The organism is Gluconobacter sp. Dm-62 (genome assembly GCF_018256155.1).
GTDB lineage: Bacteria > Pseudomonadota > Alphaproteobacteria > Acetobacterales > Acetobacteraceae > Gluconobacter.
The window spans coordinates 1-55223 of sequence record NZ_JAERLY010000017.1; the positions used below are offsets into that span (position 1 = coordinate 1).

At 59.7% G+C, this 55223-nt stretch carries 63 protein-coding genes and 3 pseudogenes (1 of these 66 running past the window's edge); 15 read left to right on the forward strand and 51 right to left on the reverse strand.

The window, feature by feature from the left end; all coding sequences use genetic code 11:
* Positions 1-398: 398 nt before the first annotated feature.
* Positions 399-1360: pseudogene (locus JK202_RS13210) on the forward strand (IS481 family transposase).
* A gap of 283 nt (positions 1361-1643) precedes the next feature.
* On the opposite strand, the gene JK202_RS13215 reads toward JK202_RS13210, so the two are convergent.
* Positions 1644-4709: a TonB-dependent siderophore receptor gene (locus tag JK202_RS13215; protein ID WP_249200083.1), complete on the reverse strand. Its 3066-nt coding sequence runs from the start codon at positions 4707-4709 to the stop codon at positions 1644-1646.
* Positions 4710-4953: 244 nt separating this feature from the next.
* Between JK202_RS13215 and JK202_RS13220 the strand changes: the two are divergent.
* Positions 4954-5094 (forward strand): annotated as a pseudogene (locus JK202_RS13220) (IS5/IS1182 family transposase); the annotation flags it as partial.
* 1625 nt (positions 5095-6719) lie between these two features.
* On the opposite strand, the gene mobF reads toward JK202_RS13220, so the two are convergent.
* From mobF to JK202_RS13245, 4 genes are all read right to left on the reverse strand, one after another.
* Positions 6720-9923, reverse strand: a complete 3204-nt coding sequence (gene mobF / locus JK202_RS13230) for a MobF family relaxase (RefSeq protein WP_211561804.1) — start codon at positions 9921-9923, stop codon at positions 6720-6722.
* Positions 9920-10198: a hypothetical protein gene (locus JK202_RS13235; protein ID WP_211561806.1), complete on the reverse strand. Its 279-nt coding sequence runs from the start codon at positions 10196-10198 to the stop codon at positions 9920-9922. The genes mobF and JK202_RS13235 overlap by 4 nt, the downstream gene beginning before the upstream one ends.
* A 104-nt stretch (positions 10199-10302) precedes the next feature.
* The gene (locus JK202_RS13240) at positions 10303-10686 is read right to left on the reverse strand and encodes a type II toxin-antitoxin system PemK/MazF family toxin (protein WP_061928995.1); all 384 of its coding nucleotides are present in this window, start codon (positions 10684-10686) and stop codon (positions 10303-10305) included.
* Positions 10676-10912 (reverse strand): BrnA antitoxin family protein, encoded by a 237-nt coding sequence (locus tag JK202_RS13245; RefSeq protein WP_228123965.1) that lies wholly within the window; start codon positions 10910-10912, stop codon positions 10676-10678. The genes JK202_RS13240 and JK202_RS13245 overlap by 11 nt, the downstream gene beginning before the upstream one ends.
* Positions 10913-11214: 302 nt before the next feature.
* On the opposite strand from JK202_RS13245, the gene JK202_RS13250 reads away from it, so the two are divergent.
* From JK202_RS13250 to JK202_RS13265, 4 genes are all read left to right on the forward strand, one after another.
* Positions 11215-12096: a hypothetical protein gene (locus JK202_RS13250; protein ID WP_211561808.1), complete on the forward strand. Its 882-nt coding sequence runs from the start codon at positions 11215-11217 to the stop codon at positions 12094-12096.
* 92 nt (positions 12097-12188) lie between these two features.
* Positions 12189-12998 (forward strand): hypothetical protein, encoded by an 810-nt coding sequence (locus JK202_RS13255; RefSeq protein WP_346004246.1) that lies wholly within the window; start codon positions 12189-12191, stop codon positions 12996-12998.
* A complete protein-coding gene (locus JK202_RS13260; protein ID WP_211561810.1) occupies positions 12995-13816 on the forward strand; it encodes a hypothetical protein in 822 nt (273 codons plus the stop codon). The genes JK202_RS13255 and JK202_RS13260 overlap by 4 nt, the downstream gene beginning before the upstream one ends.
* Positions 13813-14457, forward strand: coding sequence for a hypothetical protein (locus tag JK202_RS13265; RefSeq protein ID WP_249198892.1), 645 nt, complete (start codon positions 13813-13815; stop codon positions 14455-14457). Before JK202_RS13260 ends, JK202_RS13265 begins: the two co-directional genes overlap by 4 nt.
* 161 nt (positions 14458-14618) lie before the next feature.
* Here JK202_RS13265 and JK202_RS13270 read toward each other — a convergent pair whose 3' ends face one another.
* The 25 genes and pseudogenes from JK202_RS13270 to JK202_RS13390 form a co-directional block, all read right to left on the reverse strand.
* Positions 14619-14840 carry a hypothetical protein gene (locus JK202_RS13270; RefSeq protein WP_211561812.1) on the reverse strand — a complete coding sequence of 74 codons (222 nt, stop codon included), beginning with the start codon at positions 14838-14840 and terminating at the stop codon, positions 14619-14621.
* Positions 14841-14932: 92 nt separating this feature from the next.
* The gene (locus JK202_RS13275) at positions 14933-15601 is read right to left on the reverse strand and encodes a hypothetical protein (protein WP_211561814.1); all 669 of its coding nucleotides are present in this window, start codon (positions 15599-15601) and stop codon (positions 14933-14935) included.
* 771 nt (positions 15602-16372) lie between these two features.
* A complete protein-coding gene (locus JK202_RS13280; RefSeq protein WP_156315493.1) occupies positions 16373-16546 on the reverse strand; it encodes a hypothetical protein in 174 nt (57 codons plus the stop codon).
* 279 nt (positions 16547-16825) lie between these two features.
* Positions 16826-17098 (reverse strand): hypothetical protein, encoded by a 273-nt coding sequence (locus JK202_RS13285; protein WP_211561816.1) that lies wholly within the window; start codon positions 17096-17098, stop codon positions 16826-16828.
* Positions 17099-17230: 132 nt separating this feature from the next.
* Positions 17231-17608, reverse strand: a pseudogene (gene ssb / locus JK202_RS13290) (single-stranded DNA-binding protein); the annotation flags it as partial.
* 741 nt (positions 17609-18349) lie between these two features.
* Positions 18350-19174: a hypothetical protein gene (locus tag JK202_RS13295; protein ID WP_211561820.1), complete on the reverse strand. Its 825-nt coding sequence runs from the start codon at positions 19172-19174 to the stop codon at positions 18350-18352.
* Positions 19175-19308: 134 nt separating this feature from the next.
* Positions 19309-19533 (reverse strand): DNA-binding transcriptional regulator, encoded by a 225-nt coding sequence (locus JK202_RS13300; protein WP_211561822.1) that lies wholly within the window; start codon positions 19531-19533, stop codon positions 19309-19311.
* Positions 19523-20188 carry a hypothetical protein gene (locus JK202_RS13305; protein WP_211561824.1) on the reverse strand — a complete coding sequence of 222 codons (666 nt, stop codon included), beginning with the start codon at positions 20186-20188 and terminating at the stop codon, positions 19523-19525. The genes JK202_RS13300 and JK202_RS13305 overlap by 11 nt, the downstream gene beginning before the upstream one ends.
* A gap of 247 nt (positions 20189-20435) precedes the next feature.
* Positions 20436-20636, reverse strand: a complete 201-nt coding sequence (locus tag JK202_RS13310; protein WP_211561826.1) for a hypothetical protein — start codon at positions 20634-20636, stop codon at positions 20436-20438.
* A complete protein-coding gene (locus JK202_RS13315; RefSeq protein ID WP_211561828.1) occupies positions 20633-21343 on the reverse strand; it encodes an HD-GYP domain-containing protein in 711 nt (236 codons plus the stop codon). Before JK202_RS13315 ends, JK202_RS13310 begins: the two co-directional genes overlap by 4 nt.
* A gap of 54 nt (positions 21344-21397) precedes the next feature.
* Positions 21398-21820, reverse strand: coding sequence for a hypothetical protein (locus JK202_RS13320; RefSeq protein WP_211561830.1), 423 nt, complete (start codon positions 21818-21820; stop codon positions 21398-21400).
* Between the two features lie 2 nt (positions 21821-21822).
* Positions 21823-22119: a hypothetical protein gene (locus JK202_RS13325; protein WP_023945875.1), complete on the reverse strand. Its 297-nt coding sequence runs from the start codon at positions 22117-22119 to the stop codon at positions 21823-21825.
* Between the two features lie 4 nt (positions 22120-22123).
* Positions 22124-22411, reverse strand: a complete 288-nt coding sequence (locus JK202_RS13330; protein ID WP_061928960.1) for a DUF2312 domain-containing protein — start codon at positions 22409-22411, stop codon at positions 22124-22126.
* 11 nt (positions 22412-22422) lie between these two features.
* Positions 22423-22899 (reverse strand): hypothetical protein, encoded by a 477-nt coding sequence (locus JK202_RS13335; RefSeq protein ID WP_011251393.1) that lies wholly within the window; start codon positions 22897-22899, stop codon positions 22423-22425.
* Positions 22900-22966: 67 nt separating this feature from the next.
* Positions 22967-23497 (reverse strand): helix-turn-helix domain-containing protein, encoded by a 531-nt coding sequence (locus tag JK202_RS13340; RefSeq protein WP_211561832.1) that lies wholly within the window; start codon positions 23495-23497, stop codon positions 22967-22969.
* A 70-nt stretch (positions 23498-23567) separates the two neighbouring features.
* Positions 23568-23921 (reverse strand): hypothetical protein, encoded by a 354-nt coding sequence (locus JK202_RS13345; RefSeq protein ID WP_211561834.1) that lies wholly within the window; start codon positions 23919-23921, stop codon positions 23568-23570.
* Positions 23922-24007: 86 nt separating this feature from the next.
* Positions 24008-24376 carry a hypothetical protein gene (locus JK202_RS13350; RefSeq protein ID WP_211561835.1) on the reverse strand — a complete coding sequence of 123 codons (369 nt, stop codon included), beginning with the start codon at positions 24374-24376 and terminating at the stop codon, positions 24008-24010.
* A 15-nt stretch (positions 24377-24391) separates the two neighbouring features.
* Complete coding sequence (locus tag JK202_RS13355; RefSeq protein WP_211561837.1) at positions 24392-24757, reverse strand: hypothetical protein; 366 nt, start codon at positions 24755-24757, stop codon at positions 24392-24394.
* 70 nt (positions 24758-24827) lie between these two features.
* Entirely contained in the window at positions 24828-26909 is a 2082-nt protein-coding gene (locus JK202_RS13360) for an ATP-dependent helicase (protein ID WP_249200082.1), read from the reverse strand.
* A complete protein-coding gene (locus tag JK202_RS13365) occupies positions 26842-27525 on the reverse strand; it encodes a hypothetical protein (RefSeq protein ID WP_211561839.1) in 684 nt (227 codons plus the stop codon). The genes JK202_RS13360 and JK202_RS13365 overlap by 68 nt, the downstream gene beginning before the upstream one ends.
* A 10-nt stretch (positions 27526-27535) precedes the next feature.
* Positions 27536-28507 carry a DUF3991 and toprim domain-containing protein gene (locus JK202_RS13370; RefSeq protein WP_211514223.1) on the reverse strand — a complete coding sequence of 324 codons (972 nt, stop codon included), beginning with the start codon at positions 28505-28507 and terminating at the stop codon, positions 27536-27538.
* Between the two features lie 435 nt (positions 28508-28942).
* Positions 28943-29209, reverse strand: a complete 267-nt coding sequence (locus tag JK202_RS13375) for a hypothetical protein (protein WP_211506444.1) — start codon at positions 29207-29209, stop codon at positions 28943-28945.
* Positions 29206-30033, reverse strand: a complete 828-nt coding sequence (locus JK202_RS13380) for a DNA/RNA non-specific endonuclease (protein ID WP_211561841.1) — start codon at positions 30031-30033, stop codon at positions 29206-29208. Before JK202_RS13380 ends, JK202_RS13375 begins: the two co-directional genes overlap by 4 nt.
* A gap of 80 nt (positions 30034-30113) precedes the next feature.
* Positions 30114-30359, reverse strand: a complete 246-nt coding sequence (locus JK202_RS13385) for a hypothetical protein (protein ID WP_062493445.1) — start codon at positions 30357-30359, stop codon at positions 30114-30116.
* Between the two features lie 92 nt (positions 30360-30451).
* Positions 30452-30691: a hypothetical protein gene (locus tag JK202_RS13390; protein WP_062106941.1), complete on the reverse strand. Its 240-nt coding sequence runs from the start codon at positions 30689-30691 to the stop codon at positions 30452-30454.
* 282 nt (positions 30692-30973) lie between these two features.
* Here JK202_RS13390 and JK202_RS13395 point away from each other — a divergent pair, with 282 nt between their 5' ends.
* Complete coding sequence (locus JK202_RS13395; protein WP_211561843.1) at positions 30974-31492, forward strand: hypothetical protein; 519 nt, start codon at positions 30974-30976, stop codon at positions 31490-31492.
* Here the strand turns inward: JK202_RS13395 and JK202_RS13400 are convergent.
* The 15 genes from JK202_RS13400 to JK202_RS13470 all read right to left on the reverse strand — a co-directional run bounded on the left by JK202_RS13400 (position 31474) and on the right by JK202_RS13470 (position 45220).
* A complete protein-coding gene (locus tag JK202_RS13400) occupies positions 31474-32007 on the reverse strand; it encodes a hypothetical protein (RefSeq protein WP_211561845.1) in 534 nt (177 codons plus the stop codon). The genes JK202_RS13395 and JK202_RS13400 overlap by 19 nt on opposite strands.
* Positions 32004-32231 carry a hypothetical protein gene (locus tag JK202_RS13405; RefSeq protein ID WP_011251416.1) on the reverse strand — a complete coding sequence of 76 codons (228 nt, stop codon included), beginning with the start codon at positions 32229-32231 and terminating at the stop codon, positions 32004-32006. Before JK202_RS13405 ends, JK202_RS13400 begins: the two co-directional genes overlap by 4 nt.
* Before the next feature lie 34 nt (positions 32232-32265).
* Positions 32266-32721, reverse strand: coding sequence for a DUF3085 domain-containing protein (locus tag JK202_RS13410; RefSeq protein WP_211506439.1), 456 nt, complete (start codon positions 32719-32721; stop codon positions 32266-32268).
* A gap of 78 nt (positions 32722-32799) precedes the next feature.
* Entirely contained in the window at positions 32800-32976 is a 177-nt protein-coding gene (locus JK202_RS13415) for a hypothetical protein (protein ID WP_155721125.1), read from the reverse strand.
* Between the two features lie 256 nt (positions 32977-33232).
* Positions 33233-33607 carry a hypothetical protein gene (locus JK202_RS13420; RefSeq protein WP_062446986.1) on the reverse strand — a complete coding sequence of 125 codons (375 nt, stop codon included), beginning with the start codon at positions 33605-33607 and terminating at the stop codon, positions 33233-33235.
* Between the two features lie 69 nt (positions 33608-33676).
* Entirely contained in the window at positions 33677-34291 is a 615-nt protein-coding gene (locus JK202_RS13425) for a hypothetical protein (protein WP_211561846.1), read from the reverse strand.
* A gap of 69 nt (positions 34292-34360) precedes the next feature.
* Entirely contained in the window at positions 34361-35029 is a 669-nt protein-coding gene (locus JK202_RS13430; RefSeq protein ID WP_211561848.1) for an LPD29 domain-containing protein, read from the reverse strand.
* Positions 35030-35395: 366 nt separating this feature from the next.
* On the reverse strand, positions 35396-35626 hold the full coding sequence (locus tag JK202_RS13435) for a hypothetical protein (RefSeq protein WP_010505037.1): 231 nt from the start codon (positions 35624-35626) through the stop codon (positions 35396-35398).
* Positions 35627-35706: 80 nt separating this feature from the next.
* Entirely contained in the window at positions 35707-37569 is a 1863-nt protein-coding gene (locus tag JK202_RS13440; RefSeq protein ID WP_211561851.1) for a ParB/RepB/Spo0J family partition protein, read from the reverse strand.
* Between the two features lie 53 nt (positions 37570-37622).
* A complete protein-coding gene (locus tag JK202_RS13445) occupies positions 37623-38048 on the reverse strand; it encodes a hypothetical protein (RefSeq protein ID WP_211561853.1) in 426 nt (141 codons plus the stop codon).
* Positions 38049-38237: 189 nt separating this feature from the next.
* Positions 38238-38546 carry a hypothetical protein gene (locus JK202_RS13450; RefSeq protein WP_141353766.1) on the reverse strand — a complete coding sequence of 103 codons (309 nt, stop codon included), beginning with the start codon at positions 38544-38546 and terminating at the stop codon, positions 38238-38240.
* A complete protein-coding gene (locus JK202_RS13455) occupies positions 38543-38884 on the reverse strand; it encodes a hypothetical protein (protein ID WP_211561855.1) in 342 nt (113 codons plus the stop codon). The genes JK202_RS13450 and JK202_RS13455 overlap by 4 nt, the downstream gene beginning before the upstream one ends.
* Positions 38881-39423: a hypothetical protein gene (locus tag JK202_RS13460; RefSeq protein ID WP_211561857.1), complete on the reverse strand. Its 543-nt coding sequence runs from the start codon at positions 39421-39423 to the stop codon at positions 38881-38883. Before JK202_RS13460 ends, JK202_RS13455 begins: the two co-directional genes overlap by 4 nt.
* A gap of 134 nt (positions 39424-39557) precedes the next feature.
* Positions 39558-44699, reverse strand: coding sequence for a DEAD/DEAH box helicase family protein (locus JK202_RS13465; protein WP_211561858.1), 5142 nt, complete (start codon positions 44697-44699; stop codon positions 39558-39560).
* Positions 44700-44821: 122 nt separating this feature from the next.
* Positions 44822-45220: a hypothetical protein gene (locus tag JK202_RS13470; protein ID WP_249198893.1), complete on the reverse strand. Its 399-nt coding sequence runs from the start codon at positions 45218-45220 to the stop codon at positions 44822-44824.
* A gap of 208 nt (positions 45221-45428) precedes the next feature.
* On the opposite strand from JK202_RS13470, the gene JK202_RS13475 reads away from it, so the two are divergent.
* A complete protein-coding gene (locus tag JK202_RS13475) occupies positions 45429-45926 on the forward strand; it encodes a MucR family transcriptional regulator (protein WP_062106910.1) in 498 nt (165 codons plus the stop codon).
* Between the two features lie 2 nt (positions 45927-45928).
* Here the strand turns inward: JK202_RS13475 and JK202_RS13480 are convergent, their stop codons facing one another.
* Complete coding sequence (locus JK202_RS13480) at positions 45929-46900, reverse strand: phosphoadenosine phosphosulfate reductase family protein (protein ID WP_194263243.1); 972 nt, start codon at positions 46898-46900, stop codon at positions 45929-45931.
* Positions 46897-47274, reverse strand: a complete 378-nt coding sequence (locus tag JK202_RS13485; RefSeq protein WP_211561868.1) for a hypothetical protein — start codon at positions 47272-47274, stop codon at positions 46897-46899. Before JK202_RS13485 ends, JK202_RS13480 begins: the two co-directional genes overlap by 4 nt.
* Before the next feature lie 705 nt (positions 47275-47979).
* On the opposite strand from JK202_RS13485, the gene JK202_RS13490 reads away from it, so the two are divergent.
* Complete coding sequence (locus JK202_RS13490; protein WP_062499712.1) at positions 47980-48657, forward strand: ParA family protein; 678 nt, start codon at positions 47980-47982, stop codon at positions 48655-48657.
* A gap of 553 nt (positions 48658-49210) precedes the next feature.
* Here the strand turns inward: JK202_RS13490 and JK202_RS13495 are convergent.
* Positions 49211-50140, reverse strand: coding sequence for a replication protein RepA (locus JK202_RS13495; RefSeq protein ID WP_099282478.1), 930 nt, complete (start codon positions 50138-50140; stop codon positions 49211-49213).
* A 227-nt stretch (positions 50141-50367) separates the two neighbouring features.
* Entirely contained in the window at positions 50368-51816 is a 1449-nt protein-coding gene (locus JK202_RS13500; protein ID WP_211561859.1) for a site-specific integrase, read from the reverse strand.
* Between the two features lie 112 nt (positions 51817-51928).
* Between JK202_RS13500 and JK202_RS13505 the strand changes: the two genes are divergently transcribed.
* Positions 51929-52375: a hypothetical protein gene (locus JK202_RS13505; RefSeq protein WP_062499862.1), complete on the forward strand. Its 447-nt coding sequence runs from the start codon at positions 51929-51931 to the stop codon at positions 52373-52375.
* Between the two features lie 74 nt (positions 52376-52449).
* Here JK202_RS13505 and JK202_RS13510 read toward each other — a convergent pair whose 3' ends face one another.
* Together JK202_RS13510 and JK202_RS13515 are read right to left on the reverse strand one after the other, a co-directional pair.
* Positions 52450-53190: a hypothetical protein gene (locus tag JK202_RS13510; protein ID WP_232309400.1), complete on the reverse strand. Its 741-nt coding sequence runs from the start codon at positions 53188-53190 to the stop codon at positions 52450-52452.
* Between the two features lie 69 nt (positions 53191-53259).
* Positions 53260-53448: a hypothetical protein gene (locus tag JK202_RS13515; protein WP_064275565.1), complete on the reverse strand. Its 189-nt coding sequence runs from the start codon at positions 53446-53448 to the stop codon at positions 53260-53262.
* Between the two features lie 161 nt (positions 53449-53609).
* On the opposite strand from JK202_RS13515, the gene JK202_RS13520 reads away from it, so the two are divergent.
* From JK202_RS13520 to arsC, 5 genes are all read left to right on the forward strand, one after another.
* On the forward strand, positions 53610-53864 hold the full coding sequence (locus tag JK202_RS13520; protein WP_064275564.1) for a type II toxin-antitoxin system Phd/YefM family antitoxin: 255 nt from the start codon (positions 53610-53612) through the stop codon (positions 53862-53864).
* A complete protein-coding gene (locus JK202_RS13525; protein ID WP_194265691.1) occupies positions 53864-54292 on the forward strand; it encodes a type II toxin-antitoxin system VapC family toxin in 429 nt (142 codons plus the stop codon). The genes JK202_RS13520 and JK202_RS13525 overlap by 1 nt, the downstream gene beginning before the upstream one ends.
* A complete protein-coding gene (locus JK202_RS13530) occupies positions 54285-54530 on the forward strand; it encodes a hypothetical protein (RefSeq protein WP_062106882.1) in 246 nt (81 codons plus the stop codon). The genes JK202_RS13525 and JK202_RS13530 overlap by 8 nt, the downstream gene beginning before the upstream one ends.
* A 118-nt stretch (positions 54531-54648) precedes the next feature.
* Positions 54649-55002 (forward strand): helix-turn-helix transcriptional regulator, encoded by a 354-nt coding sequence (locus JK202_RS13535; RefSeq protein WP_194255977.1) that lies wholly within the window; start codon positions 54649-54651, stop codon positions 55000-55002.
* A protein-coding gene (gene arsC / locus JK202_RS13540) for an arsenate reductase (glutaredoxin) (protein ID WP_062499621.1) crosses the window boundary here: on the forward strand, positions 54999-55223 show its 5' portion. Its footprint extends 198 nt past the window's final position; 225 of the gene's 423 nt are visible here — the first part of the coding sequence; its start codon is at positions 54999-55001; its stop codon lies off the right edge, out of view. The genes JK202_RS13535 and arsC overlap by 4 nt, the downstream gene beginning before the upstream one ends.

Sequence of the window (55223 nt, forward strand, 5' to 3'; positions counted from 1 at the left end):
GAGGCAAGAAAGCTGCACTTATGCCGAAGTGGTTTGGCAACACTTTCACTCTTCACCATGAGTTTTTCAACACTATCGGGGGAGAGCGGAATGTCGGCAATCGGGAAGCGATAGCCGAAAGTAGTCGTTCGCAGCACTCAGGTTCATGACGCCTACCGACCCAGAGCCGGTCGTTCAGATCAGCCACCGCGAACGCCTGCTCCTGACGGGAAGTTGCCCATGGGACGCCCCGACCCGAACGGCTGTTACTTGGGGCCGCCGGCCTTCGTTGGTCTCGAGACCAACGCGTCGAAGAGTGTCGGTCGCGAATCGATGAGGGACAGGACTTCCATCAGCGCTAGGTGTTTAGTCCCGTTGTTTGATGGGGTATTATTTTCACGCGAGTGGAAGGAAGCCTTATGGGACAGATACGTCATGGCAGCGCCACGACCACGCACGCCGTGCGAGCAGCAATACAGCGATCGCAGGCTTCGCTCGCGACGCTGAGCAAGGAGTTCGGGGTTAACCCGAAAACAGTTGCAAAGTGGCGGAAGCGTCAAACGGTTGAGGATCAGAAGACAGGTCCCAAAGAGCCGCGATCCACGGTTCTGTCCGAGACGGACGAAGCAATGATCGTGGCGTTTCGCCGGCATACGTTGCTGCCGCTGGATGACTGCCTTTATGCCCTGCAGGCCAGCATTCCCCATCTGACACGCTCGGCCCTGCATCGCTGCCTGCAGCGCCACGGGATGTCCCGGCTTCCGGATATCGAGGGAGACCAGCCCAGACGACAGCGTTTCAAACGCTATCCCATCGGCTTTTTTTCATATCGATATTGCCGAGGTCCAGACTGCTGAAGGCAAGCTGTATCTCTTCGTCGCCATCGATCGGACCAGCAAATTCGCTGTCACACAACTGGTTGAGAAAGCCGATCGGAAGACCGCCTGGGAATTCCTCGAATATCTCCTGAGCATCATTCCTTACCGGATCCATACCATTCTGACCGATAACGGCATCCAGTTCGCTGATCAGCCCCGCAATCGCAATACGGCGTGGTCGCGTCCAATGCGCTTCGACATGATCTGCGAAGCCCACGGGATCGAACACCGTCTGACAAAACCCACCCCCCCCCTGGACGAACGGTCAGGTTGAACGGATGAACCGGACAATCAAGGAAGCAACTGTCAAACGCTTCCATTACGACAGCCACGAGCAGTTGAGGACACACCTCAGCGATTTCATGGCAGCCTATAACTTCGGGCGAAGGCTCAAGACCCTCAGTGTCCTCACCCCTTACGAATACGTCTGCAAAATCTGGACTTCAGAGCCAGAAAGATTCATCATCAATCCAATCCATCAAACCCCGGGACTAAACAACTAGGCTCAGGACCCATTGATTTGATTGTGGAAATCTGATTCAGACTCTGCGAGGAGACTGGCAATGAGCGACCTGGAGAGTTCGAAAAACCCGTTTTAAGCTCTTTTGGTACATAACAATATCAATGGCTTATGATTCTTGTTCGGTTGAAAAAGGAGGGTTTTTCGAACCCTCCAGCTGCTCAAGACGCAGATCAAAAACGGCCCAAAGAACCATTAATCAAATCGCCGAAAGCCAGAAATTACGGGCCAAGCGTATCAATCAAGGGTTCTTCGAGAACTCCACCTTAAAGAGAAACGTTCACGCCAAACTGAAAGGAACGCATAATAACACCCTTCTGAGACCATGACGAGTTATACAAATAACCACCGTAAGTCGCATAATCCAAAGGAGCGCGAAAGCCAAGTAGATTATAAACGTTCGCATAAATAGACCAACGTTTATTCATCTGATAATTAACAGTCAGATCAACATCCCAGAATCCCTTAACCCGGCACTGTGTGGGATAATTAGGTCCATTAGCCTGGTTCATGCCCAAGGAGTAGGCGCAACTATGACTATACAGTCCATTACTTCCTGCAGATGCAATACCACTATCATCTGCGACCGTTTTATAACCGCTCGTATAATAAACAGTTGGGGTAACTGCTAAACCTTTATACGAAAAAGTGTTGGCCCAGTTCGCTCTCCAACGTGGCGTACCAGAAGAAGAAACGCTTTGATAGGGACCAAGCGTCCCAGCATAGCGATACGTAGTACCGTCAGGATTAACCTGATTAAAGCGTCTAACAAACGTTGCTTGCCCTTTACTATACCACATAATGTTGTGCAGAAAGCCGGGAAGACGTGCGTGCGCATCAATGGACATATCAAAGCCATCAGTCATCATACTTTTGGCATTAATATATTCGCCCTCAACATAACCCGGCGCGGCTAATGCGTTGGGATAGTTAGAGTCTTTTGGCCCTGGAACAACTGTAATTCCAGAAGGCTCCCCGGAATTTGATCCTCCATTCTCAATCCAGGAATTGAAATACTGATTAGGGTTAAGAATTCCTGTCGTAATATAGTGGTTCTTCTTAATGTAATAGTATTCAAAAGACAGTGTCATCCAATTCGTAGGCTTTATGACGGGACCGACGGTGTAGCTTGTCGATATCTCGGGTCGAAGATGCGGATTTCCTACACTCATTAGCCCAAGATAATTACCTGATTGAACATAAGCACTATTTCCATGAGACGCCATCCATGCTTGCACAGCAGGATTGGACGTGTCGTAGGTCACCGGAGTAAAACCTTCCGTCTGGCCGCCCGTCTCCGCAAAACTAGGCACACGAAAGCCACGATTAAATGTGCCACGTAACGTGAACTGTTTGACTGGTTTGAACTGGAAGCCAACTTTCGGAGAGAAATGGCTGAAGCCTTCTGAATAGTGATCGTAACGACCTGACGTATCAACAACGAACTGTTTTACAACAGGCAAATTTGCCTCGTAGAAACCAGATTCAACCCAACGATGACCGATCTGCGAGACCGGATTGTAACTCGCCCACTGATTCGCGTAGTTGCTTGTGTCAATTGGATTGGCGTTTGGGTCGTTCACGGATTCATAACGCCAGTTTGCTCCAATCGCGAGCTTAGCCATACCGCCCGGAAGCTTGAAAAGCCCTTTACTGAGACCAACCTGCCCTGAATATTCCTGTGAACGGGCGTTAATAGTGTTCGCAGGCAAAACATAATTCATTTCAGAACGCGAGTTTTTTGACGGGTCAACAAAATTATACGACCCATCCGCAATCGCTGCTGTTAAATGACTGATGTATGGCTGTCCTGTTTGCACCTGATTAAGAAGCGTATTCATGCCGACAAAATCAGCATTATAATTCCAGTCGGAACCCCAATTCGAATGAGACCAACCAGTATAACGAACTGATCCCCTGAAATTATTAGAGGTGTCGGTAGTTACTGGAGTTTGATTGAACAAGCCAACCACTTGCGCATCTTGATGTTGTGCGGCGTATGGATCGTTCGGGTTCAATTGTCCATTCGAAAGCTCCCACGGCAGAATGGTGGGAGAATTACCAGCCAACTCATCCTGTGTATACGAACCATAGGATGCTGGCGTCCCGGTCGTAATTGTACGCGCCTGAGACCAGTTAAACATCGCGATCAACTGCGACTGATCTGTGACATTCGCCGTCAAATGTGCTGTAGCGCTAATACGACGCAAATCAGGGGCGACTTGCTTGTAACGCATTGCGTTCTGTGAGCATGCATTTGTAAAAGAATTGGGATAATTTGTGGAAAAGCCGTAACCTGAGACGCCTGTCTGATTACTACCGCATCCAGCAGAAGAATTCAGAAGATTATATCCACCAACACCACTTCCATTGACAGCAGGGCGAACAAGAGCTGTAGTTGTTGCACCAGTAAAGTTTGTATTAAACTGATTTGTCCCCGGAAGAAGAGTATTTGTGTTTCCGTTGGAACCGCCCAACGATGTCAGATCCCCACTATTATATGGCGATTGAAGTTGGCGATAATATAAAGAATCATCCTGTTGGTATTCGGAATTGATGTAAAAATTGTAACCGTCGTTAGCAAGATCACCATGCCCGAATGTAGCATATAAGCGCTGATGACCTTGGTCTCCACGCTGGGTCAGACCACCCTCGGCATTGCCTTCAAAACCCTTAATCTCGTTTCGGGTTCTGAAGTTAATTACGCCTGCAACTGCATCTGCACCGTATGTTGCAGAACCTCCGTCTTGCAGGACATCCATACCTTCAAGGATAGACATTGGGATCCAGGTCGTGTCGACAAAATCACGTTCGCCATCGTCCGCAAGCGGATAATAAGAACCTCTCTGTCCGTCGATGAGCACAAGAGTAGAGTCAGTACTGAGCCCACGCAACGACGGAGCTGATCCGCCTGGAGCAAACCCTCCTCCAGAAGCCCACTGGCTCGTTAAATTTCCTGCCCCGTTTGAGGAAAGTTGTTGAACGAGATCATTCACCGTTTTGAGACCACGCTGCTGCATGTCTTTGCGTGTGATATGAGTAATTTCGGATGAGCTTGTCGTATTGGGGTCGCGAAACAATGTACCCGTTACGACAACATTTTCACTACGAGATTTTGGAGCTTCGACGCTCTGCTTTAAAGCATTTCGCTTTGCAGAAGATATTGGTTCTGGATTATGATTTTTTATTGCTGCGCTTGACGTTTCAGTCTTTTTTAATTTGGACGTTGCCGTATCACTAGGAGAGGCAGCATGCGCGCTTTGTGGCAATTGAAGCACAGTCGCAAGTGCAGTTGCCCCCATGAGCGATGTCGTCCATCGAGCCTTTTTCATAGCCACAGGTTACTCCGTCAAAACTAGGGGCGCGGATCATGTATGATCCCACAACATTTCGTATCAGAAACATCCTGTCACATGACGACTGGGCCTAAAATTAAAAAAGTCACATTTTGACCCTGTTTGACCAGTTAGTTGTTTTTTCGCAACACAAATCAAGCTGGAGGGTTCGAAAAACCCCCTGGTTTTGAGGTCTGCTCTGTGATTCCGTTCGTCCGATTCTGACTGAGGGAATGGCGTTATGAAGCAGGCTGCTTTCTTTGATGTTGAAGAGCGACTTGCCCGGTTGAGCGGGCTTGGCGATCAGCTCGAAGCGTTTTTCCGGACTGTGGATTTTGAAGTGTTCCGTCCTGATCTGGAGAAGGCTCTGGCCTATGCAGACATGACCGAGCTTCTGCTCACGCTCTTTCTGCCTGAAGACAAGAAAGGCGGAGGGGGTAACTCCGCGCATTTCCGCGACAGGGCCGAAGCGCTTATTCGCGGCATGTCCTATGTCTTCGTCTGGGTCCGGGACAACCTTGGCATTCCGATCATGTCCGAGACCATCCGCACGATGTTCTCTGACATCGTGAAACTGCGCGATCTCTACCAGGATCAGATCTTCACCTACTATGATGCGGATGCAGCTGAGACGCGAAAAGTCGAACTGCCGCCCGAGTTTGACCGGACCCTGCTGAACCCGGTCCGCGACTACGTGACAGAGACGGGTGGCTTTTCGAACACCAAAAGCGTGGGAGACCAGGACAAGGTTCGCGAGCAGCATTCCTATGTGGTGGGTGGCTTCGGCAAAACCTTTACCCAGATGAGTTCCACGCTGGGGCATATCTTCCGGTGCAATATCGGTGATGTGGACTTCCGGGACGTCATCTTCAATCGGCGCATCCTGGTCGTTCTTCTCCCCTCGCTCGAAAACCACCCGGACACGAACGCCGCCCTGGGCAAGGCCGTCATCACGGCGCTGCGTTACGCGCTTGCGGCGGCACTCGGCACCTCGATTGAGGGCGACTATGAGGACCGCGTCGTAAATCGCGCGTCGTCCTCGACGGTGCCCTATCCTCTGGTTCTGGACGAAGTCGGTCAGTTCGCGACACGCGGGATTGACGCCATGATGGCGTTGGGTCGCGAGCTGAACATTTCCCTGCTGATCTCGTTTCAGGAAGTGGGCACTCTCTACGCCACGCTCGGTAAGGATTTGACCGTTCCGCTTCTCGGCAATCCCAAGCTAAAGATCTTTGAAAATATCGAAGATTCTGGTCCAACCCGGGAGTGGATCGAACAGTCAGGTGGAACGATGCCTGTCAGCGTCCTCCCCGGTTTCGACAGTTCCAACCCTCTGGGCGTCTATGCGGACCAGCAGCGCGCAGACATCCGGGACGTCAAGCGGATCTCCTGGAGCGATGTGCAGAACCTCCGACAGGGGCAGGCGATCATTCTCTTCCGAGGAAAGCGCATCTACACGCGACTGTTCTATGCCGGCATCAAGCCAGAGGGCGTGAACAGGGTGTTCCCCACAGTTTCGGCGGCTCCCGCTCTTGAAGCCCCTGTATCGAAGGAACCGGCTACAGAAGCAGATGACGTGGCTCGGCGTCTTCAGGAAGGGCGCGATCGGATCGAAAAGGGTGATCTCCGGCCGTTAACCGGAGTCTTGGGAGAGCTATATCAGCGGCTCGGCGTCGTTCTCAATACGGAAGGCACGCCCCTACAGGACGCCCAGGAACTCCTGAACCTGCTCTTCCCCAATGAGACATCGGCAGAAGAAAAGCCGTTCGCAAAGCTATTTGAGACCCTCGTTCCTCCGTCCGCTCAGTTGCCCCGTACAACGGAACCGCTTCATGCGGATCTGGACAAAGCACTCCTGACCGAGCTGGTGGCCTTTGAGTCGGCCCTTGGACTGGATGAGCGTGCGGCCGTCGAGGCAGTCACGCACGCCCTGAATCTCTATGCGCGCGGCAAAGAACTCGCATAGCACCTGAGGCGGCATGTCCCATGCCGCCTCCGTCTTCGAACCTACATCCCGCGTCCTGTGCCACGAACCCGCGTGCGATCGCGCTCCCGCTCTTCTGCCTGTGCAGCCGCGCAAGCTTGCTGCAGCCGGTCTTCGGCCTGCTGCGCCCGCCGCCGTTCCTGCAGGTCCTCAACCCTCCGCGCTGCATTCAGGGCATCCTGCGCGGCATAGCCGGCCTTGCGCAGTTTGCGACTGACATCATCCCACTGCGCACGCGGGACATCCCGGATCGGGGCTTCCTCAATATGTCGCCGCACCTGACCACCCGGTGACTGCCCCTTCTGCCGGGTGCGCTCATTGACGTGGTTCTGCCGGATCCAGCGCGTATTGGCTTCTTCGTGCGCCAGGCGGGCTTTTGCCAGATCGACGGCCAGCGACTTGTAGGGATGTCGCCCCATGTCAGATGCCAGACGGTCATACAGATCGTTGACCGTCACCGGCCGGATATCACCCAAAGCCCGCGAAAACGTCTCGGCTTCCCGGAGAGATCCTTCGGACACGGCCGTCCAGCAGCGATGAACATGCCGGCTTTCAGCGACATAGGACGTAAAGCCGGTCATGGCCGAAGATCCACGCGGCATGGCGTTGATATGCTCATCGGACGTCACACCCTGCGCCGCATCGACCGTCATGGCATGACCAAAGCCCAGTCGAACGCGTCCGGTCTTCGGGTCGGCCAGCCGGGTCCAGGGTACGAGCCCTTCCCGTCCCTTCGCATTCTGTAACACCAGCCCCTCATCGGACCAGCCTTTGACGGTCGTGAAGTCGCCATTCGAACCAAGATCACGCCAGCGACGCCCATGCGCGGTCTCCACCCGGACGCTGGTTTTCGAAAACAACCGAACCCGGTCGCCAACAGCGAGAGGCAGCTCATAGGTGACGCCACGCTGATCGATGGCCGCCTTGACGATCTCCGCCTGCCCGATCTCGCCACGCTTGCGCAACCGGTCGCGAACGGCACGGCTGAGATCCATGACGTCTTCGTTTGTCGGCGCGGACATGGTGATACCCCGCTCCGATCCGGCCTGGGTCAGCATGTCGCGACGTCGAAGATACAGGTCAGCGATCTGCTCAACGACCTGGTCATGGTCGCCCCCCACAAGTCGGATCGTGCCGTCCTTGCGCTTCATGTCGATGGCTTCACGCGCCCGGGCGATATCGGCTTTCTTCTGTTCGTCCTCGGTCTGGCTCAGGTCGCGGCCGGGACTGCGGAACATGCTGGCGATCTGCCGACCACGCGCGGACTTCTGGCGGATCGTGCTCAACAGCTCCGGACGCGCCTCTTTGGGCATAACCCGCAAAAGCAGTTCGACAGCGTCGCCGGCCTCGATCGCCTGGGCCTGTTCCCGGTCGCCCACCACCCGAAGGGCAAAACCTTTTTCCTGCTGAAGCTGGAGGATCTCAAGCAGCTGACGCGGGGAGACCTGACTGACTTCATCAAGGACAAGAACAGACTGGCGATCGAGGTCGATCTTTCCCTGCGCCAGGCCGTCCAAAAGCGGTGTCATCGCGTAGGTTTGGGAAATGCCCGCATCCTTCAGCGCATCGGCCTGACGCCAGGCAATGGCCGCGCCAATGACGGTACGACCATCCTCCTGCCAGGCGTCGACCAGAGGCTTCAGAAGTGTCGTTTTGCCGGAGCCGGCGACACCGATAAGAAAGCCCAGACCGCCCGCCTGACCAAGCGCATTGATGGCCGCAAGCTGCGCAGCGCCGTGTGCTGGCTCACGCGTGAAGTCGAGACCCGACCGGGCGACGGCTGCGGCGATCTGCTCGTCACTGAGCGCGCCGTCCCGCGTGCGCGCCGACAGACCGGCAAGACGGGCCATATCCTTTTCGAGCGCGATCTGGGCACTTGTCGCGACCCGGAGGCGGCCGTCCTGCTCGCGCTCCAGAAAACGGACCTGTTTGCCATCGATCTCGATGCCGCGCTCCTGGATCAGATCGGCGATCCGCTCGACGTCCTGCGTGCCTTCAATGCCAGCCGCAATGAGACCCCGTGCGGCATGGGTCCGGAACGTGTCCCGGTCGAGAACAGCAGCTGTCCGAAACTCCTCAGCCAATTTCTTCGCCGCAATCGCATAAGCCAGTTCGTAGCGCTCAGCGCGCCCTAATGGCTGGACCTTCTCATTGGTCAGGACAGTATCGTGATACCACCCGATGTCGTGAGCCTGCTCAAGCCAGAACTCCCTGTCGTTGCTGCCATTGTACTTCTTTGAGCGGTAAGCGAGATTTGCGTTGTGAAGGATTGAAAACTTCCGCTCGGCCGACAAATCGTTCCAGTCCAGGCCCTGCCGTTTGGCATAGGCTTTTCCCATTTTCTCCGCCTGGGAATGCCGCTTTGAAAAAAGCTCACAGGCTTCTCGCGGCACACCATCAATCGCGATTGCCCGGCCGCTCTCGTCGACATGCACCGCGATACCGAGCTTGCGAAGTTCGCCTGCAAGTTCCGCCTGGAAATACGCCCCGAACATGAAAGACGTCGCACTGGTAATGCGAGCACTGTCCAGCGAACCCAAATGGCCGCTTTCGGTCGCTATGGCATTCAAAAGCAGATTGTGAATATGCGCCTGTGGATCCCCCAGCACCGGAACTTCCACCGCCGCCGTGGGGCCTTTTGCGCCATCCTGAATCTTCATGACCGGTCGTGCCGTGTAGTGCCGGAACGATACCCACGCGACTTCCCCCCGTTCCAGCGTGGCGGTCTTTCCTGACCCTCTGCGCGCCACGCCAACCTCTTTGGCAATAAAAGCCATAGCCTTGTCGTTGGCCTTGTGAATTGCGCTCCAGATGAGCGCCCGCTCGGCATCCGTCGACGCAAATTCAGCGGCAAGCGTCACTGATTTATCGGGTGACGCTGTGAAGTCGATGGCCGAGTGCTCACGCTTCCGGCCTGTGTTGGCCCATTTCTCACCTGTGTCAGCGCGCTTCGCTTCGAACAGATTGGCCAGCGCCTGGTCTGTCGGCACCTTCATGACGTCAATGCCTAGCGCATCAGCGATCCGGGGGCCCATATCTGGCGACCACATTCCCCGCCCATCACGTCCGGTATAGTAGGTTGTCAGCCTGTCACCTGTATCACGGGTCGGATCACTCCGTTCCCGTTCAAAGCGGGCATCCTTCTCCGGCTCGGACTGATTCTCTCTCAGATAAGCGACGATCAGCTTGCCGGCACCTGCCGCAGAAATCTTCCGGTAAGTGATCATCTTCCAGCCGACGCAGAGAAGGTGGAAGCTTCAAGCCGGCCAAGCTGCGCCGAGATGGTCTCAAGGGCGGCACCCTGCTGCTCCATGGCCTGGGCCATGCGTGCGACGACTTCGACCAGGCCCTCGCCTTCTTCTGCTTTCTCTGGAGGGCTGACCATCTGGTGGATTTGGGCGAGCGTCTCCCCGATCTGATCCAGCCGTTGCAAAACAAGGAGCTGAAACGGCGCTTCGCGATCTACCGGTTGCGGGAGGTCAAATACGTTTTCGTCTGGCATGCATCGTCTCCGTGGGCAAAGGAGACATTTTGCTCGAGGTGGTTGTGAGTGCTCGCCGACAAAAAATGTCGCTCCGAGCCCACATCGTCTCGGAGACTATCTGCCTAGCCGTCGCATCCCACCAGAAGCGCAATCTGACGTCTGATGGCAGCAAGCTGATCGGATCTCACCTTGCTGCCTGTCACGGTGACACGTTGCTTGGATGTGGTGGTAAGCAGAGCACTGACTGCCCAACAGGGTTTGGTGCAGCCGTTATCAGCCGTTGGGTCGATCCGTACTGCCAGATCCGGAATGACGAGGTTCTCATCGTCGGTCAGCGGCACAAGCATCACGTTCGGCCACTCAGGCGGAAAGAGATCGTCTTCGACAACAACAGCCGGCCGACGCTTGTTGGGCTCCTTCGGCAGGGCATCTCCGCGCCAGTCCGCCAGCACAATTTCTCCAGGCGAGAAAATCGCTGCCATAGCGACCGGCCGATCAGGCGCCATGGGTTCCGCCAGCCTCTTCAAAAAGTGCTTGGGCGGAAGGCGTTGCAGCGACGTAGCGGGCAACACGCGCACTGTCCCTGCGGATACGGTCTCGGCGCGCACTCTTTGCCCCTGTCTCCAGAAGATCACGAATGAGCTGGCTCAGAGGGATACCGCGCGCCGTTGCTTCCTGCTCCAGGTCAGTGCGCAGCCGCTCGTCCAGACGGATCGAAAGGGGGGATGCCATGACACACTCCATACATTCAGAACGTCGTTAACGTAGCGCAATTCCGTAGTGCAAAACAACATATTTGGCAGGGCAGAATGCGCCGAGATGTTTTCGGCCTCGGCCCGCCCCGGCCCCGCCGGATGCAACACCCGCAGGGTGGCGCGAAGCGCAAACTGAAAGTTTGCATTTGTGTATGGAAAAAGAAAAAACCTGCAACGATCTTGCCTCGATCTTAGAACGACAGCGCAGCGATAACGGCACGATCTTTGACACGATGCGAGGGTAATGCTAGGCGTAGCCCAACGAGGAAGGACGCAGACATGAGTGCAGCGATGGCAGTGGGGGGAACCGACGGCGCAATGTTCACCGCATTGCTGGGCTGTCAGCGCGGAACATGGGCGCACTCTCCGCTTTTCCAGTGGATGACCAATAACTATGAGGCGATGTCGCAGGCCATCACGGGCAAAAAGGTCCGCTGGCAAAAGATGAGCGAGGCTGCGGAATCCGCTGGTCTAACGAATGTGAATGGAGAGCCGCCAAAGCCTGCGACTGTCCGCAGTACGTGGTACCGTGTCCGCAAGGCTGTCGGTGCGATGCAAAGGCAAAAAGAAGAAGCCCGCAACACAGCTTTGGCCTCTCGTGCCGCAGCCCGGGCAGCCTCTCAGGCACAAAAGCAGGATGACGCTGAAGGACAGGACACACTGAACCGTCGCATGGCGGAGGCAGATGCGGACCTGCGCGAAAAGCAGTTACAGGACGCCCGCGATCGCAGCCGGTCAGTCCTGTATCCTGAAACGGTCCCGCAGGTACGGAGTGAAGCCGCCCCGTCAGAAGAACGTGAGGCCGCTCCTGCCGTGAAAATCGGGCAGGTGGCCGAGTTTGTTGTCATGAGAAAGCAGGCTCCACGCTATGGCAGGGACCGGGACATTCCTCTGCCACCGCCCTATGTTGGTCCACGTCCCGCAGGAATGCCGAAGGATCTGCCACTTGAAGCCCTCATGCCACTTGAGGCTTCTGGGCGAACTCCCGAGGGCAAACTCGACTTCGAACAAATGCCGGGTCTGCCGCGCCGTTCCTTCTTTGACAGAGACCGGGAATGGGCACTTGCCTGCCTACCCATGATTGAGGTCATCCCCCCGCGCGAACGGAGTAAACCTCTCAAAGCGATGTTCTGTCTTTTGAAAATGAAGATCGGACGCTAATCCGCGCCCACCTGAGCTGTCTGCACTCACAACGGGATCTGGGAAAATGATCGAGCCGTCTTTGGCGGATCATTCAATGTCAGGAATCCAATGTGACCGAAAAACCAAAACGCCTTTCAACGCCTGAGCTGCATGAAGCGATTATAAAGTCTCTCGAACTACGCTCCCTGATCAAGGCCGGACGTGGAAATCTTGGTGGAACGACTTGCCTCGCTCCGCTTGCGGAGCGAGCCATTTTTCAGGGGCGGCCTCTTCTTCTGGGGGACGGAGATGTTCGTAACCCCGGCATTTCCCTGTTCAAAGAGATTTATAAAACTCACGGGCTTCCTTGCCCGTCAAACGAGGAAGCCGGCCACCTGAAAGAATGGTTTGCCAACAGCTTCAACGAAGCGGCCATGCGCAAGTCGTCCCTGATGATCGACATCGGGGGGGGCGACAGAACCTTGGAGGAATGGGCCGCCGAAGATGACATCATCGGTGCGGCGGATGCCGTCGGTGTTCCGGTCACAGGCCTGTTCATGTGTGGCTCCCAGCCCGGTGACATCGCCTACCTTGAAAAGCTGTGGGCCAGCGGCCAGTTCCGGCCCCGCCGTGGCATCATCGTCCTCAACGAATGGACCGTTCCGGCCGGGCATAAGCCGGACACTGTTTTCAACCCGATCATGAATGATGAGCGCCTTATGAACGTGGCGGGGATGGAAACTGAATTTCTGCGGATTCCAAAGCTATCCTGCATGAAAGAAGTACTGGCGAGTGGCCTGACTTTCCATGACGCCGCCGCGGGTAAGCCGGGACAGGACGGAACGCCCCTCGGTCCGATGCGTCAGTGGCTTGTCAAAAACTGGCTGGAGAAAATCGAGGAAAACATCTCGGATGCGGGTATCGAAGACTGGCTGCCATGAGAAGGAGCCGCAAATCCGAGCCGGATCTGCTCGACCGGCTGAAAACAGGTGCTAATCCCTTTGGAGGGATTGGCAACCGGAGATTTCTCGACCTCCTTGCAGACGGAGAGCAACACTTCGTCTGTTACAATGCAGTGGGGGAAGCTGAGCATCTTGATGTGACCGATCTCGGCGTCACCATCCGCTCCCTCTCCACCATCCGGTTTCCGGTGGGGGTATCGTTCTGGGAGTGGGAGCCCAATGGAACGGAGCGGCTTCCGCCGCTTCGAAAAAACAGCGTGCCGACCCGTTGTGGATTTCTGGTGATCGCGGATCAGTCAGGGCAGCGCGGGATGTTGCATTATGCAGACTACCGTCCGCGCATGAAACTACACGGCAGGCCCATGGCAACAGTCTATCCGGTTTCTTTGACGTTCGATCTCCGGGATGACTGCGCTCCACCGGACACGCCACTCTTTTTTGGCGATGAAGGCCATTACACCCACCAGCCTGATCTTCCTCCCGAGGCTCTGACGGCGTTTGACGTCGAGGCGAGCCCGAAGGATGCGGCGGCGCTGATGAGCCATTTTGGAGCGATGCCCTCCCCGCTCTACAAGAACAATCCTGAACTCGCCTTCCCTCAGGATGTGTCTTTGTTCTCGTCGAAAGACTGGGAGCTTTTCCAGTCCTTGGCCGATGACCTGATTCATGAGGCCACACCGTTTATGTGCATGCAGTTGGTCATTCGGGCATCGCATGTCCGCAGTTGGGCCATCGAACAAGGCACCGGGGCGGGGCTTCGGAAGGTTACCCTGTACGATACCGAGGTCCTGACATGAGTGAACTCACAGACAACGGGACGCTTGACGGACTGGCCGAGGCGGGTCGGCTGATGGAGGAAGCCGCCCGGCTTGATGGCATTGATGAGCATTCTCCTCTTGGGCGATGGATCAGAGCCCAACGCAAGGGAATGGACGCCTTTGCGCGGGTTGTTCTGTCGTGTGCCTCAGAAATGCAGAATTTTAGAGGGGAAGCCCGCGACATCATCGAGATGGCCAAGCAGGAACAGACCACCCTGCGGGACCAGTTCATCGAAAGCCGTCAGCAGGTCGAAAAGCTGGGGGAAGTCGCGGCGCGGAATGTCGAGAAACAGGAACTGTTTCGAGACCGCGAATTGCAGGCTACCCTCGGGCGGATCGTCTCTGGCGTGACCTCGGAGCTGCGCAAGGAAGTTTTCGACCAGTTGCGGACGGAAATTCCGACGCATGAGCGCCAGTTCTACAAGGAAGCCCGGTGGCGCGCCTATGTGCGGATGACGCTGGCCGGTGCGGTCCTTATCGGACTCGGCTTTGCGTCTGGCTACACGTATGACGGCTATGCGGCGAGTGTTGGCCGTTATTGCGCAGAGCATCAGGCGTTCGACACGAAGGGCGCGTCATGGTGCCAGATCGTCCCGCCGCCGATCCTGCCGAAGTCCTGAGCGGACTCTTGCACACCCGCACCAGGGCGAAGCCCTGACGCAGCATACGTCACAGCCGCGCTTGCGCGGTTGTGTCCATTTTGGCGCGGTCTGACCGGACAACAAAAAAGGCGGCTCCCAGGGGAACCGCCTTTTGCGTGTGTGGACCTGGCCGAGGCCGATCAGGCGAGGCCGTTCGAGGCGGCCCGGATCTCGGCAGGGGTGGCACCAGCGGCGCGCGCGTCTTCTGCGGCCTTCTCAATGCTGGAATCGAAGCGGGTATTTTCCAGAAAGGTCATGAGGGCGTCCGCGATGGCAAAGCCACGCGCAAGGTGCTCCAGTCTCCTCAGGGGGAGGCTCTTGGCGCTGGCGTCGGGGACATAGTGGGCGAGTGCGTGAGACATGGGACAGGCTCCACGACCGGGCGGGGCCGGTCGCTCTTCGATGTGCAGAGGGACAGGAAGAGGCCGCGCCCTGTGGGCGCGGCGCGTGCGGCCTAGAGCACGGCCCCCCATTGTGCAGCGCGGACGTTTTCGGTGAGGCTGCGGCCCGTGTCCTTCACATAAGGCTTCCAGTCTTCCCCGAACAGTTCGCGGTAGGCGTCACATGCACCCTTGGCCATAACAGCGAGCGCGTAAGCCTTGGGGGCCTGCTGTGCAGCGAAACGGACGGCCCGATCTACACGGTTTTCCCCGCCGTCGATGCCCTGCCGGTCCTCGTCGCGGCTTTCGTTGCTGAAAGAGTTCTGCTCGTCGCGGGCAATCTGGCGCTTGTTCTCATAGAAGTTGGCGGCACCATAGGCAGAGCGGATCAGGCCGTCCACGATGCGGCCAAGGTGCATTTCCATGGCCTTGAAATTGCGCTCACCCCGGAAATCGGTGACGACAAGCACGTCCTCAAGAAGCGTGTACTGTTCGCGGATCATGCTGACACCGGCCCCCGTCAGTTCGTCATAGTCGCCAGCCTCGAAACCGAAATGCTGAACAATGGCGGCAATCTTGTCGTCATTGGGGGCGAGACGGAGAACATCGGCAAGGGTTGGGGAGGCAATAGCCTTGGTGCGCTCGCGGGCTTCGTTGAAACGGCGGACGGCGGCGGGGCTGGCCTTGTTTGCAGCCTTGCGGTTCTGGGCCTTCGGTGCGATTGTGGTTGCTGCGTCGGACATGAAACTAAGCCTTTCTCGTCTAGCGAAGTCCCGGCTTGGTGTTCCAGCACTAACCGGGGCGCTTTGTCTTGAGGGCCAATCCCTCTCGACAAGTAAAAGATAGCCTTTTTGGCTTTTTCCTACAAGAGAAAAAACGCAGAAAACCGCCATAAAACGCGCTTTATTTTTGCGTGACAAGTAAAAAGATTTCTTGATTACTTCATGAATACCTGTCGTTTTCCTAGACCCATCCTGCCCGTGCGGCGAGCACACTGACGGCGACGAGAGTGGAAGGGAGGTGGCGTTTTCCTGAGCCCATCCTGCCACCGGCCAAGACGGTCGACGGGACAGGCCGTCAAGCCCGGAGCGTCCTGAGCAAGGGGGGCAGGTTTGCGGCTGATGCGGGGTCGCGTGCGGCCCTGCAGCAGACGCGGGCCTGACACCTGCCGCCGAGGGTCGCGCAGTGGCTTTACGGACTGGCACGGCGACTGTCAGACTGAACGCTGGATGCGAGGCCGCCTCCCTGTAACGTGCCTCCCCGGACGGTCCGCAGGACTGGCCGGGGAGGTTGAGGAGCCGTCTCACGAACAGATCACCCAGACCAGGACCGTCCGTCATCGGAAAAGAACGCGGGCAAGCCGTTACCCGGAAGGGCCGAGACCCGAGGGCCAGACGCCCGGTTGAGGGCGGCTGGACGTCGGGTCTCGGTGGAGCTTGGCGACGCAGGAGCCTAGCGGAATAGAGCGCGCGAACCCTTCAGGGCCGCCCCCAATCCTCTTTTGCTTTCTTTGCTCACTGCCCTGATTTTTTCCCGGAAGAGTCCCGGGTGAGAAAGAGCACCACAAAACCCACGGCAAGGACCAGCAGACCTCCCCGGGTTGGATGTAGAAATCCCTGCCAGATCAGGAGAAGAACGGCCACCTGAATGACCAGAGCGCCGATGCGGATTGCGTTGTTTCGTGACATTGGCTCAGTCTAGTCTTTTTCTCTGTCCTGGCGCAGCCCCCCTGTGGGGGGCGAGCACTGGGGGCATCAAAGCTCGCGCCGGCGAGGCGCGTCCGCCTGATTGAACTAAACGAGCGGACAAAAAAAGCGGCCCGGAGGCCGCCTGTGTCGTTTTGTCAGGAAGGACTATGCCGCTTCTGTCGTGGTCTGGCGGTCGGGAGTAACCGGCTAGCAATCCAGCCGAAAAGAGCGCAGCCACCTGCAAACGCGGCGAGCATCATCAGCAGGTTTGGGAAAAACTCATTCATCATGTTCGGTCTCCGTTGGCGTGACCTCAGTGTTCGGAATATAGCCCAGAAGCGTCCACGCGGCAATTTCAAAAGCGGCGGCGGCGAGCGCGGCTGCCAGACGCTGCCACATTGGAACGGCCGCTCCCGTGAAGAGCGGAGCCACAATCCCCGCCCCGAGGATTGCCAGCGCAAGGCTCTGGCAGCCGCTCGCGAAAAACTTCACGCGCTCGGTTGTGTGCTGCGTGGACGTGGGAGGTCTGGGAGGCAGTGTCGGCAGCATCATGGAAAAGTCTTTTCGGTGGTCATAGCGCCGGTTCCTGTGAGGAGAGTGAACGGGGACGGTCCTTTGGCAGGACCGTGCAGTGAACTGCGTATCTTAGAATGGCGCCTGATCGTCCCGTTCCTCATCCGACTGGCCCCAGCCGCCTCCTTCGCTTCCGCGGTTGCTGTCAATCAGCACCAGTTCACCCTTGAACCGGTCAACGACAACTTCTGTCGTGTAATGCTCCTGACCGCCCTGATCGGTCCATTTGCGGGTGCGCAGTTCGCCTTCGAGATAGACCTTGCGGCCTTTGCGGAGGAAGCGTTCTGCGACGTCCCCCAGACGCTCATTGAAAATGACGACACGGTGCCATTCGGTGCGCTCACGGCGTTCGCCGCTCTGGCGGTCATTCCAAGTCTCAGACGTGGCGAGTGTAAAGCTCACGACCTTGGACCCGGACTGCATATTGCGGACTTCCGGGTCTTTACCAAGGTTGCCAACGAGAATGACTTTGTTAACGGAACCAGCCATGAGAGCCTCCAAGAATTAGGGAACGTATCGATTGGACTTGTTCGGCGCTATTGCCTCTGTCCATGAATAGATATTAGGTTTTTACTTGGTCTCAGTCAACGATAAACGGCAGAAACCGCCATTTCCGAGGAAATAAAGCCCAAGAAAAAGCGGATTTACTTGTTGATTACTCAATGAGTATTTGATGTTTTGCTAGACCCATCCTGCCTGTGCGGCGAGCACACTGACGGCGACGAGAGTGGAAGGGAGGTGGCGTTTTCCTGAGCCCATCCTGCCACCGGCCAAGACGGGCGACGGGACAGGCCGTCAGGCCCGGAGCGTCCTGAGCAAGGGGGCAGGTTTGCGGCTGATGCGGGGTCGCGTGCGGCCCTGCAGCAGACGCGGGCCTGACACCTGCCGCCGAGGGTCGCGCAGTGGCTTTACGGACTGGCACGGCGACTGTCAGACTGAACGCTGGATGCGAGGCCGCCGTCGTGGAACGTGCCTCCCCGGACGGTCCGCAGGACTGGCCGGGGAGGTTGAGGAGCCGTCTCACGAACAGATCCCCCAGACCAGGACCGTCCGACGTTGGAAAAAGACGCGGGCAAGCCGTTACCCGGAAGGGCCGAGACCCGAGGGCCAGACGCCCGGTTGAGGGCGGCTGGACGTCGGGGCTCGGTGGAGCTTGGCGACGCAGGAGCCTAGCGGAATAGAGCGCGCGAACCCTTCAGGGCCGCCCCGATCCTTCTTTTCTTCTGCCCTTCACATCACCCACGAGTCAGTATCGAAGAAAGAAAACACATTATCCCCTCTCTCCTGCTCTGCCTTCTTCAATCTCCTCCTCAGCACCTTCTGCTCCTGACGGGCCTTGCGCCTTTTCTTCTCGTCAGCCTTCCAGCGCTCTCGCAGGACAGCACGCAGTTCGGGACACTGTGCGCTTATCTGTCCATAAGCTTGACGCCTAAACAGGGCCACGCCGCCGAAGCGGTCGATACCTGTCAGCAGGGTGCTTTTGCCGATCCCCGGATAGAAGATCACGCCGAGACCATCCTGCGCATCGGGTGTTGAGGGCAGCCGGAGGAGAAGAGTGGCAAAGCCATCCGAGGTCTGAACCCATCCGGGCGCTGGCCCTGCCAGTTGCCGCAGCGGCATCAGGTCAAAGTCCGGACAGTTCTCGGCGATAGCTGCCGTGAGAGGCGGAGACCTGTGCCAGAAGCTGGCGCTACAGCCCGGCCAGTCTTTTGAGGCGTCGGTCGGAAACAGGATTCCGAAGACGGTGATGAGATCAGCCTCATAGACAAGCTGACCGCCCTGCCATTTGGCAAAGCCCGGATCATCGAAGCAGTCGAAATACTCCATGCCCCGGATACTGACGTCGGGATAGTCGTCAGAAAGCCCGTCTCCGTGACGGAGGAAAGAAGTGCCGATGCCGTTTTCGAGGGTCATCACCAGTGTGGTGTCGCTTTCCCACGCCATCTGGTCCGGTGCGCAGGTCCGGTAGGCGCGCTCTTCGGCGATCTGGCGCAGACGATCCTGCGGGCCGATGAGTGTGAAGACTGTTGTGACGGCAGTAGCCACGGAAAACATCCTTTTCTTTTTTCAGATGCTTTCCCGCAGGCGCAGACGGCTGGACGGGACAATGGCGCGCCCTCCAGGGCGCGGGCCGCGTGCGGCCGGACCATTGTGGCGGCCGGACGGCCTGTGGCTGTTTCTTTTCGTTTTTACTTCGGGACGTCTCTGTCCTTCTGCCACGACGTGTCAGTCTCGACTTTAATGACAAACAATTCCCAGAAAGCCGGGTGCATCGTGCGATCACCACTTTCCCATCGCTTCCACGTCAAAGGCGTGACGTGAACGAGAGAAGCCGCGCTCACCTGCGTCAGACCGGCATCAAGGCGGGCCTGCCTGATCGTCTGAGGGGCAATACCCTCGACGTCAGACCTCATCAGGAATCAGCCAAGCCCGCTTGAAGTGACCTGCCTGTTCCAGTCCGGCTTTTGTCCGGTTGAGGCTCGCGAGCAACGTGGCGTCAGCCCGTCCCTGTGGCGAGAGATCGTAGTCTTCGGGAAACTCACCGGTTTTATCGAAGCTGGCTGCGTCTAGTTCACATCGACCGTCGGGAAAGATCCAGACACCCGACAAGATACGATCCCCATTTCTGTGCTGTAGCTCAATGCGATAGGAAAAATGAGGGATGTCATCCCGCATCGCGACCTCCCCCGTTGCTTCATGACGCAGCGAATGTTCGGTTGCGAGTTCGAACCCATCGTCCAGCTTGACACTGCCGACGTTGCGCGTCTCACCTGTTGAGAAATGCCACCCTGACAGAGCAAGTTTATCCACTTCGGTCTTGCCGACCGCACGAATCACCTTCGCAATATCGTCGCTCGTTGGCGCGACCCCAAGGATCGCTGCAACCTCTTTCGTGACCAGCTTGTCTTCAAGCGAGAGATAGCCTCGGGATGGCGCTGCGAGAAGAAGAACCCTGCCTTCCTCGTCCCGCTGAACGCCCTCTGTCACGCGTTTGATCGCCTCGACGGTCGCGCGACGCTGCACCTCTGCTTCGAGCTGACGCATCCGGTAGGTGTCGAATTTAGGCATCGCATTGTCCTCGTTCGTGATGCCACTATCTTAGTATCCATTGGATACTCAGTTCAATCGAAATAAAGCTGTATTTCTTTTTTTATTTACTCGGCCAGCCGGTGACTGTCCCCTTATGCTCAGAGCACTCTTAATGACTTAACGGTCACGTCCTGATGGTACTCTGCGGTATTACGTCTGCATAAACTCAGCAGGGATTCTTCATTGCTTCAGGGAGGAGAACAACGACACCTGCGAAGGGGACACCTCAACCGTCCTGTTGACCACACGGCGCCTGACGACCACCCAGTGCAGCATCTGCCTGAAGATAAAGGGCCTCAACCACACACAGCCCCTCTTCTCTCCGGTTTTCTGCAAAAAGCCTGTCTGCGACGTCGGCGAGAAGCTTCAGGGAGGAGGTTCCAGACGGGGCGACGTGAACTGCGGGCGGGAGCGGGAGAGGCATCATGGCATATCGTTCCGAAAGCTAAGGGTACGGGATGTAAGGGGGGACCGGCCGGGCACGGGCTGGTACCCTTGAACAGGCTGCGCAACGGTACGACGAATGGCGAGCAGATCATCAAAAGAGGTGATCGCGTGCCGCACCAGGGCAGGATCAAACGCGCCACCCGCCTGCTCCTGAAGAAAGGCTTTCACCTGACGGGGCGGCCATCCTGTTTTATAGGCCCGGGCGGAGAGCAGGGCGTCGATCACATCGGCCAGGCCGATGATGCGGGCGGCCAGGGGAATGGCTTGACCCTTCAACCCGAAGGGATAACCATCACCGTCATAGCGTTCGTGATGCAGAAGCACGGCCTCATGAACGAGGGTCGGAATATCGGCTGACAGTTGAAACAGTGCTCCGAGGCCGAGCGACGGATGCTGTCGCATCACCAGCATCTGCCGGTCGTTAAACATGCCCGGATGATTCAGGAGGCTGTCTGGCAGGAGCAGTTTGCCCGCATCGTGCAGGCGGCCTGCCAGTTCCAGGGCGCTGGACGAAAGGCCACTCCCCGTCAGATGGCCGAGCAGGCCAGCGAGGCGCCCGACCCTCTGGCCATGTCCGTCATCCCCTTTGGCAACCTGTGCCAGAAGAGAAGCCAGAGGCGCCCCCTGCCGCCGATAGGACGCAGGCAGTTTCACCACTTCTTTCAGGAGTGTCTGCAGTTCAGGCATCTTTCCTCTACCGGTTGTGTAAGGTCACTCTAAGCGCGGCTAATGTGAGTCCGGTCATCCCGGATGGATCAGGCCGCGGGCGAGGCCGCCAAGGGCCAGAGCCACGCAGGTGACGAGGAGTTTGATTCCGGCCGCGCGGCACGGCCCACGTCCGGACAGGATCCCGGCCGTCCTTTCGGCGAGTTTCACAAGACCAAGGGTGACGCAGGCCAGAAGCGTCCATTGCCAGAGCGACAGCGTGACGACCGGATGGCCCAGTCCGGATAGATGCCAGCCCCCCTGCCCTGCAAACTGGTCCAGCCCGAGAAATCCATCCGCCGCGTTCGTCAGAAGAAACAGACTGACCCCAGCCAGACATCTGGCGCCACAGACCCGACGCTGTACCGTCCCGACAGCGCGAGGCGGTCCCAGAGTGGAGATGTAACGGACACTGGTGACGCACGTTGGGGTCCAGTCCGTGAACAACGGTGCGGGCACGATCAGACCCTATCCGGCAAAAGTCTGGAGAGAGAAAGCAGGCAGAGCACCAGACCGAGGCTGGCAAAGACCACTCCCCGCCTCCGCTCAAGCCCGTAGTCGCGTCCATCCTCACCGATCTCGGGAACACCCGGTCCCATCATGGTTGCAACGCAGCCACCGAACATAAAAACGGGTCCCATGACAGCGCCAAGCCTGGGAACCACAAAGGCAAACAGAAGCAGGCCCACACTTGGCCAACAGACCAGAATCTCTCCAGCGGCTTCGGCGATGCGGCGGCGCGGTGGGGCATCCTGCATCAGGTCACATTCCCAGGGCACGGCGGTAGATCTGCAAAAGGGTTTCCTGAGCCTCGACCTCTGCGGGCTCCTGCTTGCGCAGCCGGATAATCGTGCGGATGACCTTGACGTCGAACCCGGCCGACCTGGCTTCGGCAAAGATGTCCTTGATGTCACCACTCAGCGCCTTGCGCTCTTCTTCCAGGCGCTCGACCCGCTCGATGATGGACCGCAGCCGGTCGGCGGCGATGCCGCCAGCGATGACACCCTGATCGTCCTGAGCGTCGTCAGGAAAAGAAACGCGTTGCAACATGGGTCAACCTTTCAGGGATCGGGGGAGAGGCAGATGGGTGAGAGGGGGCGGGGCAGATCGCGATGCCCGTCTGCCAGGGCTTCAAGCCAACGGGACTCTCTCACTGGAAGATGCCCGTGACTTGAAATCAGACGGCGAAGGGCTGTGCGATGCTCCCCCAGACGCTCGGCCAGCACGCGCTCGGACCAGCCGATCGTGATCAGGGCACTGGTCATCGCATAACCATTCAGCGGGGGTCGGTTGCCCACGGGAGGCACAGCCCGGGCCAGAGGGTGGCTCAGTCGACGATGCAACATCCCAAGGGCCGCAAGCCACCTGAGGAAGTCCGGATCAGGAATACTATGCCCCGATTGCCAGCGCAGGATCCGGTCCTTTGAAAAGCCGGATCGGCGGGACGCCTGACGCACGCCCCAACCAATAACGGAGAGCTCGCCTGCGATGGACAGCGCCGCGCGCCTGTGCCCTGGACGAACGGACCGTGAATCCACATGTCCTGCCCTCGGTTGCCCACAGTGCTGTCCACTGGTTTGGGGGATAACCCGCAAACGCAACGCCTCAGCCATGCCGGGCGATATCAGTAAAGGTCCGGTCCTGTGCACCCTGGCGAATGTGTTTGGCCATATGCGGCGAGACAATCCGGTAACGGTTGGGTCGGCGCGGATCCAGTCGCTCCTCGATCAGCCCCGCCCGCTCCAGGGCCGAAAGGGAGTCCCGCACCTCACCGACGGAGAGGCCGAGCCATGTCGCGATTTCGCTGGCGGTTTCATGTTCGGTCAGGGACGCAAAGACCAGATCCTCGATCGGCGAGGTCTTCACGGTTCGTGTGGCCGGCATCCAGGGCACCCGGGCATAAACACTGTGACCCAGGGCGGCGATTTCGCCAGCCTGTGCCAGCGTCGTCAAAGCCATGGGCAGGGCCCCGGCCTGCTCGGGCGTCAGGTACGCGCGGAGTTCAAGGACATTATACGGCCCCCGGTTGAGGCAGGTCCGGACATGCTGAAGGACGGACTGATAGACCTCACGCTGTGTCTCGGCCTTGAGCTTGCGGAAGATCCGCGCCTTGGGTTGATGACCGCCAAATTTCACTGTGATGCCCCGCCGTCTGTGACCGTCAGGACATTCTGCCGGAGACTGTTGTGAGTGCAGTCACGCGACGTCACCATTGGCCTGCCGCCTTCATGCAGTCATAGGCGTTCCGGAGATTGAACAGACCGACAGCCACCCAGACCGGAACGAAAACGAGGACATGCCAACGCGGCATGAAGGCTCTCGTCTTCCACAGGCGCATGACGTCCACCACAAGAACGGAGGTGGCCAGGGAGAAAAGGATCGCCTGCGCAAGCATGGTCCAGACCATCTGGGTATCGAACGGAAAGACCATCCAGCCAAACCCGAGGAGCATGGTCGCCGAGAGAACCATGCTGCCAAGCATCCAGGGGGAAGACAGTGGGAGAGAAAGGGTCGGTTTGGGCAGATCTGGCTGCCCTAGAGAAAGAGAGTGCTCGGTCATACCGGGCAGTATGACGACAGCGTTTGTGAGTGCAGTTCAGGGGATCGACCGGGAGGGGTTGAAGCGACAGACCCGACTGGAGGTCCTCAGACCGTCAGCCCGAGATCTGACGCCTTGTAACGCGGCGTCGGACGAAGCCGCACCACAGCATTTCCCTCAACATTCGAAAGATATAGCAGCCCCTCTGACGGACAGCCCAGGGGACGACCATCCGCATCCAGCACAAGGTGGAGGCTCTCGATCGGGCTCACCGCGTAGGCACAATCCTCTTCCAGGAGAACGAAAGCGTAGTCTCTCCCCTGATCGGTCAGCGTTTTTAGCGTGCCTGGAACGACACCGGCAGATCCGGTCATCAGACGCTCCCCCATGAACCGCGCGACTGCCTGGAGTTGCTCCTGGCTCAAGTCTTCATATGAAATAAACTCGGTGCTCAAACTGGTCAGCTCAGCAGCCATGAAGATGTCCTCAAACTAAAAGACTAATCGGGGCATTTCAGGGCATACCGTGGCAGAGACGCTGCCAACCCCGTTCAAAGCAGTGTACTGCGCTGAGTCAAAGATTTTTTGTCTCACTGCACGATCGTTAGGGTCCAGCCTCCGTTCTTCTGCGACACGGCTAACGATATCTCCTGCAATCGCAAATTCTACTTCATTCCTCGTAATTCTATTTCCTGGATTTTCTTTATTCCACGTCGCAATACGGTTTTTAACGTCAGCCAATATTATGGATGTTCGATTTTGACCTTGCAACGAACCATCTGTGAGGTCCGTGACGGAGCCGATGCGTGCGCCAACATAAGCCAAGACATCATTTTTGTTATTAAAATCTACCGACATCGCTCTCTTCCTTCCCTGATACGATGAAGGCCTATCCGGCCCATGGGAGAGCCGGAAGTCAATACCAGGGTCAGAACCCCATCGCCTCTCTCTGAGCCTGCCGATTGAAAGCCGTTCCCCGTTGGAGCGCGGGACGGCGCCTGAGATTGCGCCCCCAGCCGTCCCGCCGCGCCTGGAGCGGGATCTCGTCGATGAAGCAGCTCGGATTGGCCTGCTCGCCCCGACGAAACTCGCACCAGGACACACTGACGCGCTGGCGGCCGCGGGTGAGTGCGACATAAGCCAGTCGGCGTTCTTCAGCCGGATCAATGTTCGTTCGCGACGGGAACAGCGTATCTTCCCAACCGATCAGAAAGACATGCCCGAACTCCAGGCCCTTTGAGCCATGAATGGTCATCAGCTTGACCCGGCCGACACTCTCATCGCCGCTGCTTTCCGAGCCAAGGGCAGCGTGGTCGAACAGCTCTTCCACCGAGCTGAACTCGTTGGCGAGCGATAGAAGCTCGTGCAGGTTTTCCAGCGCCGTGCGGCCATCGTCCCCGGCTGCCTGGTGCATCGCGAGATACCCGCTCTCTTCTACAAGAACCCTCAGACGCTCTCCCAAACTGGGCTCGCCACTGCGGGCGCCTTTCAGGATCACGTCCAGAAAGCAGCGCAGCTTGTCAGCAGCCTTTCCGGTCCGTCCCTGCACCGTGCGCTCCGCTGCCTCGTACAGCGAGATCGCCTCCTCATCCGCGACCTGTTCGAATGTCGCCATGGCCTTGGCCCCGATCCCCCGGGCGGGCTGATTGACGATCCGACGGAAGGCCTCGTCAGACTGCCGCTCATACGGAAAACATGTCAGACGCAGGAAGGCCAGCGCGTCCTTGACCACGCCGCGCTGCCAGAAGGCGGTGTCATTGACCAGCTCGTAAGGGATCTTTGCGCGCAACAGAGACTCTTCCAGCAGCCGGGAGAGATGGTTGAAGCGATAGAGCACCGCCATGTCCTCGTAAGGCACGCCTTCAAGGGCGCGACGTCCGATCTCGGCGGCGATCCCGGAGGCCTCGTCCTGGCTGCCGGTGTGCCGCAGAATATCCACTGGCTCCCCATCTCCGGACGCGGTATACAGTGTTTTCTCCAGCCGGTTGGTGTCGTGAGAAATCACTGCGTTGGCCGCTGACAGGATGTGACCGGTCGAACGGAAGTTCTGCTCCAGAGCAATCATGCGTCCGGTTGGAAACTCCTTGAGAAAACTTCGGATAATCCTGACATTGGCCCCACGCCAGCCGTAAATCGACTGCGCATCGTCGCCCACAACGAAGAGCTCGTTGTGGTCTTTGGACAGGCATTTCAGCCAGAGAAACTGGAGCCGGTTGACGTCCTGGAACTCATCGGCGAGCACGCAGTCAAACCGGCCTGACCTGTCCTGTCTGTAGCGTTCGTCGCGGAGCATGGTCACGGTGGGCCATAGCAGCAGGTCTGCAAAATCCGCGCGATTGCTTTCGCGCAACATCGCCTGATAGGCTGGATAGAGCGCGGCCGCATCTCGCCAGACCATGATGTCATCGCCTTCGGTGATGCCATCCGTCGCAATCCGTCCCTCTACCCAGGTCACGGCATCCGGGGGAAGCACCATGTTTTCCTTGAGCATGGCGATGCGCGAGCTGACGGACTTCACACGCTTGCGAAACGTCTCTCCGTCATCGGCATTCATGACGCCCGCTTCAATCGCCTTTTCCAGAAGCCTGCGCACGATCTTCGTGCTGTCTTCGCTGTCACAGACGTCGAAGCCCGGACGCAGCCCGGCAATGTCAGGATCGGTCCGCAGCTGACGGCGTCCGTGTGCATGGAAGGTGCCCACCCAGTACGGGGCCTGCGCGATATTCAGGGCCGCTGCGATCCGCGTCTTCATCTCCCCGGCCGCCTTGTTGGTAAAGGTCACGGTCAGAATGCGATCGGGCAACATCCGGCGCTTGACGACACGGTCGACAATACCGGCCACAAGCGTCTTGGTCTTTCCGGTCCCGGCACCCGCCAGAACAACAACCGGTCCTGTCTGACGCGCGGCGTCTGCCTGGAAGGGGGTCAATCCTGAGAGATGATTATCCACGACCACGTCCCTGCTCCCGGGTGCCATGAAGAACATCGCACCGCGTCGCACGGCGGCCATCAAGGCTGAGGATCATGTCCGGCTCGACCATCAGGTCGAACTCCTGCCCGAAGTCCCATGTCCCGTCCGCCAGGACCGTGCCTCCGACCACGAGACCGCGCAGCACATCATCGCCGAACGCAATCTCGGCGTAGGTCTGCGGGAAGGGCGGCTGATTGTGCAGCAGAGCCCAGGTATGCCAGGCGCGGGTTGTCTCTACATCGGCATGCCAGGCGGCGGTCAGTTCTGCGACATGTCCCAGAAGTGTGACGGCTTCCGGGCGGTCAGGATGACGCGTGCTTCCGGGAACGGTGCCAATCTGGACAAGCTGCTGCTCCCCCGCCTGACAGGTCAGGAACCCATTGTCTCCGGTCGGGGACTGAACAAACAGGACGATGCGCCCGGAGAGATCCCAGCCTGCCGCGCTCCAGCGCCCCCCAACCACAAGAGCCTGACCCCGCCCCGTCTCAGGACCGTATTCTACCAGCGCCCAGGGAATACGACATCCGAGGTCTGGCATCCGGCGCAGATAATGGTCCGCATCCGGGTGCGCCAGAAAGGCCGTTCTCAGAGCGTCATTCTTTTCATGCCCGGGAAACAGCGCCTCCATTTCCCGTCGTGCCTTGTCATTCGTCATCAGTCTCTCCTCAGGCGGCGCGGGCGGCGGCCACAACAGTCTTCAGGGCGTCGTTGAAATCTTTGCAGCCACCGTGGGGAATACGGCGGATCACGCGGACACCGGCTTCGCGGCCCAGCTCTGCAAGGCGCGCGGCATAGCGGTTGCCGGCGTCGTCATTATCGGTTGCGGCTACCAGAACGGCAGCCGGATCATTTGCCATTTCAGCCAGCTCGGCCGTCAGGGCTTCGACCGTCTCCGGCCCCATGCCACCTGCGGTCGAACAGTACAGGGTTTCGCGCGTACGCTCGCTGTCGAGGGCGGCGTAGGACAGGGCATCAATGGCGGATTCACTCACCACCAGGCGACGAACCGTGCGAGCCAGACCGGGCTGGAAGCGGAACAGCGTTTTAACCGTACCCGACAGACAGATACCCTTGGTGTCCGGACCACGCAGTTCCGCGCCACAGATGGTTCCCACGGCATCCCGGTGGCAGAACCAGGCGGCGTGATAACCGTCCCGGATGCAGCCGGTCATAATGGCCCGACGCAGAACCCATTCCGGAAGGCAGCGCTCCTCGGTGAGATACGCCCAGACCTTCGTGCCGGATTTGAGCTCCTTCTTGCCCTGCCAGCGCTCAGCCGGGGCGCCGTCTGGCGTTTTGGCCTGACGCTCGCGGACATACTCTGCCCCCTTTGGTTCAATACCTACCAGTTGACCCAGCTCCCGACAGGCATCGCGAAACTTCAGACCGGGCGTCAGGCGCTGGATCAGGGAGAACACATCCCCCTTTTCGTCCGATCCCGTATCCCACCAGCCACGGCCTTCATGGTTGACGATAATCGTCTCGCCCTTTCCCGCACGGTATTTCAGAGCGTTCCGCGTGCTTTCGGGCTTGTCGAGAAGATAGCCATGGCGCTCAAGCAGCAGAGCACAGGAGACGCCTTTGACAATGTCGGTCCGGTCGTCATCAGACAGTCTGAACGGCTCAAAGCGTGCCATGATCGTCATCCTTTCTCGCTTCGGGGCGGCGCAACGGTCAGAACCGGCCTCAACGCCCCTGTGATCTGGGTTTAATTTAGGGAAAATCCGCAAGTATTGCAAGAAAAAATGACTATTTACTGCGGTTTTCATGGTTTTTATTTGTCGTGACTTACCAATATACAAACATCATCGACACTAACTTAACGAATACTTAAACAAGCCTTTCGTTCGACCCGTGCCGGAGGCAAAAGGGGCGAAAGCAAGCGTAGCGACGCCTTTCGTCCCGACACTGCCAGGTCCGTCACAAACGCAGCGCAGGACACGATGCCTTCTCAGGGGACCCGGCTGCACGGAGCAACCGAAGGGCGCGGAGGAAGCTGGGGTGGAAGGTCGTCTTGTCCGGAGCGAGGCTTGTGGCACTCCAGACCTTTCCTGGCAGAGGCTCCCGCGCCATCAGGCACAGCTCCGCCCCATGAAGGGACTGGGCATCACGCTTGTCTGGTGTGCGCTCCGCGCACGCTCGGGAAGATGGGCCGATCCTTCAAGCTCGCGGGCAATGGCGTCGATCTGAGCCTTCAGGGCCTGAATATCCTGCAGGCCGATCCGGTCCCTTCGAATTTCGAGGCGTCCGTACAGGGCGATCCGCTCAGTGCCGCTCTCAATCGTCAGGTCATCGATCCGAACACTTTTGCCTGCGTCAAGGAAAGGAATGAAGCTCATGGCATGGTCTCCAGCACAGGACTGCCAGAGGCAGGCCGGATGCGATCAGCATAAGGACTTTTAAGGGGGCGAGGCAGCGTCATGGCCGTCTGACGGATCTCATCGGGAAGAGACGGGAAAGGATCTACACCCGTCGCCTGGGTTAACGCGCCGATGCTGATGATCGTACAGGTTGGTTGGCTGCTATTTTGACAGAAATACGCGCCTGCTTCGTCCTCGACAGGATCGTAAACAGCCTTCCAGGTCGCAGAGGGCACAAAAACCCGATGCGATCCGATGGTCTTGACCGACGCTTCAAATGCCGGACCGGTCACGACGTAAAGCTCGCCTTCGCGCTGTGCGAGACGACGCACCGCCATTTCCACGCCCGTCCAGATGCCTTCATTCAGTTCCGGGGTCTGGGGAACAACATTGGCGAGCGAAAAACTCTGCTCCTGCGCCTGAAGAGTGTCTTCGTCCGCCGAACAGGCCATATGGCCGCGGTCATAATCCGACGCGCGGTAGTCGCTCAGCTCGGCCCTGTCCTCAAAGGACAGACGGGGATCGGCATGAAAGAACCGGACGACCCGGCCGATCTGCATGCTGCGCTCCAGGCCTTCCTCGGTCAGATGCTCTGCCGTCCACAGAGGGCCATGACTGATCCCCGAGTGCAGGACAGCAAAGCCGTCATTGCACAGAAGCACGATCTTCTGCCCAAGCGCTGCGTTAGTCAGAACCGGGAGCTGACCGTCTCCGCCGAAAGTGGAGCACTTTGCAGCGGCCGCGTGGGTTATGCCTGCCCATAGCAGGCTTGCCAGGGTCAACCCTGTCATCGTAAGCCGCATGGCCCATCCTTTTCTTCCTCGAAGCGTCTGTCTCAGGTCGCAGGATCGCACGGCCTGTTGTGAGTGCAGGTGCGCGGCTCTCAATGGGAGACACTCAGAAGCGTGCGCTGTGCCGAGCGGTGTGCGGTGCTGGCGTCCCGCCTCAATGCAGCCCGTAGCGCCGCTCCGAGACGAACATCATTCGCGTCGTCAGCCAGAAGATCGGCTTCAGCGTAAAAACGCCGTGCGCGGCCAATGGTCTTGCCTGCCGAGACGGCGCGGTGAAAGACGGGCGCCTCAAGAGCGGGAAGAAAACTGGACGTAGGGGTGAGCATCTGGATCTGCACGATGCGGTTCCTTTCTTGTGTTTATTGACCGGATGCGGGCCGCGCTGCGGCCCTGATGTCAGTGGAGGAAGGAGAGGATCGGGAGAGTGGTCTCAGTCTTCCGTCCCAGGCAGGGAAGCGCGCTTGACGGCCCGACCGTCGCTCGCAAGGCATCGCTTACCGTCGTGCATATAGTGGTTGCGGCGAACCTTTCGATACACGGCTCCCAGCTCTGCCCCAGCCATGCGGAAGGCTTCTCCGAGTTCAAGATCTGCAAAGAGAACCGTATCCGGCCCAAAGACCTCTGCCTTTTTACGGGCTGCTGTCAGATCTGTTTTCCTGCGCTTGGACATGTTCTGCCTCTCTCGGAATATTTCGTTCCCGATTGGCAGCCTCATGGGGCGGGTGGCGTGGCATGGGCGGCGCTGTGCGCCGGGAGCGGAGCGACGCACCCTTGCTGCGACGCCTGCCCCATGAGAGCCCCTTCCCTCCCTCCTCTTTCTCTTTCGCGCGCGTCTCTTTTCTGCCCCCCAGAGGTTTTCGCGAGGGCCAAATGATGCCGGTATCTTATTGTTTTTATTGACTTTTATTTGTGGCGCGCTTTACGCTTACCGCACAACGACAGGAGGACACCGATGAGTGCACAGACAGATCAGACCGCCACGGTGATCCGCTGTCCGCAGGAGCGGCGTCGTGCGCCGACCCTGGACGCGCTCACCGACGCAATCCTGCCCGAGACGCAGTTGCGGTCGCTTGCCGAAATCCGGGCTGTGACACCGCCCCGACAGGTTGAGCGCCTCCGCGCGTTCGGACGCGAGAGGGCGCGACAGATTTTCGAAGCCACGCCTTTGCCCGACACACGCGAGGGTCGCCAGCGCATGGCGTCTGACTGGCTGTCGCAGCTTGTTTCTCGGGCACTGGCCCGGGTTTCCGACGCACGGTCCCTCACGGAGGAGGCGGAGCGCCGTGAGATCGAAGATCCTCAGCGCGACGGCATCTATGACGATCTTGCGCAGGCGCTTCGCGCCGAGATCGTCGCCTGGGAGACGGCCCAGAATATTCTCGGCGGATGGGAGATCGTTCAGGGCCTGATCGACGATCCGGACTCCTGCGCCGTCACGGACAGCGCAACGTGTCAGAGCAGACCCATCTGAACAGGCTGCTGCCGGGACAGCGGTGCAGCCAACGCCGGAGCCAGTGAGATGCGGCCGGCATGATCGGCCGGCACGCCGTGGCGGTCGATCAGTCTGCGCAACAGCGCCTGTTCGCCTCGGACAGTCTCCTGCCGCAGTTCGGTGCGATACAGGTCAAGCACCTGATGCTCGACCAGAAGAGCCGCGATCCGGCTTTCCACGTCTGACCAGGTCCAGGCGGGATCGCCGATCCCGCCACGCGCAGTGATCTGATCGAGGAAGGCGATGCGCCCCTGCGTTGTGCTGAAATACCGGCCCGCAAAGCCGTTCCGGTTAAAGCAGGCGATAAACCCCCACATCTGGCTGACGCGCTGGTACAGCGCCTTGCTGAACCCCTCCTCCGGCAATCCTTTCGCAACAAAGGCGAGGATTGCATTGGCCAGTTTCGCTTTGTCCTGCGCTGAGCTCCACTGGGTGGCCGTCAGGCCCTCGGCCTCAATGCGGACGCGCCGCAGGTGTGGCAACAGCAGGCTCATGCGTAAGCCTCCTGGACGAGCGCGGACAGAGCCTCCGCGACAGCGCCCGCAAGATCGGGCCGCTGCGCGATCAGCCAGCCTGTCAGCGCGCTGCGATCCGCCGCGTCAACAAGGGAGACGACGCGGTCGACATCGCAGCGTCTCAGCTGCTCCACGCTGTCAGCGGCCACCGCCACGGCCGAGGCCCAGATCTGCTCATGGGGAACAGGCATAAGATCGGACATTCTTTCACTCCTGAAGGATTGCAAGGAAGGCCAGTCAGGCCAGAATTTCGAGGGTTTCAGGCGTAATGTTCAACCGCAGTGTGTCACCGGACACCTTGCTGAGGGCCCGTCGTACAAGCGCAGCTTCCAGGAACTCGCATCCGTCATCCCCGCCAAAAGCCTGTCGCTTGACGTCATGAGCCCTGCCCGCGTTCTGTGCCGGGTCAGCCTCGCGCGCATACGCGCACAAATTGGGCTTCTGACCGTCATCGGACGGCAGAAGGGGAAGCCCGTTCGACATCATGTAGATCCCGTGATCTCCAACCAACCACAGACCCGCAGGGATCTTGGCGGGATCGATGTCTTCCGGACGGCCCCATTCGCGCGCGCCATGCCCAGGCTTGCGCAGGCTCTTGTCAAAAAGCTGCGTCAGCGTGGCACGTCGTTCCGACGCAACCTCGGCATGGGCAAGAAGGCGCGCGATCAGCGCGCGGTCGAAGGTGACGATCATGGGATATTTTCCTCGGATCAGAAATGAAAAAACCCCGCACGATGGCGGGGCGTGGGAGCGTTCGGAGACGTGGAAGCTTCAGCCGCGGGGATGAGCGCTGTGCGATGCCGAGGCGAGATAGTGATGGGGCACCGGTCCCGCCAGAAAGCTCGGCAGACACGTAAACGCGAAGACCAGGGCGAGAAAACCGAAGACCCCACCGGCCAGTCCGGCAACGTCCTTGATGTCCTGAAGGGTCTGCTGGGAAATCTGCATGAAAGGTCACTCCTGTTGTCGTCATCTCTTTTCTCTGATGACCTCTCCGGCACAGGCACAGGCTGTCTGCGCTGGCACAAGCGCCGCGTAGCGGCGGGATCTCCACGACCCGGAGCCCGTCAGGGCGAGGACGCGTGGAGACCCACCCTTTGCCAGCGCAGACAGCCTGTGCTGCCCCTCTCTCCTTCTGCTTCTTTCCCTCTTTCCTCTTCCTAACTCTCCTCCTTCCTCAGCTTGAGCGGGTGTCGACCGATGTTCAATTGTGTCCATTTTGGCGCGCGACCTGCATCACGCCGGTGTCCTCCACGAGGCGGTAAGGCGTCAGGGTTAGTTGCCCCGTCCAGCGATGCTTCATTACGATCATGGGGACGCCGTCGACCGTTCCATGCTCGCCGCGACGGCTGGCGTCAGAGATCTCTGCTCGCGTGACGCATGGCGGCTGCGTGCGGGCCAGGAAATCCGTCTCAGCCTCTTTTCGGTCTGAGTATGGTCCGTGCCAGTGCTGCGCGGCTTCTTTTGGCCAGAACGACGTTACACGCAGATAGACGCGCCCATCCGGCGCAATGCCAAGATGGACCTTGCGACGTTCCAGAAGACAGGTCTCAATCTGGAGAAGGCTTTCATCGACCATGGAAAACTCGCTCTTTTTTAAACTTCAGGATCTGGCAGGGGAGACATTATCCGCTCCCCTGCATTGGCCTCAGGCGGCCAGATGCTCGGCCATTGAGGACGCAGTCAGGACAGCGGCGGCCAGGGCGGGATGCTGGTGGGCGCGATAGCGCGACACCAGAGCGTCCCGGGTCTTGCTGCCCAAAGCGGTCGCAGGCGCGCCAATGGTGTCGAGAATGGCCGCGACTTCCGCGGCCCATCCCTTGAAGCCAAGATGACCGTCGTCAGACAGGCGTTCGGCCTCGGTGAGCGAAGCTTCGCGCGGCTCTGCACCGTCCATGCGGAATGGCGTGTACCGTCTTCCCCATGAGGCCACACCTGCCATGCCCTCGTGGGGAACCGGGTCTGCAACCGTGGTTTCCAGCCATTCAGATGTGCCAAGTGCTTCTGAATCATAAGCTGCGTCGAAACCGCGCGGCTTGCGGCTGCCACGATTGACAGTGACCATGATCTTGAACGACTTGCCGGGGTGCTGAAGGGCAGTGTCGCGGCCAAAGCTCAGAATGAGCGGCTTGAGGCCATCTACCGACTTCGCCTCGACGATGCGGCGCTCACCAAGCTGGGACATGAGCGCCATCGTGGTGCTGGTAAAATAGCCCTCACGTTTTGCGGTGGCAGGCGTAGCACTGAGCGTAAAGAAAGCCATGTCGATCTCCGGATATGACAAAGGCCGCCTCGCGGCGGCCTGGAAGAACTGTGACGAAACGAGGTGGGGTCAGAAGACGTATTCGGCGCTGCCAAAGACTTCCTGCCAGGGGCTCCGGCTCGTGGAGTGACAATCGGACACCGGATCATAAGACCCCGATCTGAACTGCTTTCGGATGTTGTCGACAGTCTTCTGCGCGGCATCATCCAGCGGATTGTCGCAGTTGACCGATACGGACCCGTAAGAGGATTTGCGCACACGGAACGTGTGCTTTGGCAGCGCAGCTTTCAGGAGACGGCGGATGTTCTTTCCTGCCAGCACGCCGCTCTGGTCCGAACCCTGCTCCAGATGAGCGTATTCGGGATCGGTGCGCAGACGCTCGATTTCAGCCGCATGGGCCGCCGCAGCCTGATCTTTCCGCGCCTGTTTTTCAGCACGGCATGCTTCGGCATGAGCGTGCAGCTGCGCAATTTCCTCCGGGCCAGCCTTGGGCTCGTCGTGGAAGATCGTCCACTGCACGCCGTGCAGAATGCTCTCGGGCAGCTTCTTGCTGATACTTCCGCAGGCAAAGACGATATCAAAGCTGGCACTGCCTCCCGCCGCGATGAAGCCACCAGCAAGGCGTCTGATTGTCTCTGGGCGAGGCGTGCCATGAACCGCAGACACGACGCCCCGGCCTCTGTTGTACAGGATGGTGCTGACGCGGGTGCCTACGGTGACAGTCGGGTGTTCGGACATGCTGATCTCCTTCTCTTCATGTCTCTTCAACTGTCCTCTCCGGGGTCAGGGCCTGACTGGCGGGGCAAGGGCGACGCGTCAGCGGCGGTCCCGCAGGCGTCAGCCGAGGACACCACCCCTTGCGGCGACAGACAGGCTCTGGCACCCCGCCCCTCTCTCCTCCTTCTTTTTCTTTTTTCTTCGCTTCTCGCCCTCGCGCGGGCAGGCTCTTCCCCTGTGAACCCAGGCACCGTCTCACTGCACGAAAAAGGGCGGAGCCATGCTGACTCCGCCCTTGAAAATCGTAACCGGTTCGTCCAAGTTCAGAGGTGAGCCGTGAGGGGCTTCGGGAAAAAACACCTCACGGCCCGGTTTACCTTAAGTGATTTACTCGGAGAGGCTCTTCAGTGCGGTGGCAACCGCCTGAAGGGTCTTCTTCGTTTTACGAAGGATCTTCGTAAACCACTTACGGTCCACCACGATCACGAAGATCATGGTTTCCCCTTTCACTCTGACGACTGTGGGCAAAGCGACCCCCGACCCACATCCGGTTACGATTTTCGGGGGCCGCGACGTCTGAACCGTAACCTGAACAGACGTTTCGTCACGCGGACTCATCAGGCGGCCCCGATCTCCTGTTGTGCCAGATCAGGCGTTCCACGCAAGTCTGTCGCGAAACGCTCTGTCATCAAGCGGCCTCAGACCCGAAGGATCTCCAGCCGCCCTCCCATGGCGGCCTGCATGGCCACCAGTTCCTGCGGCACCACGAGGTCCGGTTTTTCTGCTGGCTCATCCTCCATGACGTCTGGCTCGCTAACCTCTTCCCCGCCTTCGTTGTCCATCACGTCTTCCAGACCCTCCGGATCAGCACACTCCAGGTCGTCTTCATCCTCGTCCTCCAGTCTGCTTTCAGCTGCAGCCCATTTCGCACGGCGAGACTGGTTTTTCCGAACCTCGTCCGCCCAGACGCCAGTCGCCTGCGCAAAGCCTGCGGCCTGCGGAACCCAATGCCCGTCTCCCACGGCGTTCAGCAAAGCGGCCCGCATCTCTTTGCCTGTGTTGAGTGGCGCAAGCCCATGTGCCTGAACCGCCTTGGTGATCCCGGGCTTGCTGTAGGTCTTCAGGAAGTCCTCATCGGCCATGCTCGGCATGTGGGTATCCGCGTCGAACAGACAGCCCAGCAGTTCCGCTGCCATGCCCGAACCGGAGTGCATGCTCACTTCGCAGTTCATGAAACCACCGAGGCTTTCCAGCGCGTGGCGGCGGATGAGCGCCTCATCACGCACCAGCTCCCCCTCCGGGAACAGCTCTTCCATAGCGGTTTTCACCGCGTTCTCATAAGGCGACCGGCCTGATGAACCGTAAATATGGACGTTATTGGCATTCAGTGCGAGCAGGAGGCCAGCCACCAGATCCCACGGATCGGCATCTTCACTTTTCGCTTCCAGCGCCTTCTTCAGCGCGAGACTCCGCACGGAGCCGATCATCTTCAGACCCGTGCCGGAGATGTCCGCGCGCTCTTTCTTTGGGGGTGGCGTCTGCTCCACCACACGCGCTTCAGAGCGAACTGTTTCTTCACCCGTGTAGCGAAACTTCCGCTCTTCGATTTTCAGGGTACTCCGATTGAGCCAGTAGCCGACAACATCGGTCTCCTGCTCGCTCATCCAGTTCGTGACGAAGTTGTAGCCCTGAGGGCGCAGAGGCGATCCGTACTCGTCCGCCTCGATCGCAAGAGTGCCTTCAGGGCGATGCTCGGCAATCCAGTCTTCCTGCGCCGCCCGGAACGCCGTGGCATCCGTGACGTAGCGATTATCCTCACTGCCCTGCCCGAACAGATCTTCGGTCCAGACGACGCCATGCTTTTGCGCCAGCGCATCGTCAAACCGGGCATCCCGCGCATACCACTCGTCCTGACGCAGGTGCCAGGTGAAGTCACGCCAGTTCACGGTATCATCCGGATCTTCGGCGTTAAGACGGTACCCGGCCGGGTCCTCTCCCTCCTCCACGCTCTCGGCAAACATCTCAGCCCACGCAGCGGCCTGCTCCTCCAGAGACGACAGCGCCAGCGTCCGCCGCTCTTTTTGGTCCGGGCCACGGCCAATTTCGATGGCGTGCAGGATTGGCGGATGCAGCTTCGCGAGCAGGGTCAGTCCACGGAGATAGGCAGGCGTGATCATCAGCGCCATGCACAGCTGCTGATCCGTATAGCCAAGCTCTTCGCGCATCCGGGTTACGGCACGCCACTGGTCCGGCTCGGTCATGCCCTCACGGATCATGTTCTCACTGGCTGCTGCCAGATCCTCCAGACCATTATCGATCTTCGTCACATGGACCTGAATTTCCGTCAGACCCGCATAGATCGCCGCTTCTGTCCGTCGATGGCCCGCAATGATCATCAGGCTGCCGTCACCGAGCTCACGCACGCGCGGCGGATGGACAAGCCCGACTGCACGGATATTCAGCGCAAGCTGGCGAATGCTCGCCTGGCCGGACGTGGTCTGGCGGGGATTGTTCGGATTTGCGATCAGGATGTTGGGATCGACAAGGCGCAGTTCGTCCATGATGGGCTCCAGTGATGTCGTAAGGGTGTCGAAAAGGTATCGTGGGGGAGACGTCAGGCGGTCAGGCTGTGCGCGAGATGGGAGACCACACGCTCGATATGCTCGACCTCAAGCTGCCGTGTTTCCAGCGTCAGCGTGGCCGTGCCGTAAGACCCGTCTTCATCGTTGTCGTAATCGGCCTGCACGCGCCGGATAACGGTTTCGACGCAGTGCCAGACCACAAGGTCAAAGCTGTTCGGAAACAGAGGGGCAATCGTCTGGTCAGGTCCAAGCGCTGCAACGGCCTTCTCAAGGGACAGGTCTTCGAACAGATCCGGACTGTCGTCCGCTGTCACATGAAGCGTTGTCCACCAGCCTTCCTTGGCCTCGTACTCAACTTTGACCGCCTTCACGCCATGCGCCTGCATCGCGTCAAAGATCAGCGTCAGGTTTGCTCTGAGCGCCACTTCGGCCGCGGGTTGTCCTGTCGGGTCTGACACGCCTGTCTCCTTTTTTCTGTCGTGATGATCTCGGCGCGGGCACGGGGCGTGGCTTCGCGCAAGGCCGCGCGTCAGCGCGCCCGGCCTGAGCCTTGCGCGAAGCCGCGACCTGTGGCGGCTCCCTCTCTCTTTTCCGTTTGTTTTCCTGCCCCCTTTTCTTCTTCCTTGGGCAGGCAAGGCGGTGGCGGTTCAGTCGTAAAAAGGCAGCGTCTCGTCGATCGACCCGTCCCGATCGAAGTGGATGTAATGGCAGTTCTGCTCCCGCGCCCGCACCATCAGGGCAGCCAGTTCGGGAGACACATCCTGCGGGACGTCCTCCGCCTCAGTGGGCACATAGATCATCCAGCCATAAGGCCCACCAAGGCAACTTCGGCCTGCTGTGCCCCCGCTGCTGAGATAAAGCTCGCACGCATCGCGCTCTGCGAGCGGAAGATGCCCGGTACTGAGATCCAGGTGCCGGCAGACGGGGCCTGCGGACGTGGGCAGGACTTCGCTCATGCCCGGGCCTCCGGCCGGACAATGAACGACGTCAGACAACTGCCCCCTGTCCAGCGATCCAAGGTCAGCATCATCTCGACGCCCTCAAGAGTCTGGGCAATAGTCCCATTCCGGCGGCCCCGTTGCAGATCCTCCGGGGTAATTACGGGCGGCGCGTTGCGGTCCACGAAATCGGCTTCCGCGCAGGTCGCATCCTTGTATGGCCCGTGCCAGTCATTCCCGTTGACGGGATAGCTGTCCACGGTGCGCAGAAGAGCCTCACCATTCGGATAGGTGAAAATCTCCACGTTCACACCGCACAGAACCTTGGAAATGATGGCCTTGTCCGTCCGGCTCATGCCGCGCACTCCACAAATGGGGTCAGACCTTTCATGATGGAGTGGCGCTCGTGACATGGTCCATAAACTGTCGCCCGGTTATAGACAGGAGCGTCATCCAGATTGGAGTATGCCAGAAAGATGGCTGCATCCTTTGGGTCACGCAGCAGGTTCAGCCAGGACCACACCGGGGTTTCACCTGTCATCTCCGGGGCCTTGATAGCGGACAGCGCGGCCACGGCATCCCGCAAAACAGTCCGGCACTTGCGAATATAGGTTTCTGCCTGCGTCTCACTGGCACCGGAGAAGCGCATTCCGCCGCCCTCACAAGAGGCAGCGTACTGCACCACCTGACGCATGATCTCCCAGTTCTGTCCCGCCCCAATCAGGGACCAGCTTCTCGCGCGCAGCGAGCCCCGCCCCTCATAGACATTGTTATCGCCACCCAGTTCCATCAGCAGGTACTGATCGGCATGAAAGCTGCTATCCGCGACATAAGGGCGCAGGGTCGCTGCCGGAAGTCGCACGGCGGCGAGGTCATAGACGATACGATAGGACATGCTCTCTTCCTCTGATCTCTCTTTCAACCTCTCCGCGGATGCAGGGACTGTCCGGTGTGGCAAGGCCGCGCGCCAGCGCGCCCGGCCTGAGCCTTGCCGCACCGGGCGGGCCATGCCCGCCCCTTCTCCTCTCCCTATGCTGCCGTCTCTGCTTCTTCGTCTTCTTCCCCATTGTCGTTGACGCTCAGGCTTTCCATCGCGGCCAGAGCCTCGGAAGCCTCGGCCTCCCGCCGCGCTGTATCCTCGGCCAGATCCGCCTCTAGAGCCGCCATTTCCTCCTCCTTCTCCTCCAGGAGTGCGGCCTCGCGGAACGGCATCCCGTCACGGGCGCGATAGCCGGGCAGTTTACGCTCCGTCTCGGCCAGCAGCCGCTGCGCATCCGCAAGCTCGCTATCGAAGCGCAGCAGGGTGTTCTCGATGCGGGCGATGAACCCGAGCGGGGCGGTGTCGTGATCAAAATCGATCCCGATCATCCGGTCCTCGGCCACGATGGCGATGGTCGCCTCCCATTCGGTCTCACCCATGAAGGTCGAACCCCAGGTCTCACACACCAGCTCGAACCCGCCGATCTCGCCGAGTTTCCACCGGCCTTTCTGCTCGGCACGCTTGGCGGTGCGCGCCTGACCCATCAGCCACCTGCCGGCATCCTGCCGCTCGGTCAGCACATCCGACTTGCGCACAAGCTGGAACGCCTCCCCCCGTGTCGACTGGCGTTTCGCGATATCCGCCCGGATCTTCGGAATAACGGCTTCGGCCACCCTCTGATCACGCTCGGCCCGCTCGATCGCGCGACGCACGTTGAACTGGTCGTCGTAATGGGCGGCCTTGAGACGACGCAGACGGGCCAGCTCCGCTTCCAGTCCCGCCTTTTTCATCAGGCGCTCGTCGCCCGAAGCGAGTGCCTTCGCCATGGCAAACTGGTTCGCACTCTCGCCGATATCCTCCAGACGGCGGATCGACCGGTCTCCCGACATGGCCAGACACAGGAAGCGCTGCTTGCGCTCCAGAAGCTGCCAGTTCGTGGCATCCACCGAGCCTTTCAGGGCGTAGGCGTAAATCTGGATGACCGGGTTCTGGTTGCCCTGGCGTTCGATCCGTCCCTCACGCTGGATAATGTCGGCCACCAGCCAGGGCACATCCAGATGGTGCAGGGCAATCAGACGCTGCTGTGCGTTCACGCCCGTGCCCATTGTCGCACTCGAGCCGATCAGGATGCGTTTGCGCCCGGAATTGAGATCCCGGAACAGTCCCTGCTTGGCCGCACTCTTTTTGTAGTGCTGCATGAAGGCGATCTGCTCGCGCGGCACACCCATCCGCATCAGCTCGTCGCGGATCCACAGATAGGCCGAGAAGCCCCGTTTCTCCAGCGCCGCTTCCGTGCCCAGATCCGAGAAGATCATCTGCACGGCCCCGGGCAGGTCATACGGCTTGCCGGTGTCGGGATCGGTGTAGCGGTTCTCGCTCGTCGCCTTCCAGATGTCGAAGACCCTCGCGATCATGACGTTCAGCTTGTTGCTGGTGTCATTGTCCTCCGAAGGTCGGACAAAGCGCAGATCAATCGCGGCATGACGCGCATCGTTGATCACGGACAGGATGATGTCCTGCCCTTTTTCAGGCTTGCCCTTGCGCTCCTCGATCACCTTGATCCGCGCTTCCAGCTCCTTCTGGTAATCGCGGAAGGCGGGTCCGCTGTCTGCGACCACGATCTGTCGGCTGCCCGTGGCGATTTCAGGCAGCTTCACGTACTGGCGCAGGTCGTCCTGCTGCACGACGTCCGCAAAATGCCGGTACATGGCCATCAGATCGGCCACGTTCACGAACTCCGCAAACCGCGTCACAGGCTTGTACAGCCCGCTCGGCTGAAGCTCGAGTTCCGTGCGGGTCTCCCCGAAATTGGCAGCCCAGGCGTCGAACTCATGCAGGCCACGCTCGATCAGGGCGTCGATCTGCTGGAAGCGCTGCACATTGTACATCTCGCCCAGGGTGTTCGTAATCGGCGAGCCCGAGGCCATGATTAGCTCGCGACCGGGGTTGAGACGGCTGAGATAGCGGGCCTTGACGTACAGGTCCCAGGCACGACCGCTGCCATTCGGATCGACCCCTTTGAGGCTGGACTGGTTCGTACCGAAGCTGAGCTTGCGGAACTGCTGCGCCTCGTCCACGAGGATCTGGTCGATGCCGATCTCGCCGAGATGAACCAGATCGTCCTTGCGGCTGGCCAGCCCGTCCAGCTTCGCTTTCATTCCCTCCTTCATGCGCTCGATGCGCTTGCGGGAGATGCGGTCGTCGGCGTCGATCTCGCACAGCAGGCTTTCGTAAGACGCGATCTGCGCCTCGATCATCGCCTGCTCGAACTTGGTCTCGACCGGAATGAACTTGAAGGCATCATGCGTGATGATGATCGCATCCCACTGACCCGTGGCCGCACGGGCGAGAAAGCGCTGGCGCTTCGCCTTCACAAAGTTCGTCTCGTCCGCCACCAGGATCTTCGCGGTCGGGTAGAGCATCAGGAACTCGCGGGCCATCTGCGCCAGACAGTGTCCCGGCACCACAACCATGGCCTTCGAGATCAGGCCAAGACGGCGCTGCTCCATGATCGCCGCGCACATCGAGAAGGTTTTTCCCGATCCCACGGCATGCGCCATGTAAGTGTTTCCCGTGGCGATGATGCGCCAGACCACCCGCTTCTGGTGCGCGCGCAGCTGGATCGTGGTGCTGGCCCCGGGCAACTGCAGATGCGAGCCGTCAAAGGCGCGGGGGACGAGGTTGTTGTAGGTGTCGTTATACAGCCGCACCAGACGCTCGGCGCGCTCTGGATCCTGCCACACCCAGGCCTGGAAGGACGTCTTGATGGCGGCGAGCTTTTCCTTGGCGGCCTCGGTCTCCTGGGCATTCAGCTGCCGGTGCTCGCCGTTCTCGTCGCGCCAGGTGTCCCAGATCTGCGGAATGGCCTGATTGAGCGCATCCTCGATCAGTTCCCCTGCGGGACGGCGTTCGGTGCCCCAGACGGACGTCGCTTCAGCCTTGCCCCGGAACGGTCCCTTGTCCAACGTCCAGGACGCCACCTCCTTGGTGTGCCACACGCCGGCCTCGACCCCGATCACCTCGGCGATGAAGCCCTCGATGTCGGCGGTTGGGATCCACGGCGCGCCCAGACGGGCTGTAATGTCACTCGGCCGCAGATCCTCGGGCTGGGCCTCTTCCAGCGCGGCCACGGTGCGGGCGAAGCGGGGATCAGTCTCAGCGGCCTTGCGGGCCTCCGCCAGCTTCGTGCGCACCGCGCCTGACAGCGCCTCGTCGGCTGGCACCCAGACATCGCGTCCGGGCTGGCTGCGTCCGGCATCGAGGTAGATGGCACTGCCCAGCTCGGCGATGACCTCGTCCTCGGACCGCCCCAGCAGTTCGGCAATGCGCGGGATCTCCACGACACCCGTCTCATGCAGGCAGACCGCAAGCGCGTCATGGGCGCTGTGCACCTCCGGCTCCAGCGTTGCCTGGATCACACGCTCGGAGAACAGCGGCCCCTGTGTGCCGACCTGCCGGTCCTCGTCGTACTCCTCAATCGAGCTGACCAGCCAGACGTCCGGATCGTCGTAGAAGGGCTGGAGGTTCGGACGCCGCTGCGTGATGCTCTCGTCCCCGGTCCTGGGATCAATGCGCGTGCTGGTCAGCGTCAGGTTGATCGGCCCGAACTGTCGCACAAAGGACTGATAGGCGCGCTTGAGGTCCGCCTGGAGCGCGCTGTAAGGCAGGTTCTCCACCTGGGCGCGCAGGACCGAACGGGCGGCATCACGGACCGGGATCAGGCCTTCGATGATACGCGCGTGCTTTTGGAAAATACCGTCCTTCTGCTCGCCTTTCTTGACCTTCACCGGCACCGACTGGCCGTCAATGATCTGGTGCAGGGCCCCCTTCTCGATCAAGTAGCTGCCTTCCTTGAGGCTCGCCCCCTCCCCTGCCGTGCCGACATCCGCACGTCGGCTTTCCCGCAGCGCCTCGACGTCGAGCGTCTGCGGCACCGGGAAGCGTGCCAGCGCGGCGAGACGGAAGAGCGCGCTCGGCAGGGCGTCGTCGAGCATCAGCATCGGGTTCGCCGCGCAGGTGTATTCCGGCCCGAACTGTCCGCTCGTCCAGCCGTGCCGACCGAGCACCTGCTGACCGTTCTCCGCAAAATAGCGGTTGATGCTGAGCGGTCCCTCCCCCTCGTCGGTGTCGGGCAGGTCCGCAACGTCCAGCCAGGCGGTGTCGCCCGGGCTGTCTCCGATCTCGCGACGGCGCAGGACCAGCACGTCCACGACCACGTCAGTCCCAGCATCATCGCGCATCGCGCCAGCCGGCAAGCGGACCGCCCCGACCAGGTCCGCCGTTTCGAACAGGTGCCGGCGTGCAGTGGCGTCGCGCTTGTCCATCGTCCAGCGTGACGTCACGAACAGACCCATGGCACCGGGGCGCAGGCGGGAGACGGAGCGTGCGATGAAGTAGTCATGCAGGGACAGGCCAAGCCGTCCCAGTTCGTCCGTGCCGCGCACCGTGCGGTTGCTGAACGGCGGGTTGCCGATGGCGAGGTCGAACTGCTCGGCAATCTTCGCCGTCGTGAAGTCTTCAGACCGCACCCACTGGTTCGGAAACAGCTTGCGGGCGATGCGGGCCGTCAGAGGGTCGTTCTCGATCGCCGTCCAGGCCGTCTTCGGGGCAAGTTTCTCTGGGATCGCGCCCATGAACAGACCCGTGCCACAGCCCGGCTCCAGCGCACGTCCGCCGCGGAACCCCATCTGCGCCACCAGATCCCACAGCGCGTGCACGATCAGTTCCGGCGTGTAATGGGCGTACTGCGTGGCCCGCGCCAGTCCGGCCCGCTCCTGCTGGCTCGTCAGCGTCTCAAGCTGCACCCCGATCTCTTCCCAGCCCTGACGGAAGGCTTCGCCCGGACGGGGGAACAGGCTGTTGGCCAGCTCCCCGGCTCCAAATCCCGTAAACTTCGCCAGCAAAGCCTGCTCGGACGGCGTTGCATTGCGCCCCTCGGTCTCCAGTTCGGTCAGAAGACGGATGGCGGCAAGGTTGTCCCGTGCGCGCGCTTTCCAGCCCTGGGACAGGTCGCGTGTGCCACAGAGACGGAAGTCAATCTTTGGCGCGATAACCGGAGTGCTGGCGGCCTGCGCAACGACCTTTGCTGCCTCTTCAAGCGCCTTGTCTCCAGGCAGTTCACCCCAGAAAAGATTGGCGTTCGCGCCGCCGAGGGCGGATGTGTCGAAGAAGCTAAGCTGTGCCTTGCTCATGGGAATACTCCGGACAAGCGGCCGCGCCCGGTGCTGCGCTCGGCAGACCGGGTGGCCAGAAAAACTGAATGGTGGAACTGCGCGAGGGGCCGCGCCCGGCTCAGGCGTGCGGCATCAGGGGATCAGAGCGGTCCGAACCGAAGGCTGATCTGCTCGCGTTCATTGTCGGAAAGGCGCGCGAGAGCCTCGCGATGGTATTCGGAACCGCAGCGCGCCTTCTGTGACACCCGCCACCAGGCGTGCTGGTCCGAACAGGTGACGCCTCGGATCTGGGTGTCCATGCTTTCGGGACCGCAGCCTTCGAGGATGGTCCAGCCTTCCTGATGGGCCTGAACCAGACTGAACTGCGACTGTGTATCTGGGGACGTAAGGGCCAAGCTCGGCATCGTCGTCTTTCTCCTTTCCTGACCCTCTCCGGCAACCGCGGCGTCGTGCTGGGGGGCAAGGGCGACGCGCCAGCGTCGGGACCGCCCGGCCCGCAGCGCCAGCGAGGACACGGACGGACCCACCCCTTGCCGCACAGGGCGATCCCGTGGTGCCCCCCTTCTTCCCTTCCCTCTTTTTCTTTTTTCTTTTTTCTTTTGCTTTCGGCTCTTCTGCAGGTCGGAAAAAAACCATGCGGCAAGTGTGAAGACGCTGTTAACCGGAGTAATGTATTGTCGTGGCTGACTTGCAGTCACCGTTCACAGAAACGATTTACAGCTCACCATCATTACACTGAGGGATTTCATGACTGACCTGACACCCGCCACAGAGCCCCCTCACTCTGACCTGCGTTCCCTGACGGCCGAAATCGTGGCCGCCTATCTCTCAAGAAACGATGTCGCGCCCGATGGGCTCCCGGGCCTGATCCGTTCCGTCCACACGGCCCTGACCGTTCCGGCGGTCTCCGAGGCTGCGGCCGAAGAGGCGCCAGTTCCCGTGGTCAATCCGAAGAAGTCGGTTTTCCCGGACTACATCATCTGTCTGGAAGACGGGAAAAAGCTGAAGATGCTCCGTCGTCATCTCAAAACGGCGTACAACATGACGCCTGATGAATACCGCGCCCGCTGGGGTCTGCCCCCGGAGTATCCGATGGTCGCTCCCGGCTATTCCGCACAGCGCGCAGCTCTTGCCCGGGAAATCGGCCTGGGCTCCAGAACCCGCGCTTCTGCGCCTCAGGAAGAAGACCTCCCTCCGGTAAAGAAGCTCCCCGAAAAACGGCGGGGCCGTCCGGCCCGCGCCTGAAACTAGAGGGGCCCTCCTCCGTTACCGAAGGCACCGGCCGGGAGAGTCCAGTTTTCTGTCAGAACCGTCTGTAACGGGCGGTCTGACAGGCAGGCTGCGACCAGATCGGGCCGCGACCGGGCCGCTTCATAAACCGTCCCTTCGGACGACAGCTGCGCGAGCCCCCTGTCACGTTTGATCGTGCAGCCGAAGTCTTTTTCATATCCAACCAGTTTCGCAAACCGGTTCGCATCCATCCATTTCAGGGTGGCGAACTGGTCTGCATTGCCGAAGATGCAGAACGCGCAGGACAGGCGCGAAAATCCAACCTGATATGGATAGGCTGGCATGACGCGCCAGCGCTCCAGGATCGCCCAGACCTCTGCTTCGGACCACTGATGTACCGGCCTCCAGTGATCGACATGGCGACGACGACGCGTCCCGTTTCTCGTGTCGGTACGGTGAGGCTCAAAGGCCGCATATCGAGCCCGTGCGGGACTCTCTTCAGCACGCTCGCCTGTCACGACCAGGGTACGGCGGTTGAGGAACCGGTCCTGTCCGCGAACGGCACGATCGGCTACGTCGACTTTGAGGCTTGCCGAACACCAGCGCACGGAGAGGCTGGCCGAGACCTGGGGAAAGCGCAGCCGGGTTCCGTTCTGGCCCTCCCCGCCGGCGACGACGCGCCCCTCCGGGGTCTCGAAGACCACGGGCGCGGTCGGCATATCGTGGCGCAGCATCTCGCGCTCGAAGCCACCCTCTCGCCAGGACCGATAGAGTGGCAGTCCGAAGTCGCGAGCCAGGGCTTCGACATACGGAGCAGTGGAGGGCCAGTCCATGAAGGATCCCCCCTCCCCGTCCACATCGTGGTGCCACAACTCGATGCGTTCGGCCGGAGCACCGGCTTCCAGCAGGGCGAGCAGACAGGCCGTGCCATCCTTGCCTCCCGACACTGCGACAATGATGCTGTCATAGGACGCGAGATCCGGGCTCATGATGTCCACCGACTGACCGGGGCGCCTGTCCGCACAGAGCGGCACATCAGGGCGTGGGCGATCGGGCGCTCCCGCAGCAGCAGCGGCTTTTCGTGGCGACCGTCCCAGGTCAGTCCCTCACAACGTGTCAGCAGCTCCATCTGGACCGCCGCTTCGTCGCGACAGGCGCACACACGCTCATTGCCACCTGATCTGCGGCGGCACGGCTCATCCGCAGGTCCACCGCAGCCCGTGCAGGCAATCGTGAGTGCGGGATCGCCGTCCTCCCAGTGCATGTTACAGCGGCGGCAGGTTGTAGGCTCCTGCGTGTCGGTCCAGCGCATCGGAGGCCGGCCACGGGGGGTTGGGATATAGGGAAACTGGTAGCGTCGCATGATGCTCGATCCATCTCTGATTCTTCAAACATCCTTGCGACGACCTTTCGGGCGACCGGGGTGCAACAGTGCCGCGCAGCGGCAGGATCGGCGTCATCCGGACCCACGCGCAGGCGGCGCAGCCGGCGAGCATGGGGAGGACGGACGGCGACCCACCTGTTGCGGCGCGGGCGACCGAAAGGCAGCGCCTTATTCTCCCTTCTTTTCTACAGTTCTCCCTTCCTCCTCGCCGCTCACAGAGTGAGATGACCCGCGACGTTGGGCAATAGCCATGAGGCTCTGGTAGCCGCTACCGAGCTATAACGGATAGCCGCTACCCACAGACTACCGCAGGGAAGGGATCTCCCCCCGGCCTCCATATCTTCCGGTCCGCTACCCGCTACCGAGCTATAACGGATAGCCGCTACCCACAGACTACCGCAGGGAAGGGATCTCCCCCCGGCCTTCGGCTCTTCCAGTCCGCTACCCGCTACCGAGCTATAATGGATAGCCGCTACCCACGGACTACCGCAGAGACGGGATCTCTCCCCAGCCTCCGGATCTTCCAGTCCGATACCCAAAAGACGAGAGGGTAGCGGCTATCTTGTCGGTAGCGGCTACGTCTCGGCTATCCGCTATCTTGACGGTAGCGGGTAGCATATATATATCCAGCATAGTTCACAGGCTTAGTTCCAGCTACGGCACGATCTCTGGAAGGAAACAAAAATGCCGATCATTGTGTTTGCGAGCAGCAAGGGAGGCGTAGGTAAGACGACCTCTGCATTGACACTGGCCTCGGTGCTCGCCGCTAATGAGGTAAAAACAACATTGGTCGACGCCGATCCCAATGCTCCTCTCTGCCGATGGGCAGAAAGGTTTCCCGATGCGGTTCCTGCCGCCCTGACGGTGGTATCTGCTTTGGGAAGTGACGTTGCGGAGGTCGTCGACAATGCGTCTGATCCTTTCGTCATTGTCGATCTCGAAGGAAGCAAAAACGTCGAGGTCAGTGTTGGCTTAGGGCGGGCTGATCTCGCGCTAATCCCTATGAAGGGAAGTCAATTAGATGCGGACGAGGCTGCCAGCATTATCAAGCTCATCAAGAGGCAAGAAACCGTATTCAAACGAACCATACCTTTTCGAGTATTCTTCGCACAAACATCTCCGATTATCACCGACAAGGGCATGCGCGAGATCAAACAGCAGCTCGATGAAAACGGTATTCCCATGATGGGTACTTCGTTGGTTGAGAGGTCTGCATTTAAAGCACCATTTCGCCTGGGTGGCACAATTTACGATCTGTCACCTAAGGAGGTTCGCAACCCGGCTGTAGCTATCGAGAACGCTGAAGCATTCGCAACGGAGGTTCGGGACGTGCTCGTACAAACAGCCGAACAGCACGCTTGAGATGGAGTAAGTGACGATGGATGAACCACGGAAGGCGGCTAGAATCGATTTCGGTGCAGCTGTTGACTCAATTACGCCGCGCCGCCCGAAAATCGATAAGAGTACAACCTCAGCCGCGATTGCGGATGCCGCACAGGCGGGCTTCACAGGCAGATCAGATAAGGTAAACATTGACGGCCGTTCCCTGAGAAAAAGCGGGCGGACAGCACAACTAAACATCAAGCTTCGTCCCGAAACTAAGGCTCAGTTTTTAGAGCGAGCTCAGGCATTTCCGAATACGGAAGACTTTGTCCGTCATCTACTAAGCCTTCTCAACGGATCAGAGTAAGCCGAAGAGGAGAGGGAGCTGGAAAAGCAGGGCTTCAAAAGTGCACACTTACAGCCCCTCCCTTTGCAGGGCTTCAAAAGTGCACGGTTAGCCTGTCCGCACCTACATACAGGCGCGCCGTGAGAAGTTTTTAGGAATGGCAGAGAGGCAGGCTTCAAAAGTGCACGTCAATGGGAAGCAAAACCGCTGGCAGTGGCTTCAAAAGTGCACGGCACAAAACAGATCCTACAGCTTTAAGCTTATCGCTTTTTTTCCAACAGGGGGCTGACCTGGGTATAGTATAATTCCTTTGCCATCATCCTGTTCAAGGACCTTCGCAGCAGGGTAAACCGCTAATGCAAGCTGTAGGTTAGGCAAGAAACGGGCTTTAAAATTCTTTAATTGCCCGAAATTTAGGCCGAATTGTGCCTTCAGCCCATGCCAAGTTATAGAAGTGGGCCGACTAAGGGAATGTAACCGGTATGCAAGCCATGAATAGATATCCAGAGCCATACTGTTATTACTTAGAGCCCTGATTGCTGCCTCGTCGAGCGGCACCGGATGACGACGAAGACCATCAAAAAATCCCTCTGATAAGCGGGCCATGTGCATGTAGGTCTCGTTGTCGCCCTCTGCAGAGGGATCCATGAAAACGGCGGAATCCATGATATTTTGGTTAGTCAGACCTACAGTTCCGCCTCTCTTCACTTCAAAAGACAAACGAGACCTTGATATTCGCTCCATTTGATCGCGGACGATCTGAAGGTTCTTACCGCCAATGGGGATATTCATTCTTCCCATCCAAGCACGAAGACTTTTGCCGAGCTCAATATCTCTTGAGTTTGTCCTGATGGCTTCTGACTGTAGATATATGAGTATTAAACGGGCTCGGCTACCGTATGGCACGCCTACAGGTACCGGTTCTCCTGCAGCGCCCCGTTTCATTCCTGGTTCAATAATCAGGCAGACTTGGTCGCTCTCGAGCTGCCATCCTTTATGATCAGCTAATCGCCGGTGCGGCAATGCAGCCTGACACCAGCCGGAGTACAGAAACCCTACGCCATTTTGCTCGTCAGCCATGTATGCTGCGGCGGCCTCAACGACCTGACGATCAATATCAAGTTGGAGCGCGGCCTGCCGACCGTTGTCCTGCAAGATTTTGTGTAGGGTTTGCATCACCGTCTCTCCGCTTAGTTTTGACTATGGTGAAGGGGGACGTGTTTGTCAGCGTGCACTTTTGAAGCACGAGCTATTAGGTTTATTAGTTATTATTAGTATAGGCTTCAAAAGTGCACGGGATAACGCCATCTTCTGGCGGTTTTCCTATCTCACATTCATATATCGGCGCTTCAAAAGTGCATGCCGTAGCTACAAAAGTGCACAGCTCCATGTGGGCGACTCTATCAAAACCGACTGCGCCCTGGATGCTTGGTCATGGCGTCCTCGACCTCGATATATTTTTCCACCACGCCGAAGGTTTGGTGGCGCGAGAAACGCTTGAGCGAGACCAGATCCGTGCCGTCACGAGCTCCTGTGGTGATCGCTCCGCGTCGCAGGCTGTGCCCACTGAAATCGCCTGTCACTCCCGCATCCAGGCAGCGCTTCTGAATGATGCGAGCCACAGACCTGTCAGACAGCGCCTCTGAACCCATCGCGGGCGGGGCAGGGGGCTGACCGGCCTCGGCAGCAGGCGGGAGCCACACCCGCCGGAAAACCGGTCCCTTGGCGTCGGCCAGTTTCGCCTTCCGAAGCCACGCTTCATAGGCCCGGACCGGACACAGGGCAGTAATGCCGCGCGGGATGGCGACTTCGACACCCTGACTGGTCCGGTCCCCCTTGGACCGGTCCAGCCGGATCCGCATCCCGTCATCATCGAGCGCTACATTCTCCAGGCACAGCGCCGCCACTTCGGACCGTCGGAGGGCGCCGGCAAAGCCGAGCAGAAGAATGGCCCTGTCGCGGACGCCCACGAGCTCGGTGCTATCGATCTGCTCGATGACCTCGCTCAGCAGATCCCAGGTCAGCCCCTTGACCTGACGGGACGCACTTTCCGTTGACGTCCTGCGAATGCCTGCAACCGTTTCAGACACAAGGGCATGGGAGGTCGGGACGGGAACCTGGGCAACATGGTGCAGATAGCGCAGTGCGGCACGGTGCAGATCCACCGTCGCGGGCCGCTTCTTCTGCAGCGCAAGATCAGCCAGGTAGGCGGCAACATCCTCGCTGCGGGCGGGCAGGGCAGGGAGCGCATGTCCTGCCGCCCATGCGCACCAGGAGCGCACGGCCGAGCGATAGGTCCGGCGTGTGTTCACTGCCTTCGCCGCCCGGGAATAGGTCTTCGAGGCGCGCTCCGCCGTCACCAGCGTCCCGTCATAGTCGGGCAGGGCCTCGTCGGTCAGGGCGTCGAACCACTGCAGGACGGCGCCAGACTGCTGACCCAGAGGAGAGGCCAGCGGCGCCAGCGTGGCCGCCTGCGATCCCGCCTTGCGCCGTCTGGCGGCCTTCGGCCTGAGCCAGGCGACGAACACCGGGTCGGGTTCGAGATCCAGAGCAATCGCCAGTTCGTGCCCGGAGGGCAGGGCGGTCAGATGGGCACTGGCGATGGCCAATGCCTCCTCCGCCGTCTCGACATCGGTGGACAGGACCGTGTCTTCGGCAAATTCGTTGTCGCGGTATTCGATGCCGCGAATGACCAGAGAGAGACGGGGGGAGAAGCGACCGGTCGAGAGAAGCGCTACCGCTTCTGTCAGATCGCCGGCAGGAAGCTGCTGCCGGGTCTTCTGGTCCAGCCGGTCCAGGACGGCCTCACGGGCAGCCTTTGCCGAGCCTGCGATGTGAAGATGGCTGAGCATGAACGCCTCCGCGAAACCAGAACCTAGCTTCTGATAGCATGAAGCCGGGGCAGGGCAGAGAGGAGAACAAACCCTGTCCAATACAGACCGGAAATGTGTTAACGAAGACTGAATGCCGATCCGACCGGAACTGAAAGCGCTTTATCCTCCCAACTGGCCCGAGCTGAGCCGACAGGTGCGGTTCGAGCGGGCAGGGGGTGTCTGTCAGCGCTGCGGCCGGCCGCATGGACATCACCTTCAGGTGCTGCCGGGTGGTCGGTGGAAGCATCCGGAGACGGGGCACTGGTTCAATGGCCGGGGCAGGCGCATCTCGCCTCCGGACCTGATCGAGCATCTGCAAATACGACAGACGAAGGTGGTTCTGGCAGCGGCCCATTTGAATCATGATCCCACCAGCAACCGGCTGCGCAATCTGCGCGCGTTTTGTCAGCGCTGCCATCTGCTGCACGACCGGATGTATCATCTGGCTCAACGACGCCTGACCTTGCGACGGCGCCTGGCGCTCGGGGATCTGTTCGAAGGTCTGTATCGGGCCGGGGTCCCGCCTCTGCGCCTGTAACGGGTCAGATCAGGCATCCGTCTGGACCGCGACGCTGGCCTCCAGCCGGAGCGGGGAGGGGAGTGATCTGTTTCCTATCGCTCACCGATCAGATGTTCAATGTGCGTAACGTGCCCGGCCCTGATGCCAACGCGCGTCTGCGCCTGCCGCACGAATTTCCGGTTCAGCTCGCGGGCCAGCGTTTCGCCGTCCCTGATCGGCACAACACTGTAGGTTCTGATTGCCCAGGAGATATCGCACTGCCAGTCGGTATGGCGGCTGCGCGTATGCCACTGCTTCATGGCCTGGTCTCCGCATCGCGCCGCTTCGGGGTGGTTCCAGCCATTCACCTCTGCCATCCAGGCCAAAGCGGCATCCTGCCGGCCCTCGGTCATGGTCTTTCCCCAGTGACGCACGCCATGGCAGTCCGGACAGAGAGAAATCACCCCTTTGAGGGTCTGGATCCGCCGCTCGTCGTCATACGCCCATCCTTCGTCAGCTTCGACCGGCCATTGGGGACCCCGTCCTCCGCACACCCGGCAACGGGATCCGGATCGCGCATAGGCATCCTTCCGGATCCGGTTCCAGTCTTCGGGCGCCAGGAAGGCGCGAAGATTAAAGCCCCACAGAGCCTGCGGCACCATCCACGGGCGGATGTAGGGGGCCTTGCGGTCCGGCCGATACCGGTAAGGCACGAAAGGCAATAGAGCGTCGAGCTTGTCCCGGTGCGCCATCCAGCACTTCTGCTCCCCGTTGAACGTGGCACCGCCCCGGGCTGCTTCCTTACGGCGCTCAAACGGGACGCAAAGAGGAATGAGTGTCGTCAAGGCAATCACCATAACAGGGACGGCCGAGCATGGCCGCCGTGGAAAGAGGGAATGTCGAGGCACTCGGGATATATCCCGTCAATGCTGATGGGACGACCCCGGATCACCCTCCCGCTTCGGGGCCACGCTCGCGTTTCCCTCAGTCGCGTCAACGGAACTGTCCCTCGGCCGCGGGCTTTCCGAAGAGGCTGTGCGGCTGCGCGCCTCCGCCACGAGGCGTTTGACGCGCTCGACTGCCATTGCACCACCATGCTCCATCGTGTTCATCGGCTTTCTCCGTTCAGAATGTCAGCTTCAGATCGGGCACCTGCCCTGTGAAGGACACTAGCTGGCCCGTTTGTGAGTGCAGACCGGAAGAGCCCGATTTCTGTGGCGCTGCCTGCGTCATTGTAGTAATGTCGCTACATAAGAAACAGGAGGCTCCCGAGATGACTGTCACCACATTTTCCAGTCGTGAGTTCAACCAGGACACGTCCCGGGCGAAAAAGGCTGCCGTTGAGGGGCCTGTCTTCATCACCGACCGCGGCAAGGCGGCGCATGTTCTGCTGAGCATCGACGACTATCGCCGGCTGACCCACAGACCGCGAAAGATCGCGGATGCACTCGCCCTGCCTGGTGCCGAAGATATCGACTTCGATCCGACGCCCATGACCCTCGGCCTGCGTCCCGCGGACTTTGGCTGATGTTCCTGCTGGACACGAACGTTGTTTCCGAACTGCGAAAGGTGCGGGCGGGCAGGGCCGACCCTAATGTCGCCAGATGGGCAGAGCAGGTGGAGGCCGAGACCCTTTTCCTGTCTGCCGTCACCGTCATGGAGCTGGATGTCGGTGTCATGCGGATCGAGCGCAGGGATCCCGCCCAGGGAAGCGTTCTGCGGAACTGGCTGGAGAACTACGTGCTACCCGAGTTTTCGAAGCGGGTACTTCCCATCGATCTGGCGGTCGCCCGCCGCTGCGCTCACCTGCATGTTCCGGATCCGGGCCCGGAGCGCGACACCCTTATCGCCGCGACCGGCCTGGTACATGGCATGACGGTTGTGACACGGAATACGGATGATTTCCGGTATTCGGGGGTGCCACTCCTCAATCCATGGAAAGCACAGCATGACTGATCACCGGCAAGACTGCAGCATGGCCGATTGTGAAGCCCTGTTCGTCGAGGGACTGAGGCAGTTCGTGGATGCCTGCGCGTATATCAACGCCGCCCTCCCGAACGAAGCGGAAGACGCCCCCTGGACAGTAACGATGCATCGTCTTGCAGCGAGCGCTGCTGAGGCAGCGGAGAACCTTGAAAATCCCTCCGCAAGTGAGATTGCCCTATGGGCAGATGAGGCAATGAAAGTCCGCTAAGGGGGGTAAGCGGAATGTCTGGTCTGAGCAGAAAAGTTGAGGAAGCCGACAGTCGTGATCTCCGTTTCCTCACACAGGATAGCTTGACTTACGACAATACATCCACAATACCGGATATATGGATACAGAATCTACCCTCGCAGCCCTGAGCGCCCTGTCGCAATCCACAAGACTGGAGATCTTTCGCCTGCTGGTGCGCTACGAGCCGGACGGATTACCCGCCGGAGATGTCGCGCGGCATCTCAATGTCCCACAGAACACGATCTCGGCCCACCTCGCCACCCTGACCCGTGCCGGCCTGCTGACCTCGCAACGCGATAGTCGGCTGATCGTCTATCGCGCCTGTCTTCCGCGCCTGCGTGACCTGCTGCTTTTCCTTGTCAGGGACTGCTGCGCGGGCAGTCCCGAACTCTGCGCGCCTCTAGTCGCGACCCTGTCCTCCTGCTGTCCCTCCCCGGAAGCCCGCTCATGACCATCACGATCTATCACAACCCGGCCTGCGGCACGTCGCGCAACGTTCTGGCACTGATCCGCAACAGCGGCGAAGAACCCCGGATCATCGAATATCTGAAAAAGCCTCCCAGCCGTGCGGAACTGGTCGATCTGATCGCCCGTATGGGCGTTCCGGTGCGCTCGGTCCTGCGGGAAAAGGGCACGCCCTTTCACGAACTTGGCCTCGATAATCCGACCCTG

Bases quoted from the DNA above. Each gene is read 5' to 3' on its own strand.
- JK202_RS13215 (WP_249200083.1), bottom strand. From the start codon at position 4,709: ATGAAAAAGGCTCGATGGACGACATCGCTCATGGGGGCAACTGCACTT.
- mobF (WP_211561804.1), bottom strand. From the start codon at position 9,923: ATGATCACTTACCGGAAGATTTCTGCGGCAGGTGCCGGCAAGCTGATC.
- JK202_RS13235 (WP_211561806.1), bottom strand. From the start codon at position 10,198: ATGCCAGACGAAAACGTATTTGACCTCCCGCAACCGGTAGATCGCGAA.
- JK202_RS13240 (WP_061928995.1), bottom strand. From the start codon at position 10,686: ATGGCGCCTGATCGGCCGGTCGCTATGGCAGCGATTTTCTCGCCTGGA.
- JK202_RS13245 (WP_228123965.1), bottom strand. From the start codon at position 10,912: ATGGCATCCCCCCTTTCGATCCGTCTGGACGAGCGGCTGCGCACTGAC.
- JK202_RS13250 (WP_211561808.1), top strand. From the start codon at position 11,215: ATGAGTGCAGCGATGGCAGTGGGGGGAACCGACGGCGCAATGTTCACC.
- JK202_RS13260 (WP_211561810.1), top strand. From the start codon at position 12,995: ATGAGAAGGAGCCGCAAATCCGAGCCGGATCTGCTCGACCGGCTGAAA.
- JK202_RS13265 (WP_249198892.1), top strand. From the start codon at position 13,813: ATGAGTGAACTCACAGACAACGGGACGCTTGACGGACTGGCCGAGGCG.
- JK202_RS13270 (WP_211561812.1), bottom strand. From the start codon at position 14,840: ATGTCTCACGCACTCGCCCACTATGTCCCCGACGCCAGCGCCAAGAGC.
- JK202_RS13275 (WP_211561814.1), bottom strand. From the start codon at position 15,601: ATGTCCGACGCAGCAACCACAATCGCACCGAAGGCCCAGAACCGCAAG.
- JK202_RS13280 (WP_156315493.1), bottom strand. From the start codon at position 16,546: ATGTCACGAAACAACGCAATCCGCATCGGCGCTCTGGTCATTCAGGTG.
- JK202_RS13285 (WP_211561816.1), bottom strand. From the start codon at position 17,098: ATGATGCTGCCGACACTGCCTCCCAGACCTCCCACGTCCACGCAGCAC.
- JK202_RS13295 (WP_211561820.1), bottom strand. From the start codon at position 19,174: ATGTTTTCCGTGGCTACTGCCGTCACAACAGTCTTCACACTCATCGGC.
- JK202_RS13300 (WP_211561822.1), bottom strand. From the start codon at position 19,533: ATGAGGTCTGACGTCGAGGGTATTGCCCCTCAGACGATCAGGCAGGCC.
- JK202_RS13305 (WP_211561824.1), bottom strand. From the start codon at position 20,188: ATGCCTAAATTCGACACCTACCGGATGCGTCAGCTCGAAGCAGAGGTG.
- JK202_RS13310 (WP_211561826.1), bottom strand. From the start codon at position 20,636: ATGATGCCTCTCCCGCTCCCGCCCGCAGTTCACGTCGCCCCGTCTGGA.
- JK202_RS13315 (WP_211561828.1), bottom strand. From the start codon at position 21,343: ATGCCTGAACTGCAGACACTCCTGAAAGAAGTGGTGAAACTGCCTGCG.
- JK202_RS13325 (WP_023945875.1), bottom strand. From the start codon at position 22,119: ATGCAGGATGCCCCACCGCGCCGCCGCATCGCCGAAGCCGCTGGAGAG.
- JK202_RS13330 (WP_061928960.1), bottom strand. From the start codon at position 22,411: ATGTTGCAACGCGTTTCTTTTCCTGACGACGCTCAGGACGATCAGGGT.
- JK202_RS13345 (WP_211561834.1), bottom strand. From the start codon at position 23,921: ATGACCGAGCACTCTCTTTCTCTAGGGCAGCCAGATCTGCCCAAACCG.
- JK202_RS13350 (WP_211561835.1), bottom strand. From the start codon at position 24,376: ATGGCTGCTGAGCTGACCAGTTTGAGCACCGAGTTTATTTCATATGAA.
- JK202_RS13355 (WP_211561837.1), bottom strand. From the start codon at position 24,757: ATGTCGGTAGATTTTAATAACAAAAATGATGTCTTGGCTTATGTTGGC.
- JK202_RS13360 (WP_249200082.1), bottom strand. From the start codon at position 26,909: ATGGCCGCCGTGCGACGCGGTGCGATGTTCTTCATGGCACCCGGGAGC.
- JK202_RS13365 (WP_211561839.1), bottom strand. From the start codon at position 27,525: ATGACGAATGACAAGGCACGACGGGAAATGGAGGCGCTGTTTCCCGGG.
- JK202_RS13370 (WP_211514223.1), bottom strand. From the start codon at position 28,507: ATGGCACGCTTTGAGCCGTTCAGACTGTCTGATGACGACCGGACCGAC.
- JK202_RS13375 (WP_211506444.1), bottom strand. From the start codon at position 29,209: ATGAGCTTCATTCCTTTCCTTGACGCAGGCAAAAGTGTTCGGATCGAT.
- JK202_RS13380 (WP_211561841.1), bottom strand. From the start codon at position 30,033: ATGCGGCTTACGATGACAGGGTTGACCCTGGCAAGCCTGCTATGGGCA.
- JK202_RS13390 (WP_062106941.1), bottom strand. From the start codon at position 30,691: ATGTCCAAGCGCAGGAAAACAGATCTGACAGCAGCCCGTAAAAAGGCA.
- JK202_RS13395 (WP_211561843.1), top strand. From the start codon at position 30,974: ATGAGTGCACAGACAGATCAGACCGCCACGGTGATCCGCTGTCCGCAG.
- JK202_RS13400 (WP_211561845.1), bottom strand. From the start codon at position 32,007: ATGAGCCTGCTGTTGCCACACCTGCGGCGCGTCCGCATTGAGGCCGAG.
- JK202_RS13405 (WP_011251416.1), bottom strand. From the start codon at position 32,231: ATGTCCGATCTTATGCCTGTTCCCCATGAGCAGATCTGGGCCTCGGCC.
- JK202_RS13410 (WP_211506439.1), bottom strand. From the start codon at position 32,721: ATGATCGTCACCTTCGACCGCGCGCTGATCGCGCGCCTTCTTGCCCAT.
- JK202_RS13415 (WP_155721125.1), bottom strand. From the start codon at position 32,976: ATGCAGATTTCCCAGCAGACCCTTCAGGACATCAAGGACGTTGCCGGA.
- JK202_RS13420 (WP_062446986.1), bottom strand. From the start codon at position 33,607: ATGGTCGATGAAAGCCTTCTCCAGATTGAGACCTGTCTTCTGGAACGT.
- JK202_RS13425 (WP_211561846.1), bottom strand. From the start codon at position 34,291: ATGGCTTTCTTTACGCTCAGTGCTACGCCTGCCACCGCAAAACGTGAG.
- JK202_RS13430 (WP_211561848.1), bottom strand. From the start codon at position 35,029: ATGTCCGAACACCCGACTGTCACCGTAGGCACCCGCGTCAGCACCATC.
- JK202_RS13435 (WP_010505037.1), bottom strand. From the start codon at position 35,626: ATGAGTCCGCGTGACGAAACGTCTGTTCAGGTTACGGTTCAGACGTCG.
- JK202_RS13440 (WP_211561851.1), bottom strand. From the start codon at position 37,569: ATGGACGAACTGCGCCTTGTCGATCCCAACATCCTGATCGCAAATCCG.
- JK202_RS13450 (WP_141353766.1), bottom strand. From the start codon at position 38,546: ATGAGCGAAGTCCTGCCCACGTCCGCAGGCCCCGTCTGCCGGCACCTG.
- JK202_RS13455 (WP_211561855.1), bottom strand. From the start codon at position 38,884: ATGAGCCGGACGGACAAGGCCATCATTTCCAAGGTTCTGTGCGGTGTG.
- JK202_RS13460 (WP_211561857.1), bottom strand. From the start codon at position 39,423: ATGTCCTATCGTATCGTCTATGACCTCGCCGCCGTGCGACTTCCGGCA.
- JK202_RS13465 (WP_211561858.1), bottom strand. From the start codon at position 44,699: ATGAGCAAGGCACAGCTTAGCTTCTTCGACACATCCGCCCTCGGCGGC.
- JK202_RS13475 (WP_062106910.1), top strand. From the start codon at position 45,429: ATGACTGACCTGACACCCGCCACAGAGCCCCCTCACTCTGACCTGCGT.
- JK202_RS13480 (WP_194263243.1), bottom strand. From the start codon at position 46,900: ATGAGCCCGGATCTCGCGTCCTATGACAGCATCATTGTCGCAGTGTCG.
- JK202_RS13485 (WP_211561868.1), bottom strand. From the start codon at position 47,274: ATGCGACGCTACCAGTTTCCCTATATCCCAACCCCCCGTGGCCGGCCT.
- JK202_RS13490 (WP_062499712.1), top strand. From the start codon at position 47,980: ATGCCGATCATTGTGTTTGCGAGCAGCAAGGGAGGCGTAGGTAAGACG.
- JK202_RS13495 (WP_099282478.1), bottom strand. From the start codon at position 50,140: ATGCAAACCCTACACAAAATCTTGCAGGACAACGGTCGGCAGGCCGCG.
- JK202_RS13500 (WP_211561859.1), bottom strand. From the start codon at position 51,816: ATGCTCAGCCATCTTCACATCGCAGGCTCGGCAAAGGCTGCCCGTGAG.
- JK202_RS13505 (WP_062499862.1), top strand. From the start codon at position 51,929: ATGCCGATCCGACCGGAACTGAAAGCGCTTTATCCTCCCAACTGGCCC.
- JK202_RS13515 (WP_064275565.1), bottom strand. From the start codon at position 53,448: ATGAACACGATGGAGCATGGTGGTGCAATGGCAGTCGAGCGCGTCAAA.
- JK202_RS13520 (WP_064275564.1), top strand. From the start codon at position 53,610: ATGACTGTCACCACATTTTCCAGTCGTGAGTTCAACCAGGACACGTCC.
- JK202_RS13525 (WP_194265691.1), top strand. From the start codon at position 53,864: ATGTTCCTGCTGGACACGAACGTTGTTTCCGAACTGCGAAAGGTGCGG.
- JK202_RS13530 (WP_062106882.1), top strand. From the start codon at position 54,285: ATGACTGATCACCGGCAAGACTGCAGCATGGCCGATTGTGAAGCCCTG.
- JK202_RS13535 (WP_194255977.1), top strand. From the start codon at position 54,649: ATGGATACAGAATCTACCCTCGCAGCCCTGAGCGCCCTGTCGCAATCC.